The 57,671-nt window shown below is 65.8% G+C and carries 48 protein-coding genes (2 of these 48 only partly in view); 31 read left to right on the top strand and 17 right to left on the bottom strand.

Annotated elements, in window-relative coordinates; all coding sequences use genetic code 11:
* A protein-coding gene (gene betA, locus ACOOHB_RS16800; RefSeq protein WP_420445953.1) for a choline dehydrogenase crosses the window boundary here: on the top strand, positions 1 to 1,073 show its 3' portion. Its footprint begins 586 nt before the window's first position; 1,073 of the gene's 1,659 nt are visible here — the last part of the coding sequence; its start codon lies beyond the left edge, outside the window; it ends in the stop codon at positions 1,071 to 1,073.
* On the opposite strand, the gene ACOOHB_RS16795 is transcribed toward betA, so the two are convergent.
* Complete coding sequence (locus tag ACOOHB_RS16795) at positions 1,040 to 1,717, bottom strand: TetR/AcrR family transcriptional regulator (RefSeq protein ID WP_420445952.1); 678 nt, start codon at positions 1,715 to 1,717, stop codon at positions 1,040 to 1,042. The two genes, betA and ACOOHB_RS16795, sit on opposite strands and share 34 nt — an antisense overlap.
* Positions 1,718 to 1,785: 68 nt before the next feature.
* Here ACOOHB_RS16795 and ACOOHB_RS16790 point away from each other — a divergent pair, with 68 nt between their 5' ends.
* From ACOOHB_RS16790 to ACOOHB_RS16770, 5 genes are all read left to right on the top strand, one after another.
* On the top strand, positions 1,786 to 2,814 hold the full coding sequence (locus ACOOHB_RS16790; protein ID WP_420445951.1) for a quaternary amine ABC transporter ATP-binding protein: 1,029 nt from the start codon (positions 1,786 to 1,788) through the stop codon (positions 2,812 to 2,814).
* Complete coding sequence (locus ACOOHB_RS16785) at positions 2,811 to 4,784, top strand: ABC transporter permease (RefSeq protein WP_420445950.1); 1,974 nt, start codon at positions 2,811 to 2,813, stop codon at positions 4,782 to 4,784. The genes ACOOHB_RS16790 and ACOOHB_RS16785 overlap by 4 nt, the downstream gene beginning before the upstream one ends.
* A 40-nt stretch (positions 4,785 to 4,824) precedes the next feature.
* Entirely contained in the window at positions 4,825 to 5,772 is a 948-nt protein-coding gene (locus tag ACOOHB_RS16780; protein WP_420445949.1) for a hypothetical protein, read from the top strand.
* A gap of 69 nt (positions 5,773 to 5,841) precedes the next feature.
* Positions 5,842 to 6,129: a type II toxin-antitoxin system Phd/YefM family antitoxin gene (locus tag ACOOHB_RS16775; RefSeq protein ID WP_420445948.1), complete on the top strand. Its 288-nt coding sequence runs from the start codon at positions 5,842 to 5,844 to the stop codon at positions 6,127 to 6,129.
* Positions 6,129 to 6,527: a type II toxin-antitoxin system VapC family toxin gene (locus ACOOHB_RS16770; RefSeq protein ID WP_420445947.1), complete on the top strand. Its 399-nt coding sequence runs from the start codon at positions 6,129 to 6,131 to the stop codon at positions 6,525 to 6,527. Before ACOOHB_RS16775 ends, ACOOHB_RS16770 begins: the two co-directional genes overlap by 1 nt.
* A gap of 78 nt (positions 6,528 to 6,605) precedes the next feature.
* Here ACOOHB_RS16770 and ACOOHB_RS16765 read toward each other — a convergent pair whose 3' ends face one another.
* Entirely contained in the window at positions 6,606 to 7,808 is a 1,203-nt protein-coding gene (locus tag ACOOHB_RS16765; RefSeq protein ID WP_420445946.1) for an MFS transporter, read from the bottom strand.
* Positions 7,809 to 7,910: 102 nt separating this feature from the next.
* Here ACOOHB_RS16765 and ACOOHB_RS16760 point away from each other — a divergent pair, with 102 nt between their 5' ends.
* Together ACOOHB_RS16760 and ACOOHB_RS16755 are read left to right on the top strand one after the other, a co-directional pair.
* Positions 7,911 to 8,213 carry a type II toxin-antitoxin system Phd/YefM family antitoxin gene (locus tag ACOOHB_RS16760; RefSeq protein ID WP_420445945.1) on the top strand — a complete coding sequence of 101 codons (303 nt, stop codon included), beginning with the start codon at positions 7,911 to 7,913 and terminating at the stop codon, positions 8,211 to 8,213.
* Positions 8,213 to 8,611, top strand: a complete 399-nt coding sequence (locus tag ACOOHB_RS16755) for a type II toxin-antitoxin system VapC family toxin (protein WP_420445944.1) — start codon at positions 8,213 to 8,215, stop codon at positions 8,609 to 8,611. The genes ACOOHB_RS16760 and ACOOHB_RS16755 overlap by 1 nt, the downstream gene beginning before the upstream one ends.
* Before the next feature lie 26 nt (positions 8,612 to 8,637).
* On the opposite strand, the gene ACOOHB_RS16750 is transcribed toward ACOOHB_RS16755, so the two are convergent.
* The 4 genes from ACOOHB_RS16750 to ACOOHB_RS16735 form a co-directional block, all read right to left on the bottom strand.
* Positions 8,638 to 10,758: a sodium-translocating pyrophosphatase gene (locus tag ACOOHB_RS16750; protein ID WP_420445943.1), complete on the bottom strand. Its 2,121-nt coding sequence runs from the start codon at positions 10,756 to 10,758 to the stop codon at positions 8,638 to 8,640.
* A 64-nt stretch (positions 10,759 to 10,822) separates the two neighbouring features.
* On the bottom strand, positions 10,823 to 12,214 hold the full coding sequence (nhaA, locus tag ACOOHB_RS16745) for a Na+/H+ antiporter NhaA (protein ID WP_420445942.1): 1,392 nt from the start codon (positions 12,212 to 12,214) through the stop codon (positions 10,823 to 10,825).
* A 77-nt stretch (positions 12,215 to 12,291) separates the two neighbouring features.
* Positions 12,292 to 12,660: an STAS domain-containing protein gene (locus ACOOHB_RS16740; protein ID WP_420445941.1), complete on the bottom strand. Its 369-nt coding sequence runs from the start codon at positions 12,658 to 12,660 to the stop codon at positions 12,292 to 12,294.
* Between the two features lie 57 nt (positions 12,661 to 12,717).
* Positions 12,718 to 13,842: an LLM class flavin-dependent oxidoreductase gene (locus ACOOHB_RS16735; protein ID WP_420445940.1), complete on the bottom strand. Its 1,125-nt coding sequence runs from the start codon at positions 13,840 to 13,842 to the stop codon at positions 12,718 to 12,720.
* A gap of 166 nt (positions 13,843 to 14,008) precedes the next feature.
* Here ACOOHB_RS16735 and ACOOHB_RS16730 point away from each other — a divergent pair, with 166 nt between their 5' ends.
* Positions 14,009 to 14,740, top strand: coding sequence for a TetR/AcrR family transcriptional regulator (locus ACOOHB_RS16730; protein WP_420445939.1), 732 nt, complete (start codon positions 14,009 to 14,011; stop codon positions 14,738 to 14,740).
* Positions 14,741 to 14,776: 36 nt separating this feature from the next.
* Positions 14,777 to 15,928, top strand: a complete 1,152-nt coding sequence (locus ACOOHB_RS16725; RefSeq protein ID WP_420445938.1) for an MFS transporter — start codon at positions 14,777 to 14,779, stop codon at positions 15,926 to 15,928.
* A 128-nt stretch (positions 15,929 to 16,056) separates the two neighbouring features.
* On the opposite strand, the gene ACOOHB_RS16720 is transcribed toward ACOOHB_RS16725, so the two are convergent.
* The 4 genes from ACOOHB_RS16720 to ACOOHB_RS16705 form a co-directional block, all read right to left on the bottom strand.
* Complete coding sequence (locus tag ACOOHB_RS16720; RefSeq protein ID WP_420445937.1) at positions 16,057 to 18,093, bottom strand: hypothetical protein; 2,037 nt, start codon at positions 18,091 to 18,093, stop codon at positions 16,057 to 16,059.
* A 124-nt stretch (positions 18,094 to 18,217) separates the two neighbouring features.
* Positions 18,218 to 19,657 carry a sigma 54-interacting transcriptional regulator gene (locus ACOOHB_RS16715; RefSeq protein WP_420445936.1) on the bottom strand — a complete coding sequence of 480 codons (1,440 nt, stop codon included), beginning with the start codon at positions 19,655 to 19,657 and terminating at the stop codon, positions 18,218 to 18,220.
* Between the two features lie 104 nt (positions 19,658 to 19,761).
* Complete coding sequence (locus ACOOHB_RS16710; protein ID WP_420445935.1) at positions 19,762 to 22,224, bottom strand: hypothetical protein; 2,463 nt, start codon at positions 22,222 to 22,224, stop codon at positions 19,762 to 19,764.
* Positions 22,225 to 22,372: 148 nt separating this feature from the next.
* Complete coding sequence (locus ACOOHB_RS16705; RefSeq protein ID WP_420445934.1) at positions 22,373 to 23,530, bottom strand: ATP-binding protein; 1,158 nt, start codon at positions 23,528 to 23,530, stop codon at positions 22,373 to 22,375.
* Positions 23,531 to 23,625: 95 nt separating this feature from the next.
* Here ACOOHB_RS16705 and ACOOHB_RS16700 point away from each other — a divergent pair, with 95 nt between their 5' ends.
* The 6 genes from ACOOHB_RS16700 to ACOOHB_RS16675 all read left to right on the top strand — a co-directional run bounded on the left by ACOOHB_RS16700 (position 23,626) and on the right by ACOOHB_RS16675 (position 33,579).
* Positions 23,626 to 24,927, top strand: coding sequence for a hypothetical protein (locus ACOOHB_RS16700; protein ID WP_420445933.1), 1,302 nt, complete (start codon positions 23,626 to 23,628; stop codon positions 24,925 to 24,927).
* 139 nt (positions 24,928 to 25,066) lie between these two features.
* The gene (locus ACOOHB_RS16695; protein ID WP_420445932.1) at positions 25,067 to 25,897 is read left to right on the top strand and encodes a succinate dehydrogenase cytochrome b subunit; all 831 of its coding nucleotides are present in this window, start codon (positions 25,067 to 25,069) and stop codon (positions 25,895 to 25,897) included.
* A 29-nt stretch (positions 25,898 to 25,926) separates the two neighbouring features.
* Positions 25,927 to 27,888 carry a fumarate reductase/succinate dehydrogenase flavoprotein subunit gene (locus ACOOHB_RS16690; RefSeq protein ID WP_420445931.1) on the top strand — a complete coding sequence of 654 codons (1,962 nt, stop codon included), beginning with the start codon at positions 25,927 to 25,929 and terminating at the stop codon, positions 27,886 to 27,888.
* Between the two features lie 44 nt (positions 27,889 to 27,932).
* Complete coding sequence (locus tag ACOOHB_RS16685) at positions 27,933 to 28,694, top strand: succinate dehydrogenase/fumarate reductase iron-sulfur subunit (RefSeq protein WP_420446927.1); 762 nt, start codon at positions 27,933 to 27,935, stop codon at positions 28,692 to 28,694.
* A 137-nt stretch (positions 28,695 to 28,831) separates the two neighbouring features.
* Positions 28,832 to 31,126 carry a hypothetical protein gene (locus ACOOHB_RS16680; protein ID WP_420445930.1) on the top strand — a complete coding sequence of 765 codons (2,295 nt, stop codon included), beginning with the start codon at positions 28,832 to 28,834 and terminating at the stop codon, positions 31,124 to 31,126.
* Between the two features lie 44 nt (positions 31,127 to 31,170).
* Positions 31,171 to 33,579, top strand: coding sequence for a hypothetical protein (locus ACOOHB_RS16675; protein WP_420445929.1), 2,409 nt, complete (start codon positions 31,171 to 31,173; stop codon positions 33,577 to 33,579).
* A 9-nt stretch (positions 33,580 to 33,588) separates the two neighbouring features.
* Here ACOOHB_RS16675 and ACOOHB_RS16670 read toward each other — a convergent pair whose 3' ends face one another.
* Positions 33,589 to 34,944, bottom strand: coding sequence for a PQQ-dependent sugar dehydrogenase (locus ACOOHB_RS16670; RefSeq protein WP_420445928.1), 1,356 nt, complete (start codon positions 34,942 to 34,944; stop codon positions 33,589 to 33,591).
* A gap of 75 nt (positions 34,945 to 35,019) precedes the next feature.
* Between ACOOHB_RS16670 and ACOOHB_RS16665 the strand changes: the two genes are divergently transcribed.
* The 3 genes from ACOOHB_RS16665 (at position 35,020) to ACOOHB_RS16655 (ending at position 37,653) form a co-directional block, all read left to right on the top strand.
* On the top strand, positions 35,020 to 35,511 hold the full coding sequence (locus tag ACOOHB_RS16665; RefSeq protein WP_420445927.1) for a pyridoxamine 5'-phosphate oxidase family protein: 492 nt from the start codon (positions 35,020 to 35,022) through the stop codon (positions 35,509 to 35,511).
* Between the two features lie 120 nt (positions 35,512 to 35,631).
* The gene (locus ACOOHB_RS16660; protein WP_420445926.1) at positions 35,632 to 36,186 is read left to right on the top strand and encodes a hypothetical protein; all 555 of its coding nucleotides are present in this window, start codon (positions 35,632 to 35,634) and stop codon (positions 36,184 to 36,186) included.
* A 36-nt stretch (positions 36,187 to 36,222) separates the two neighbouring features.
* On the top strand, positions 36,223 to 37,653 hold the full coding sequence (locus ACOOHB_RS16655; protein ID WP_420445925.1) for a flotillin family protein: 1,431 nt from the start codon (positions 36,223 to 36,225) through the stop codon (positions 37,651 to 37,653).
* Positions 37,654 to 37,696: 43 nt separating this feature from the next.
* On the opposite strand, the gene ACOOHB_RS16650 is transcribed toward ACOOHB_RS16655, so the two are convergent.
* The 3 genes from ACOOHB_RS16650 to ACOOHB_RS16640 form a co-directional block, all read right to left on the bottom strand.
* Complete coding sequence (locus ACOOHB_RS16650) at positions 37,697 to 38,470, bottom strand: TerC family protein (protein ID WP_420445924.1); 774 nt, start codon at positions 38,468 to 38,470, stop codon at positions 37,697 to 37,699.
* Positions 38,471 to 38,512: 42 nt separating this feature from the next.
* Positions 38,513 to 39,949 (bottom strand): Fic family protein, encoded by a 1,437-nt coding sequence (locus tag ACOOHB_RS16645; protein ID WP_420445923.1) that lies wholly within the window; start codon positions 39,947 to 39,949, stop codon positions 38,513 to 38,515.
* Between the two features lie 137 nt (positions 39,950 to 40,086).
* Positions 40,087 to 40,977 (bottom strand): HDIG domain-containing metalloprotein, encoded by an 891-nt coding sequence (locus ACOOHB_RS16640; RefSeq protein WP_420445922.1) that lies wholly within the window; start codon positions 40,975 to 40,977, stop codon positions 40,087 to 40,089.
* 154 nt (positions 40,978 to 41,131) lie between these two features.
* Between ACOOHB_RS16640 and dnaE the strand changes: the two genes are divergently transcribed.
* The 9 genes from dnaE (at position 41,132) to ACOOHB_RS16595 (ending at position 53,135) form a co-directional block, all read left to right on the top strand.
* Entirely contained in the window at positions 41,132 to 44,665 is a 3,534-nt protein-coding gene (dnaE, locus tag ACOOHB_RS16635; RefSeq protein WP_420445921.1) for a DNA polymerase III subunit alpha, read from the top strand.
* 112 nt (positions 44,666 to 44,777) lie between these two features.
* Complete coding sequence (locus tag ACOOHB_RS16630) at positions 44,778 to 44,957, top strand: hypothetical protein (RefSeq protein WP_420445920.1); 180 nt, start codon at positions 44,778 to 44,780, stop codon at positions 44,955 to 44,957.
* Positions 44,958 to 45,053: 96 nt separating this feature from the next.
* Positions 45,054 to 47,135, top strand: a complete 2,082-nt coding sequence (thrS, locus tag ACOOHB_RS16625) for a threonine--tRNA ligase (protein WP_420445919.1) — start codon at positions 45,054 to 45,056, stop codon at positions 47,133 to 47,135.
* Positions 47,107 to 48,324, top strand: coding sequence for a zinc-dependent alcohol dehydrogenase (locus ACOOHB_RS16620; protein ID WP_420445918.1), 1,218 nt, complete (start codon positions 47,107 to 47,109; stop codon positions 48,322 to 48,324). Before thrS ends, ACOOHB_RS16620 begins: the two co-directional genes overlap by 29 nt.
* Before the next feature lie 56 nt (positions 48,325 to 48,380).
* A complete protein-coding gene (locus ACOOHB_RS16615; protein WP_420445917.1) occupies positions 48,381 to 48,686 on the top strand; it encodes a hypothetical protein in 306 nt (101 codons plus the stop codon).
* Entirely contained in the window at positions 48,683 to 48,919 is a 237-nt protein-coding gene (locus ACOOHB_RS16610) for a CopG family transcriptional regulator (RefSeq protein WP_420445916.1), read from the top strand. The genes ACOOHB_RS16615 and ACOOHB_RS16610 overlap by 4 nt, the downstream gene beginning before the upstream one ends.
* 362 nt (positions 48,920 to 49,281) lie before the next feature.
* On the top strand, positions 49,282 to 49,878 hold the full coding sequence (locus ACOOHB_RS16605) for an HNH endonuclease signature motif containing protein (protein ID WP_420445915.1): 597 nt from the start codon (positions 49,282 to 49,284) through the stop codon (positions 49,876 to 49,878).
* Positions 49,879 to 50,213: 335 nt separating this feature from the next.
* A complete protein-coding gene (locus ACOOHB_RS16600; RefSeq protein ID WP_420445914.1) occupies positions 50,214 to 52,385 on the top strand; it encodes a peroxidase family protein in 2,172 nt (723 codons plus the stop codon).
* A 75-nt stretch (positions 52,386 to 52,460) separates the two neighbouring features.
* A complete protein-coding gene (locus ACOOHB_RS16595) occupies positions 52,461 to 53,135 on the top strand; it encodes an aquaporin (protein ID WP_420445913.1) in 675 nt (224 codons plus the stop codon).
* 54 nt (positions 53,136 to 53,189) lie between these two features.
* On the opposite strand, the gene ACOOHB_RS16590 is transcribed toward ACOOHB_RS16595, so the two are convergent.
* The 3 genes from ACOOHB_RS16590 to hemB form a co-directional block, all read right to left on the bottom strand.
* On the bottom strand, positions 53,190 to 53,741 hold the full coding sequence (locus ACOOHB_RS16590; RefSeq protein WP_420445912.1) for a hypothetical protein: 552 nt from the start codon (positions 53,739 to 53,741) through the stop codon (positions 53,190 to 53,192).
* A complete protein-coding gene (locus ACOOHB_RS16585; protein WP_420445911.1) occupies positions 53,731 to 54,861 on the bottom strand; it encodes an AAA family ATPase in 1,131 nt (376 codons plus the stop codon). The genes ACOOHB_RS16590 and ACOOHB_RS16585 overlap by 11 nt, the downstream gene beginning before the upstream one ends.
* 149 nt (positions 54,862 to 55,010) lie before the next feature.
* Positions 55,011 to 55,991 (bottom strand): porphobilinogen synthase, encoded by a 981-nt coding sequence (gene hemB / locus ACOOHB_RS16580; protein ID WP_420445910.1) that lies wholly within the window; start codon positions 55,989 to 55,991, stop codon positions 55,011 to 55,013.
* A 42-nt stretch (positions 55,992 to 56,033) separates the two neighbouring features.
* On the opposite strand from hemB, the gene ACOOHB_RS16575 reads away from it, so the two are divergent.
* The 3 genes in view from ACOOHB_RS16575 to ACOOHB_RS16565 are tightly spaced (at most 56 nt apart) and all read left to right on the top strand, a layout consistent with a single transcriptional unit that may run on beyond the window.
* Positions 56,034 to 56,600, top strand: a complete 567-nt coding sequence (locus tag ACOOHB_RS16575) for a hypothetical protein (protein ID WP_420445909.1) — start codon at positions 56,034 to 56,036, stop codon at positions 56,598 to 56,600.
* Between the two features lie 6 nt (positions 56,601 to 56,606).
* Complete coding sequence (locus ACOOHB_RS16570) at positions 56,607 to 57,497, top strand: DNA-formamidopyrimidine glycosylase family protein (RefSeq protein ID WP_420445908.1); 891 nt, start codon at positions 56,607 to 56,609, stop codon at positions 57,495 to 57,497.
* Positions 57,498 to 57,553: 56 nt separating this feature from the next.
* Positions 57,554 to 57,671: the 5' portion of a nitroreductase family protein gene (locus ACOOHB_RS16565; RefSeq protein ID WP_420445907.1), read on the top strand. It continues 581 nt past the right edge of the window; only the first 118 of its 699 coding nucleotides appear in the window; the start codon lies at positions 57,554 to 57,556; the stop codon falls past the right edge of the window.

The following is a 57,671-nucleotide window of genomic DNA, read 5'->3' as shown; positions in this document are numbered from 1 at the left end:
GCCGGCGGCTGTCTGCGGCACGGGCGTACCTGCATCCAGTGATGGACCGCCCGAATCTGGAGCTCCGCACCGGTGCGCTGATCAGCCAGGTGCGCTTCGATGGGAACCGGGCGACGGGGGTTGCCTACCGTCGGCGGGGCCGCCAGCATGTCGCCCGCGCAGGGCACGTGATCCTGTGCGCGGGCGCATTCGGCTCGGCGCAGCTGCTGCAGCTGTCAGGCGTCGGTCCTGCGGCACTGCTCAGCCAGCACGGCATCGAGGTCGTCTCCCAGCTAGAGGGAGTCGGCGAGAATCTTCAGGACCACCTCGAGGTCTATATCCAGTACGCCTCGAAACTGCCGGTCTCGATGCAGCCGAATCTGCAACGCTGGCGCCGGCCATGGATCGGGCTGCAATGGCTGGCACGGCGGGGACCTGGGGCAACGAATCACTTCGAGGCCGGGGGCTTTGTCCGCAGCAACACCGACGCGGCCTATCCGAACCTGATGTTCCACTTCTTGCCGCTGGCCGTGCGCTATGACGGCTCGGCACCGGTCAGCAAGCACGGCTACCAGGTCCATGTGGGGCCCATGTACTCCGATGCCCGCGGCTGGGTGCGCATCAGCTCGCGTGACCCCGCTGCGAAGCCGGCGATCCGGTTCAACTACCTGTCAACCGCCCAGGACCGGCGAGAGTGGGTCGAGACCGTGCGGGTGACGCGCGACATCATGAACCAGCCCGCCTTCAAGGCATACAACGATTGCGAGCTGTCGCCCGGCCCGACCACCGAGACGGACGACGAGATCATGGACTGGGTGGCACGCGATGCGGAGACGGCATTGCATCCCGCAGGCACAGCGCGGCTCGGCACGGACGAGGGGGCCGTCACCGACCCCGCAACGATGGGTGTGCGGGGCACCTCGGGTCTCAGCGTCGTGGATGCCTCGGTCATGCCGACGGTCACGAACGGCAACATCTACGCGCCGGTCATGATGATCGCCGAGAAAGCCGCCGACCTGCTGCTCGGCAATGTGCCGCTCGCGCCGCTGGACGTGCCGGTTTATGGCGCCGAGCCGACCTCGCTGCCATCGTGATCGGAGATCATCGCCGAGACCAGGTCGAGCACTTCGTGGCGCTCGGCCTTGGTCGGCGGCGCAAGTCCGAACAGGTCGATGAGCCACAGGCCGTCACCCACGATGCGTGCGAGCAGCCCAGTGCTCTCCGCCAGTCTGTCGTTGCGCATGAGGCGCTCCTGCCAACGCTCGAACGTTTCGCGGGTGTTCGCGAGCAGCTCGTCGTCGAGCGCAGCAGCCGCCAGGATCGACGCCGAGGTGTCATCAGCTGCCTTGTACGGCTCGCGCACATAGTCGAGGTACGCGAGTGCGAACGTGCCCCGGGCAGCGGGATCAGCGGCACGGAAGCTGGCCTCGCGGATGTCCAGCTCGTCGTCGAGGACTGCGAGCGTTTCGTCCAACAGGCCCGCCATGAGGGCGTCCTTCGAACCGAAGTGGTAGAGGAAGCCGCCCTTGCTGACACCTGCTGCCATCGCGACTCGATCGAGCGTGAGGTTGGCGGCACCGTCGGTTCGGATGACCTCGATGGCGGCCTGCAGGATTCGCTCGCGGGTCTGCACGGCGCGTACCTGCACCGGGCCCGATCGCGATCCGACCCTGTCGGCGGGCAGCGCCGAGGCTGTGCCGGCGGCGGTTGTCGCATCACGGGGGCAAGATCGTGCCACAGTCAGCACAGCGTATCGACACGCCGAACCCGTCCGGCTGGACGGTAACGCGGCCAGCGGAGGCGCCCATGGATCGAATCGTCACGGTCAGTGGTCTCTGGAAGATCTTCGGCAAGAAAGTCGATGCAGCGCGCGAGCTGGCCTCCGCAGGCGCGCAGCGAGAGCAGATCCAGTCCGAGACAGGCTGCCTCGTGGCGGTGCGCGACGTGAGCTTCGAGGTGTCCGCCGGCGAGACATTCGTAGTCATGGGCCTGTCAGGCTCCGGCAAGTCCACGCTTGTGCGCTGCATGTCGCGCCTTATCGAGCCCACCTACGGCGATATGGAGGTGTGCGGAACGGTGCTGGCCGACGCCGGCGAGGCGGAATTGCGCGAGCTGCGCCGGAGCAAGATGGCCATGGTCTTCCAGCACTTCGGCTTGTTCCCCCACCGGCGAGTCGTCGACAACGTCGCGTACGGGCTTGAGGTGCAGGGCGTCGGGCGTGACGAACGCCATGAACGGGCACTTGAGGTGCTCGCCACCGTGGGCCTCGACGGCTGGGGCGACCACTATCCACAGCAGCTCAGCGGCGGAATGCAGCAACGCGTCGGGCTGGCGCGGGCCCTCGCAGTCGAGCCCGAAGTGCTGTTCTTCGACGAGCCCTTCTCGGCGCTCGACCCACTCATCCGGCGAGACATGCAGGACGAACTCGTGGCCCTGCAGCTCAAGCTGCAGCGCACGATCGTGTTCATCACTCACGATTTCGCCGAAGCTCTCCGTCTGGCGGACCGGATTGCCATCATGAGGGACGGGGCGTTCACCCAAGTCGGCACACCGCTCGAGATCCTGACGCAACCGGCGGACGACTACGTCCGGGCATTCACAAAGGACGCGCCGATCGCAAAGGTGCTCCCGGCGTGCTCGCTGATGCGGCCGCTGGACGACACCGTCGTCGGCGATGACTGGCCGCGCACGACCGAGACCGCCACGCTCGAAACGGCCCTGCCGCACCTGCTTTCAGAGCACCGACCCGTCTTGGTGTGCAACGCCGCTGGCGACCCCATTGGGGTACTGCACCAGGACGACGTGGCAGCCATATTGGAACGAAACTTGCGATGAGCCAGACGGTCGAGGCCGACGCGCCTGCGGGAGCTGGGACGCCGTCGGTTCGGCGGCCGTCGCCGGTCGCGGTCGGCATGGCTGCAGCGTCGGTGACTCTCGTGATCGTCGGCTTCGCCGCGTCAGTGGGGGCCTTCCCAGAGTCGTGGAATCTCGGGCTGGCAGACCCGATCGATCGAACCCGGCGCTGGCTCATCAACAACCAGACCTCGCACTGGCTGTACTCGGTGCTGCTGAACCCCGTCACCGATCTAGCCGACGCCGGCATCCGGCGACTCGAAGCAATCCTGCGGTGGTTCCCCTGGTACGTGTACCCCGTCTTCTGCGGCCTCGGTCTGTGGCGTGTGCGCAGCCGGGTGGCCGGAGCACTCGGCTTCTGCGGCGTGGTGGTCATCGGCATGGTTGAGCTGTGGCAGCAGGGCTTCGCCACGCTCGCGCTCATGGGCGTGGCGGTGTTCCTGTCGTTGCTGGCGGGCATCCCGCTGGGCATCGCCGCTTGGCGTAACGACCGGTTCGCAAGCGTGCTGCGTCCCACGCTCGACGCCATGCAGACCATGCCCGGGTTCGTCTACCTCATCCCGTTCGTGCTGCTGTTCGGCATCGGGAGGGTGCCCGCGCTGATTGCGACGGTCATCTTCGCCCTGCCGCCAGTGGTACGGCTGACTGACATCGGGCTGCGCAACGTTCCCCACCCGATGGTCGAGGCGTCGGAGATGTTCGGTGCGACCGAGCGTCAGACGCTGCGCCTGGTGCAGATCCCTGCCGCCCGCCCTGCCATCTTGGCCGGTGTCAACCAGACGACGATGCTGGCGATGAGCATGGTGGTGATCGCCGCATTCATCGGGTCCGGCGGTCTCGGCCAGGACGTGCTGCGAGCCATGCGCGACATCGACGTCGGCGAGGCCTCGGAGGCCGGCATCGCGATCGTCATCATGGCGATCATCCTGGATCGCTTCTCTCGAGGCGTTGCAACACTGGGTGAGCGCGGCCGCGGAACCATCGCTGTGGGGGCTGCCGATCTGCAGGCAATCCGCTGGCTGGCTGTCGCAGCATCACTGGTGGCAGTGGTCGGCGGGCTCGTCGGCCACAACGAATTCCCCGAATGGCTGCACTGGCACTTCTCGCCGTTCGTGAATGACATCACGGCGTGGGCCCGCGACAACCTCTACGACATCGGCTCGTCGGGTATTGGCACCGGGCCGCTCAGCGACTTCATCACCTTGTACATGGTGACGCCGCTGCGCGAACTGCTCTCATCCCAGATCCCATGGCCGGCCATGATCGGCCTCGGCGTGTTGGCAGGCCTGATGGCGCGTGGCGTGACGCTGGGCCTGGGTATTGGCATCGCCTTGTTCGGCATCGGCTGGTTGGGTATGTGGGAGCTGTCGATGGACACGCTGGCCCAGACGGTGGTGGCGGTAGTGGCCACGCTGGCGATCAGCGTTCCGCTGGGCATCTGGGCCTCGCACAGCGACCGGTTCCAGAAGCTGGCAGATCCGGTGCTGGACTTCCTCCAGACGATTCCCAGCTTCGTGCTGCTGGTGCCGGTCATCACGCTGTTCCACGTGGGGCGCATTCCGGGCATCATCGCGTCGGTGGTGTATGCGCTGCCGTCTGCGGTGCACTACACCGACCTCGGCCTCCGGCGAGTGCCAGCAGAGGTTCATGAGGCTGCAACCAGTTTTGGCGCAACCCGCGGGCAGCGCTTGCGCCGAGTCGAGCTGCCCTTGGCTGCGCCCGAGCTGATGGTGGCGGTCAACCAGGTGATCATGCTGGTGCTGGCCATGGTGGTGATCGCCGGGCTCGTCGGCGGCGGCGGCCTCGGTCTCGAGACCGTGAACGCACTGCGCCGCAGCGACGCGGTGGGGCGCGGCTTCGAGGCTGGCATTGCGATCGTCCTGCTGGCGGGCATCTTGGACCGGCTCACCCGCGGTGTAGCCGATCGCCTCCGCCCGCCCGCTGCTACCTGAATCTGCCACGAGCCCGCTCCCCGAGGGCTACGGTTCGCTCATGACTGGCACGCGCCCGCGCACTCGCTGCGCCCCACGCCGCCGGCGGTCGATGGGAACAGCAGCGGCAACGGCGTTGTCGCTGGCCGTGCTGACGACCGCCTGCATCGACGTGGAGATGGATTTTCTCATCCACGATGACGGCGCAGGATCGGTGATCGTGACGATCAGCGTCGACGAGGCCGTGCTCGAGTTCGCGGCGCTCGAAGCAGACGGTGCTGCCGAAGACCTGTGCGACGAGATGCTCGAAGATGCCGATGCCGACGACATGTTGGATCTCGGTCTCGGCAACCTCGATTCGACCACTGAAACTGTCCTCGTGGACGGGAGCTGCATCGCCACGATGACCTCCACATGGAGCGCAAGCCAATCCGAGGAAGTTCTGGCCGCCTTCGCTGAAGACGACGGCCCCAGCATCCGCCGCCTCGACGACGGCGGCTGGCGCTTCGAGTTGGGGCCGGGTTCGTTGGAGGACGAGGAGCTCACTCCCGACGATCTGGAGATGGTGACGGCGCTGGGCTTCGACCTTCCCACGGCGACGATTTCGGTGACGCTGCCTGGCGATGCCGTCGAGCACAACGCCGATTCGGCAAACCAGTCGAAGTACACGTGGGAGATCCCCTTCGACGCGCTGGACGAACTCCCCGAGACGATCTACGTCGAGACGGCGCCCGGCGGGGGCGGACTGGGCCCCGCAGCGATCAGCGGGATCGTCGCCGCGATCGTGCTGGCCCTCGCGGCACTCGTCACGCTGCGCAGGCACCGTGAGGCCAGAGCGGCCGAATCAGAAGATGCCGAGTCTGATCCCGACTCGACCGATGTCGAAAACTCCCAGACTGCGGATGAGGTTTCAGATTCTGGCGAAGCCAGTGACGACGCAGCCAACGGCGACAGCCTCGAACCCGAGGACGACATCGATGACCCCGCGGAGCGCTCGACGGACTCGTAGGCGCGGCCGCACACCGGTGTAGTCACAATTCATCTTTATTGTGACCACATAAATTGCTAGTGTGACTACATGAGCACTGAGGTCGGCATTCGAGAGCTGAAGGCGAAGCTGTCGGAATGCGTGCGGCGGGCTGCCGGCGGTGAGCGCATCATCGTCACTGACCGCGGCCGTCCCGTCGCACAGCTCACCCCGCTGGACGATGCGACTCTGGACGACATGGCCCGTATCGAACAAGGCGTCGCTGAGGGCTGGATCACTCCTGCCAAGCGGCGCGGAGGGCTCGGACCAGTAAGACCCGTTCCGTCCAGTTCCGGACTCACCATCGCCGAGATATTTGATGAGGACCGCGGCGACTGATGCTCTACGTGGAGTCCAGCGCGCTGGTGAAGCGCTACGTCGCTGAACGAGACTCTGATGTCGCTCTTCGGTTGATGGACGCCGAACGGGTACTGCTCACCTCGCGTCTCGCCGAGATCGAAGTACGACGCAACCTTGCGCGCCTTCTTGGTGGAGCAGACCTCACATCAAAGCGCCAAGAATTTCAAGTCGATCTTCAGGCCTTCGAAATCGTCGAGCTTGATGACGCAACGTTCGATGATGCTGCGCACATCGCTGAGGAAACGCTGTGCAGGTCCCTCGACGCCATCCACCTCGCAGCTGCCCGTCGAGCGAGCCCTGCTGCAACCATGCTGACGTTCGACCGGCGCCAGGCGCAAGCAGCCCGCACCATCGGCATGGCCGTCCTCGGCGCCTGAATCCGACCTGGCGCGGGCTGGTTTCGCGCAGGATGACGAACTCAGCTTGCGCAGCGTGAGCCCGTTGCTGTTGCAGCGCTATTTCGTGACCACAGGAGGGACGTAACGGGTGCTGGGGCCGAGACGGTATGCGAGCACGAGGGCCACGAGGGCCAGTGGCAGCAGCCACGACAGTGCCACCCGGATGTCGCCGGTGATATCACCCAGGATTCCGACGGCGGGTTTGGCAAGGGCGGTCAACAAGCCGGAGACCCCGAACACCACGCCAATGCTCGCCCCGGTCTGAGTGGGTGGCGCCAGCTGGCTGGCCATCGCCAGCGAGACCGGGAACAGGCTGAACATGCAGAATGAAATGCCGCCGATGGCAACCAGCGAGAGCGCTCCGCCGGTGAGCGCGAACAGCGCCACGAACAGTGTCGTGCCGACGGCCGCGATCATCATCACCGTGCGGCCACCGACTCGATCGGACGCCCAGCCTCCCAGCGGCTGCGCCACGACACCGACCAGCAGGATGACGGTCAGAATCACGCCGGCGTCGTTGGTGTCCCAACCCTCGTCGACGAGCATCTTCACCGAGAAGTTGATGAAGCTCATGCCCACCATGGCCACTGCCCCGAACGACAGGGAGATCATCAGCAGCGGCGCGCTGAACGCGCCGCGCAGTCGCACGGCCGGCGCGGCGGGAATCTCGCGGAGTCGCCATTGCAGCAGCGCGGCCGCCATCACCATCGGAATGGCCAGTGCCACCATGGTCAGCCGCCAGTTCAGGACCGAGACCGCCAGCACAACCGCCGCCGGCGCCGCGAAGTGCCCGAACGAACCTCCCCAGCCGTGCAGACCCAGCATGCGCCCGCGCTTGTCGGGGTAGGCCGAGACGATGAACGCTGTGGCCTGCGGGTGGTAGGTGGCTCCTCCGAGACCGCAGAACAGGCTCACCGTGACGATCAACCAGAAACTTGGCGACGCCGCCATGCCCAAGAACCCGACTGCACCGATCAAGAAGCCGAAGACCAAGATCCACCGCCGCCGGCCCCTGCGGTCGGCCTCGCCGCCCACTACCGGCGACAGCACACCAGTCAGAAGTGTGAACGCGAACGACAGCACGCCCAGGTCCGTGTAGCTCAAGTCGAACTCGTCGGCCAGGGCGGGGAGGAACGCGGGGAGAACCGTCACATAGAAGTCGTTGATGGCATGCACCCCGACGAGAACCGTCAGCACGGTCCGAGGCTCTACAGCACCCTCATCGGCGGCTGAGCGCCGCACCGCGGCTGATTCGCGCACGACCCCAGACGCTACGCCACTGTCCGGCGGCAGGTGCCTGAGCGTGACTCGGATGTCGAATTCGATCCCTTTGTAGTCACATCGTTTCGTTAATGTGACCTCATGAGCACTGACATTGGCATCCGTGAGCTGAAAGCGCACCTGTCGGAATGCGTGCGACGTGCGGCCGCCGGCGAGCACATCATCGTGACCGACCGAGGCCGCCCCGTGGCACAGCTCACCGGCTTGGGCCAATCCAGTGAGGACCAACGCGTCCTCGATGACATGGCGAGGATCGAGCGCGGCGTTGCCGAGGGCTGGATCACACCCGCGAAGCGGCGTGGACCGCTCGGGCCGGCGCGGCCGATTCCCTCGAATTCCGGACTCACTATCGCTGAAGTGCTCGATGAGGACCGCGGCGACTGATGCTGTACGTCGAGTCGAGCGCCCTGATCAAGCGATACGTCGCGGAGCCAGACAGCGACATCGCGCAGGAGCTGATGGACTCCGAACCTGCGCTTGCCACATCGCGCCTCACCGAGATCGAAGTGCGCCGCAATCTCGCGCGTCTGTTGACTGGGGCGGAATTGTCGCAAAAGCGTCGGGAATTCCGAGTTGATCTCGACTCACTCGAAATTGTGGAACTTGGTGCCGCTGCGTTCGACGACGCGATTCTCATCGCCGAGGAAACGCTGTGCCGGTCGCTCGACTCGCTGCACCTCGCTGCAGCGCGCCAGCTCGGCGAGTCAACAACCGTGTTGACGTTTGACCGGCGCCAAGCTCGTGCCGCCCGAGCGATTGGATTAGCCGTCCTCGGCGCATGAACCAACAGGGACGACTCGCGTCGCGGTTAGAGGAAGGCGGGGACGAAGACCAGGCTGACGATGGTCATCACCTTGATGAGGATGTTCATCGCCGGGCCTGAGGTGTCCTTGAACGGGTCGCCGATGGTGTCGCCGACCACGGCCGCCGCATGCGCATCGGTGCCCTTGCCGCCGTGGGCGCCTGCCTCGATGTACTTCTTGGCGTTGTCCCAGGCGCCGCCCGAGTTCGCCATGTAGATGGCCAGCAGGAAGCCGGTCACCACTGCCCCGGCCAGGAAGCCGCCGAGAGCGTTCACGTCGATGAAGCCGATGACCAGCGGCAGCACCACGGCGAGGCCACCGGGCAAGAGCATCTCGCGCAGCGCGGCCTGAGTGGAGATGTCCACGCAACGGCGGCTGTCGGGCTTCACACCGGGTTCGCCTTCCCGCAGGCCCGGGATCTCAGCGAACTGGCGTCGGACTTCCACGATCATCGCCTGTGCGGCCCGCCCCACCGACGACATGGTCAGCGCCGCGAAGATGAACGGCGTCATCGCACCCAAGAACAGGCCGATCGTCACCGCTGTGTCGTTGATGTCCAGGAAGACCTGATCGCCGGCGGTCAGGCTGAACGACTTGAACAGCGCCAGTGCTGTGACGGCGGCCGAGCCGACGGCGAAGCCCTTCGCCACTGCAGCGGTCGTGTTGCCCAGCGAGTCGAGGCTGTCGGTGACGCCACGCACCTCGGGCGGCAGTTGAGCCATCTCCGCGATGCCACCCGCGTTGTCGGCGATGGGTCCATAGGCGTCCACCGCCACGATCACTCCGGTCACGGACAGCATGCCGATGGCTGCCAGTGCCACGCCGTACAGCCCGATCTCGTTGCCGGCGTCGCCGAAGGCCAGCCCTCCGAACCAGTACGACAGGCCGATCATCGTCACCACGAGCACGACCGCTGGCAACGTGGAGAGCTTGCCCTGTGCAATGCCCTCGATGGTGACGGTGGCTGGCCCCGTCTCGGACTGCTTCGCGATGCCCTTCACTGGCCTGTAGTGCTCCGAGGTGAAGTACTCAGACGTGAAACCGATCGCCCATCCGCCGAGCAGTCCGACGATGATCGTCAGCGCCAGGAAGATTGGGGCGCTGAGCTCGGGGGCATCAGCGCCGACGCCGAAGGTCGGGTTGCCGCTGAACAGCACCAGTGTGCCGATGATGGCAAAAACAACCGTGAGCGCCATCGCCACGTACTGGCCGGTGTGCAATTGCCCCGACAGGCTGCGGCCCTCGCGGCCGCGCACGAAGAGTGCGCCGACGATCGAGGCGATCATGCCGAGCGCTCCGATCAGGATCGGGTACATAAGGAGCCCTTCGGCAGCGCCGAAGTCGGAGGCCAAGCTGTCACCTTCGAGGAAGACGGGCACCAGCAGCGAGGCGAGCACCACGGGCGCCACGATCGACCCGGCGTAGGACTCGAACAGGTCTGCGCCCATGCCCGCCACGTCGCCCACGTTGTCGCCGACCGCGTCGGCGATGGTTGCGGGGTTGCGGGGGTCGTCCTCGGGAATTCCGGCCTCGACTTTGCCAACGAGGTCGCCGCCGATGTCAGCGGCTTTGGTGTAGATGCCGCCGCCGATACGGGCAAACAGCGCGATCGAGCTGGCACCCAGCCCGAACGCAGCCACCACCTGGAAGGCCTGGTCGACGCCCAGCCACTTCACCCACAACAGGTAGTTGAACGAGATGCCCAGCAGCGCCAGGCCCGCCACGGTGAAGCCCATGACCGCGCCGCCCTTGAACGCCAGCGGCAGCGCCTTGGCTGCCCCGGCGCGGGCCGCCTGGGCCGTACGCGTATTTGCCGCGGTGGCGATGCGCATGCCGATGAAGCCCGCAACCGACGAGAGCACCGCTCCCATGAGGTAGGCGAAGCTGGCGGCCGGCCGTCCGTCGATGGGCACTACGAGCAACAGCACGAACATGGCGGCCACGAATACCGACACCCACTGGTACTCCCGGCGCAGGAACGCCATGGCACCCTCGCGAATGGCTGCGCCGATCTCACGCATCAGATCGTTGCCCTGGTCGGCCCGCAGTACCACCTTGGCGAAGTAATACGCCAGCAGCAGCGCCAGCACGGAGGCAATCAGGGCCAGATACGGAACAGCAGTCACTTGGACCTCACGGTGTCGCGTCGGGTTTGGGGCAACGAGGGGGATCGAAGCACGGTGGGCGAGGCTAGCTATTGGTGGCTGAAGACTCCGGCGGCACGCTGAGGTCGCTGAACATGCTGGTAGGCGGCTCGTCGGGATGATCGCCGGTCTTGCCCGACAGGGCCAACAAGACGAGTGCCGCAATGCCGGCGCATGCGGATGCGAACAGGATGCCGATCTTGGCCAGGTCGGTGATGCCGCCGTCGTCGAACGCCAAGCCCGTTATGAAGATCGACACGGTGAACCCGATGCCTGCCGCGAAGCCCATGCCGATGAACTGCGGCCAGTTCATTCCCTCTGGCAGGTTGAATCCGAAGCGGGTCGCCACCCAGGTGAACAGCGTGATCCCGACGGGCTTGCCGATGACCAGGCCCGCCACCACGCCCCAGGTCACCGGCGAGCCCGCAGCATCGGAGATCGTGTCGCCCGACAACGGCACGCCAGCGTTCGCGAGGGCGAACAGCGGCACGATGAGAAATGCCGTGAACGGGTGGAACATCGTCTCCAACCGTTCGGTCATCGGCACCGATTCCTGCACCAGGAACGATGCCTGGTGGACTTGCTCGATGCTGGGACGTTCCGGCAGATGGTTCACCACGTCCTGGGCCTGCCCCCGTCCGAGCAGCGGCCTGGCAGGCGTCAGCAGGCCCAGCGCCACCCCGGCGATGGTGGCATGGACACCGGATTCCAAGGTGGCGTACCACGCCACCAAGCCGATCAGCCAATAGATCTCGAGTGCCCGTACCTTCATCACTGTCAGCAGCCTGATGACCACCAAGAGCGCAACAGCGAACAGCAGCCACTTGAGGTTCAGGTCGCTCGTGTAGAAGATGGCGATCACGGCAATGGCGCCGATGTCGTCGACGATGGCCAGTGTCAGCAGGAACAGCTTGAGCATCGGCGGAATCCGCGAGCCCAGCAGCGCCACCACGCCCACGGCGAATGCGATGTCGGTGGCCATCGGTATGCCCCAGCCCGACGCCGCGTCGCCGGACGGATTCGCCATGAAGTACAGCAGCGCCGGCACAACCATCCCGCCCATGGCGGCAATCGCCGGCAGCGTGGCCGCACGCACGCTTGCCAAGTAGCCCGTCACCAGCTCCCGCTTGATCTCCAGCCCGACCACGAAGAAGAACAGCGCCATGAGCGCGTCGTTCACGAACTCCTCGAGAGTCAGCGGATGCAGGTGCAAGCTGCCGATCGAGATGTCGATGTCGGTGTGCCAGAAGTTGAAATAGGTGTCGCTCCCGGGCGAATTCGCCCAAATGAGCGCCGCCGCAGTGGCCAGCAGCAACAGCACGCTGCCGGCCACCTCGCGGTGAACGAACTTCAGGATTGGCCGCGCCAAGAAGCGGGCAAGCCGGCTGTTTCCGCCTGCGAAGGTTTCCCGCAGGTACAGGTACTCCGGTCCGGCCATACGGGCGCACAGGATAGGGCCGCCGCAACGGGGGCCTTGCCGCTGATCGGCCCAAATGGTGTGTCGCTTGCCGATGTTCAGCCGGCGGAAAGACGCTGTATTGCGTCTTGGAGCCCGGCGGCCACGTCGAAGAGCGGCTCGACGCCGGCGTCGACCAGTGTGGCGCCGATTTCAGGGCTCGTGACGACCAGCGACATTGCGCCTCCAGCGCCCTGGCAGCGTCGCCGCACGTCGAGCAGCACGCCGAGGACGACCGGTGCCAGCAGGTCGATGTCGGACAGGTCGATGACGAGCCTCGGCGGTGATCCCGAGGCGGCCAGCGCTGACCTCAGCGCACCGTCCAGCGACGCAATGGCCCCAAGATCGAGTTCGCCACGAGGGGTCACAACGACGGCACTCGAACCGTCTTGCGCGGTGAACGTGCGCTCGGAGATACCAGAGATCAACCCAGCCCCCCAAGGCGTCGGACCAGGGGCAGGCGAGTCATGGACCCTGGGTCCAGCTCACGCAAAGCGAGGCATCACCTTGTCGCTGATGAGTTCGAGCGATGCGTTGATTTGGTCGGCGGAGTGGATGCCCTGGGGAACCAGGAAGAAGGCCTCGTCGATGCCGAGCAGTGTCTGCGCCTCTTCGATCTGGCGGCTGATCGTGTCGGGGCTGCCGACGAGCTGCAGCGGCATGCCCTGGCCGAACTGGATGGCCCACTGGTTCCAGAACCACTCCATGTCGGCGAATTGGCTCCAAGCCTCTTCGTCGGTCGGCGCGCACACGGCCACCCCGCCCCAGCCGCACTCGTGCCCGCGAGGCTTGTCGACGCCATGGCGAGCTGCCTCTTCGCGGTATGCCTTCCAGAGCGCCTCGCAGAAGTCCATCTTGTCGCTCAGCACGATCGGCGTGCCGCCATAGCGCGCCCAGAACACGGCTGAACTCATCGACATCGTGAAGCCGCCGTACAGCGGCGGGTGCGGTGACTGCAGCGGGCGTGGCGCGATGCCGACCTCGTGGATCGTCATGTCGGCATCGACGCCGGCGCCGTAGTCGGAATACACGGTGTGAGTGTGCGGGTTGAGGTTGTCGTTGGGGAAGCGCCAGAACTCGCCCTCGTAGGAGAACGTGTCGCTGCGGAGTGCGGTCAGGACCACGTCGACGAATTCCTCGAAGAATCGGCGGTTGTAGGAGTCTTCGTGGGTACCGCGGTTCCACTTGCCGACAGCGGCGAGGTCGGGACGGATCTTGAACTGGTCCACCCATCGGTGCTGGTAGCCGCGCACCACCCCGAAGCACAGGCGCCCGCCCGTCATGTGGTCGAGCGTTGCCACCTGCTCCGCAACCCGCAGCGGGTTATGGGTCGTCGACACGTACCCGCAGGCAATCGGGCGCAGCCGAGTGGTGTGCTGGGCAATCCAGCCGGCCATCAGATTGAGGTCGTTGGAGATCTCGAAACCCTCGATCTGCAGGTGGTGCTCGGGGTGGCCGAGGCCGTACCAGCCGGCCTCGTCGGCGAAGCGTGCGATCTCAGCGATCTCGCCGAGCATGCGCTGGTAGTAGTCGTTGTTGAGTCCTGCGAGGCCGGCCTCCAACTCGTGGCGGCGGCCGATCGTGCAGTACATGAACAAGCTGAACTTCACCCCGACCCCCCGTCGGCCCGACCCGCAGCCGCCCAATCGACTACATCGCGGAGTGTAGGTGAGTGCACTTCGGCACGGTCCGGCGGAGCAACCTGGGTGTGTCAAGACACCGCTACACGTTCTGCCACTACATGAACGCACGTTCAGGGCTAAGTTCTCATACGGCATGGCCAGCAATGATGCAGCCTCCGGCAGTTCAGGCGCAGCCTCCGGCAGTTCCGTCGAGTCGGGTCCCATGGACATCACCGTCGCCACCGACGCCGATGAGAACGACCTCAACGGCAATGGCAATGGCAACGGCCGTCGGGTCCGCAAAGGCGAGCGCAGCCGGATGCGCATCCTCGACGCTGCTGCGCGCCTGCTCTCGTGCCACGGCTACGCCGCCACCACGCTGACCGACATTGCCGGCGCCGCCGAGATGCAGGCCGGCAGCCTCTACTACCACTTCGACTCGAAAGACGCGATCGTCGAGGAGGTGTTGCGTGTCGGCATCGATCACGCCCGCAGCGCCATCGACGCAGCGCTCGAAGCTCTGGGTCCTGATGCCTCAGGCTCGGATCGGCTGGCCGAGACCATCGTGGCGTACGTGAACTGCATCGTGGCCGAGAGCAGCTTCACTGTTGCCAACATTCGCTGCTACAACGAGTCGCCGCCGCATACCCGAGAGAACCTCACGGTGCCGCTGCGTGAATTCGCGAACCTCTGGGTGGGGTTGATTTCCGAAGGCCAAGCCGACGGCTCGCTGCGCGCAGACACCAACGCCAAGGTCCTCGCCAGGCTGATGATCTCGGGTCTCAACTCCCTCGCGAGCTGGTACCGCCCCAGCGGCGAACTCCGCCTCGACGACCTGGCCCGTCAATTCGCCGACATGGTCCTCACCGGCTTGCAGCCCGCCTGAACTTCGAATAGTCGTTCTCAGCAGTAGCTTTCGCTGGTGCAATTCCCCATCCGGCTCGCGCTGCTGCTGCGGCCCACGGTCAAGATCGGCATCCTCCTAGCGGTCGGCTTCAGCGTCCTCGCGTTCGTGTCGACGCCGTTCCTGTTGCCGGAGATCACTGACCACTACGGCATCAGCCTCGGCGCGGCCTCCTTGATCGGCGTCTTCCAACTGGGCGGTTTCGTGGTGACCTCATGGGGCGCTGGTCGCTGGCTGCAGCCACGCGGGTGGGTGTTCGTCACCAGTCTCGGGGCAGCCGCGGCGGCCAATTTGGCCTCGGCCGCCCTGCCCGCGTTCGCGGTGCTCGTGGCGTTGCGGCTCCTCAGCGGTCTCGCGCTGGGGCTTCTGGCCTGGTACGGATGGGTGCAGGCCTTCGGCGACACGCGTCGAATGGACGATGTGGCGGTGACGGGCCCCATGGTCGGGCTGATCGCGGCACCGCTCATCTCGGTGCTCCTCACCGCTGGCGGCGCACGGCTCGTGTTCGGCGCGCTGGCGGTCGTGTCGCTCGTCCCTCTCGCGTTCGGTTACCGAAGCGCAGTGGATCATCTCCCCAGAACGGCCACGCGCAATCGTGCCGTGCCCGCCGCCCGGATCCTGCTGATCTGTCTGGGACTGTTCACCCTCGGCGGCTCTTCGGTCTTCGTGTTCGCCGTGGTCCTGGGAACCGCCAACACATCGATGTCGGTGACGGTGATCGCGGTCGGCTTCAGTCTCAACGCCCTGGTTGCAATCCCGGCGGTTCGCTGGAAGGCCCCCCGCAAGTTCCCCAGCCCCCCGATGGCAGCCGCAGCGGCGTGCGTGATCCTCATCGCGACATCAGCGCATTCGTGGTTGTTCTTCGGTGCGCTCGTGGCGTGGGGCTTCTTTTTCTGGCTGGCGATACCGGGAGTGTTCGAAGTCCTGGCCAGCCGGTCCCGCTATCCCGAAGAACGTGCCGGCGACGCCCAAGCAGTCATGGCCGCAGGCCGCGCCGGCGGACCGCTGCTGGGCGGTCTGCTGATCGACGGCCTCGGCACCACCGCGCTGGGCGTGGTGGGCGCAGGGCTCGTCCTGATCTCCGCCATCGGAGTCTTCACCGTCCGCAACGTCGCCCCACCCCTGCCGACCCCCGACAAGACCCAACCAACGCTCGGCTCTCAGACATAAGGGGGCGCGGGGGCGGCGGTGTCCGCGCGCAGTTATGCAGCGCCCCTGCGACCCCGCACCCCAGCAAAGGCGCTGCATCTGTTTGAAGCACGGACGCCGCCGCCCCCGTGCCCCCGGGAGTACGGCGGCTAGAACCGGCCGCTAGAACTCAGACGCCGCCGGTGCTCAAGGAAGTCGACGAGCACGTAGTCGCCCAGATCGTGGGGACTAGTGAAGAACGCCCGCCCCCCGTTCATCTCGGTCATCTTCTCCACAAACGCCCGCAAGTAGCTGTTCGGGTCCAGCATGAACACGTTGATGCGCATGTTCTCGCGAGTCGCCCGCGCCACCTCCAGCAGCGTGGCCTCGATGGTCTCGCGCACTGGCGGGTAGGCGAAGTACGGCCGGCCGTCGCGGGCAAGGTGGGCTGTCGGCTCGCCATCGGTGATCATGATGATCTGCTTCGAGCCGCTCTGACGGGCCAGCAGGCGCCGGGCGATCATGAAGCCGTGCTGCATGTTCGTGCCGTAGGCGAAGTCCCACGACACTTCCGGCAGCTGGGCGGCCGTCAGCTCCCTGGCTGATTCGGCGAAGCCCACGATCCCCAGGTAGTCGCGTGGGAACTGCGTCGAGATCAGCGAGTGCAGCGCCATCGTGACCTTCTTGGCCGGCAGGAAGTTGTCGCGCATCGGCATCGACAGCGACAGATCCAGCATCAGCACAGTCGAGGCTCGCGAAAGCAACTCGGAGCGCTCGATCTCGAAGTCATCCGGCGTGAGGCGCACCGGCGTGCCGGTCCCCTGCCGGGACACGGCATTGCGCACGGTTCGCTCGATGTTCAAGTTGAACGTGTCGCCGAACTCGTACGGCTTGGTCTCGTAGGCGAACTCGTTGCCAACCCCGGACTTGCGTACCTGGTGGCTGCCCACCTTGTCGTCCATCAGGCGGTTGAACAGGTCGCCGAGCGCGTTCTGCCCGATGCGGCGAAGCGCTCGGGGCGTCAGCTCCAAGCGACCCTCGGTGTGCTGGGCTAGGCCTGATTCCTCGAGCATGCGGGCCATCTCGCTGAGTCGTTCCAGCGCCTCGGCGGACTGGTTGCCCAGGAGTTCCCGGACCCGCTCGGGATCCACCTCGGCAAGCGCAGACGGGCTGACAGCGCCCTGCAGCATCTCCGACAGCGCGTCCAGATCGCCGAGCTGGCCCATCACGTCGGCCGCCTGGGACATCGACAGCGGATCATCGCCCCCGAATTGGTAGTTGCGGTCCCAACCCATTTCGGGAAACGCCTGCTGGAGGTTCTGCGCGAGTTGCTGGGCCTGCCACTGCAGGTCCATGTCGTCCATGAGCTGAGCTGCGAGGTCGGCGAGTTGCTGTCGCTGGGCGGGGGTCATCGAGTTCAGCATCGAAGCCATGGCTGCCATGCGCTTGGCCATGATCTCGAGCAGCTCGTCGAGCGACTGGGGATTCTCGGGGAAGAAGTCGCCGTAGCGATCCATGAAGCCCTCGAAGTCGGGCTCTTCGCCACGGGCACGCTGTTCGAGCATCTGGTTGAGCTCGGCCATCATGTCCTTGGTGCGGGCCAGGTCTTCGGGGCTCATGTTGCCCATCGCACCGGTCATCTGGTCGAAGTAGCTCTGGGCTACCTCCTGGCGCAGCCGCTCGACCAACTCGTTGAATTGCTCGCGGGCCTCAGGTGAGACGAAGTCGTAGCTCTGCATGCCCCGCATCTTCCCGGCCAGGTCGGACGGCAGCATGTCGAGTTGCAGGTTGCGCTCAGCAGCGCTGGTCTGGGCGATCTCGTTACGGCGATCGTCGCCGCTGTCGGCGGCGTCCTGCGCGAACTCCTCCAGCGCCTCGCGCTCGGTGTCGGTGATCTCGTCGAGCTCACGGGCGATGTCGTCGTACACCCCGCCAAGGTCGAACTGCTCGAGCATCTCGGAGCGGCGTTCACGCAGGCGCTCGATCATTTCGCGCAGGCCCTCGAGCCGGTTGCCCTCGGCGTCGGTGAAGCCCTGTTGCATGAGACGGCGCAGGGCGGCGTTCAGATCGCCGTGGTACAGCAGATCGTCGGTCATCTCGGCGAACAAGCTGTCCGCGTCGAAGTCGAAGCCGGTCTGGGTGCCGTCCCATGCGGAATAGAGGAAGCGAGCGCCCTCGCGGCGGGACCGGCGCCAGCGGATCTTCATCGACCCCGGTCCTCGCGCATGTCTGTGCTTGCTCCGTCGGTCGCGAGTGCCCTCTCGCGCCTCGGAAATCCAGCGCCGTCCTGCATGTTCTTCACTCTGTCACGGTCGCAGCCGGGGCAGCGACTCAGCCGCGCGAGCGATAGGTCGCCCGGGCGCCCACGTGCTCTTTGTTGAGACGCTTGGACAGGTGCAGACCCTCGAGCACCAGCTCGACGGCCGAGGCGAGCACCGCTGGACCGGCGTCTTCTGCCGACGGCGGGTCGGTGGCCGCAGCAACCAGCGATTCCGCAGCCACAGCCAGCGCCTGGTTGCCGGCCAGCAGCTCCATGTAGGCCTCCGAGCCGAGGTCGTCGCCGGTGTGCACGACCTTCCCTTCGCCGAAGCTGGCAACCACGTCGCTCAACTCGTCAGGCGAGAAGCGGTTCTTGAAGACCTCCAAGACGGCCGCTCGCAGCATGGTCTCCACGATCTTGCCGTCGCGTCCCTCTTCCAACGACTCGATCTCAATCTTGCCGGCCGTCGAGCTCATGAGCGATTCCAGGTCGCTGACCCGGGGCACAACGTGGCGCTCGCCTCGCTGCAGCACTCGTCGAGTGGCGTTCGCCACCAGCGTCTCGGTGTTGGTGATCGTCATGCGTACCGACACGCCCGAACGCTGGTTGACGTGGCTGCTGGAACGAGCCACATGGCTGAATGTGGCCACGATCTCAGACATGAAGTCGGGCAGGGTGACGGTGATGCCGCCATCGAAGTCCGTCAGATCGAGAGGGCGCGCCTCGGCCGCCGCAATGTCCATCTCGGTGTCCACATCAAGGGGGTAGTGAGTGCGGATCTGCGCACCGAAGCGGTCCTTGAGCGGCGTGATGATGCGGCCCCGGTTCGTGTAGTCCTCAGGATTGGCCGTCGCCACCAGCAGCACATCCAGTGGCAGGCGGATCTTGTAGCCCCGGATCTGCACGTCGCGTTCTTCGAGCACGTTGAGCAGGCCCACCTGGATGCGTTCGGCAAGGTCGGGCAGTTCGTTGATGGCGAAGATGCCGCGGTTGGTGCGCGGCACCAGTCCGTAGTGCAGCGTCAGCTCGTCGGACAGGTATCGGCCCTCGGCCACCTTGATGGGATCGACCTCACCGATGAGGTCGGCGATCGAGGTGTCGGGAGTGGCCAACTTCTCGCCATAGCGGAGGTTGCGATGCGCCCACGCAATCGGCGTGTCGTCGCCGTGCTCGGCGACGAGGTCGCGGGCGTGACGGGAAACCGGGTTGTAGGGGTCGTCGAAGATCTCCGAGCCCTCGATGTAGGGCATCCACTCGTCCAGCAGGTTCACCAGCGAGCGGATCATGCGGGTCTTGGCTTGGCCCCGCTCGCCTAGGAAGACCACGTCGTGACCAGCCAGCATGGCGTTCTCGAGTTGGGGCAGCACCGTGTTCTCGTAACCCAGCACGCCCTCGAACAGCGGCTCGCCCGCTGCGACGGCCTTCGCGGCGTTCGCACGCATCTCGTCTTTGACCGGCCGGGAGACCCAACCGATCTTGCGCAGTTCGCCGAGCGTCGTGGGTTGGGTCATGGCGGGCAAACTAGTGGCCTGTCGTCGAAGGAGTGCTGCGAACGGCGGCGAAGTCGTCTGTAGAGGAGGCCTCGTATGTGACGCGGTTGGCTCGTGTCAACGCATCACGCTCTCGTGAGGAGCTTCAGCCCCACCTCGATTGCGCCACGGGCTGCATCGAACTCGTTGTTCCTGCGCCACTCCTCGAGCGCAGCGCCGGCCCTCTCACAAACGAGATCGCGCGCAGTCGAAGGCACTTTGCCGAGTGCAGTTGCGAGCAACAGCTCAGGTAGGAGCAGCACTTGCTCGCTGGGCTCGCCTTGTGCCTGGTCGATCAGAAACGCGACCGAATCACGTGCCGACTCGGGTTCGTTGGCATCGCCCTCCCACCAGAGTTCACCTGGGTGCATCCAACGCAGCAGTGCGCACACGATGATCGCGTCGAAGTAGGACCTCACGATGCGCCCCAAGTCAAACATGACCCAACGCGGGGCAACCGCTGATCGGCTTGCCAAGCGTGAATGGTTCACGACCGCACCGATCGCTCCGTACGCGGTCAGGCAATCCAGTTCTGCCCCGTACAAGGACCTTCCCCGCACATGCGACTGATGTTCGTCGCTTCTCGACATTCCCCAGAACACATGCGTCGGGTCAGGACCGTCGCCCTCGAGCGACAAGCGCGGCGACCAGTCATCATTAGCCGCTTGGTGCGTGTCGTGAAGACTCAAGAACTCCTGGCGATCAGACAGGAAGCGCCGAGCTGTGTCTGAGAGCGAACCCGTTTCGATGCCGGAACGGTCAAGCAACCGTCGCTCGTCCTGCAGCGGCGATAGCCACGTAAGGCAGCTCGTCCAGAGGCACCAGAGCCCGCCCGGTCGAAACTGATTCTGCAACGCGGTCCACTCTCGCGGTGACGAGGGACGGCTGTGAAGAACCAACGCGTCGACGCGATTGGGCCTCTTGAGCGTCCGGAGCTTCTCGGCGATGGTGGTCTTCAGGTTGCGTAAGGTGAGCCCAGTCACGGTTCCCCACGAGAACACCAAAGCAGACTTGTCCGTAGGCAATCGTTCCAGCGCTTCGGTGAGCTGCTCGTCGTCGCCCCTTGGATCAGACCCGCGAGATATGCCGACGATCGGCACAGACTCATCAACGCCGAGAGCGCTCACCACGACACGGAGGCGCTCTGACAAGTTGACGCTCCCGCCCCCCGCGAATTCAGGCAGCGGCGTATCAGCGATGTCGTTGTCGGCTGCAACCACAAGTCCGATGTCGCGACACCGAGGCAGTGCTTCTGGACCGGCTCTCGACAGTTGCTCACGTTGTGCCCCAACCGCAGCGGCGAGATCGTCTGCCGATGCAATGAGTTCGAAAATCGGACGCACTGGCAGCGGCGTACGCTTGCCCCGCGCCACCCTGCTGGCAGGATGCGGATTGGCTTCAATAGCGATTCCGCGCGTCTGATTGACCAACTCCCAGAATCCGTGGGCATTCTGGGCGTACCCGGTGTCGGGCATCACCAATTGCGCAGTCGGCAGCGTCATGGCACCGTAGTTCCGCGGGTCAATGGCGACGATCTGCGACTTCTCAGGACTGCGACACAGTTGGCACGTCGGGAGTGGTCCACCGCTCTCGGGCCGACCGAGTCCAAGCCATGTTGTGACCTCTACGTCGCCATCCGTTTTCGACTCGCCCGACTGATCTGGAGCGAGAGTGCGATCCACAAGAACATCAAGCGCACATCGAGAAATGTTGAGAGATTGGATCGCTCGCTCAAGCTCGTCGCACAGGAGCCGCCTAAGTGCGCCCGTCGAGCTGACAGACAGCAGGGCCAGCAGCCGATCGGTCGGTCCCCTCAATGCGGCTTCGACGGCGCGTCGGACCAGCGGTCGTCCCACCGGGTACTCCGGCACGACCGAAGTTGGCCCGAGTTCAAGGCTGAACTTCGCCATCAAGCTGTCGATCTGCAGCAGCAGCGGTGTCAACCCAGCAGTGTCAACAATTACGCCGACGCCGCCGCTCAGGTACGGCGTAAGCCAACACACGAGCGCAGATACGTCTTGCGGTGAGTGGAGCGCATCCGCCGCGCGTATGAATAGGTCCGTATGTTCGCCACTGGGCAGGCGGTAGTGGTATCGCTCCGGCGCCCAGATCGCGTTTCGGCGTTCCAGCAACGCGCTGAGTTCCAGCGCCCGCGCGCTATTGCAGACTGTCTCAAGCTGCTCTGAATCCTGTCTTGCCCAAACGAGGATCGGATCATCGCCAATGCGGTGCAGCAGCACTCCGATGCTCTTCACGGTCCGCGCAATCACTGGTTCGTCAGCGTCGACCCCATCGAGTCGGTCAAGCCAGCCAGAAATTGCCTCGCGGTGCCGTTCAACATCGTCGTAAGCAATCCAAGGCCAGCGAATGAGCAGGTAATCTGCAGAGGACACAAGGTGCAGGCGGTCTTGAATCCTCGCCGTCAGCCGTTCGCTGAGGGTCGTTGACCAGGCCTCAAGCCGACGTGATCGTTGGTAGAGGTCAACGAAGGTCAGGGCATCGCCCGACGCATCCGCTTCGATGGCGTCACCGGAATCATCCGATTCCATGGCTCGCTCGTCACGGCGATCTTCACCTTTAGGCCTGACGGCTGTCGGTGACTCATGCAATCCGTCGGCAGAATCGTCATCAACGTCGGCCCTCAGGTAAAGGCCTGCGACAGAGGTCACTGCCCGAACGCGCCGAGTCGGCGGCTCACTACGTCACTGCTTCAGCGAACGTGAGTTCTAGCTGGTGAGGATCGTCGTCGGGCGTTCTCCTGTCGAGCCCGAGCGATACCCACACGAGGGTTCCCCTGATGGGCAGATACGGCACAGTCGACACCTCAGGCACTTCGCCACCACTGTGCCAATCGAGCACTGTCGCAGAATCCGTTGAATCACCTTGAGTGACGATGCAAATGCGACTCGCTCCACCGACGCCTCGATCCCCGGCGCGGTATTCGCTGGCGATCTCCCGCACCAGGTTCAACCCGATTCCGCGTCCGCCTGTGCGCCGTGGCAAGCGACCCATGACGGCATCACGCACAGAGTCCTCGGCACTGCGCTTGCGATCTCCATAAAGATCGTTGACTCGCGACGGCAGCCCGACGCCGTTGTCGATGACCGAGAAGTGAAGGCGGTTGTAGCTCTCACGCCCGCCACCGAGCGTCGCGTAGACCTGCCCAAGAGAACAACCTGACCGATTGCGCCTCAGTGCTGCATGATCGGGCACATTCACGACGATCTGGTAGAAGACCTCCAGACAGTCGGCCAGAGTTCGCCTCATTTCGCTGCCCGGCTTGACGCCCAGTCGTCCACTTAGCCACCGCCCCGCAACGAGCGAGAGTTCGCGATGCAGACTTGACGCAGGTCGGTGATGTGGGTGGATGACGGACAACAAGTAGCGCTGGAACGCCGCACGTATGACCCACGATTCCTGCTCCAGGTCTCGGACACACACGAGCGCCTCACGAAGCATCTCGGAATCGTCAGGATGGAACGACTGCGCCCACGCGATCTTGGTGTCGTCCCATTCGCTTGGTACGCCGTCGAGCCACCGCACTGGCCCTCGGTTGGCCAATGCGTAAAAGAAGCCTCCACGGGCCAACTGGAGGTTCAGGCCGCGCGACGCAGGCAACCGGATCGTTACCGGCACATCGCGAAAACAACCGACGAGTAGATTCGCCAGCGCCATTACAGAAGGAATGTAGAGGCGCACCGCCGAAGGGTTGCCCAGATCCGGGCTGGCCTCTTCGGAGAGATCTAGGTGAAAAGTTTCACCCTTCTCCTGCGCCCAGCGAAGTTCGCGCGGGACCTCTGCTAGTTCAAGTGGATCCCACTTCGCGGCGAACGCAGCCAAACCGGCCTGCGCCATAGACGCTCCCTCCACCGGACCTGTATGAGGACGGTACCTTAGGCGGTCGCAGCTACCGCGGCAGACGTCGTCGTAGTGGCCGGTACCGTCGCGGCGTGAGCGTCGATTGGTCGCTGGACGGCGACTGGCTGGTGCGAGCCGCGGGGCACGGCGAATGGCGTACGGTGGCCGACCGCACGCTCGACGAGTCCGGCTGGCAGAAAACTGCCACTCCCGGCCGGTGGTGGCACGATCCCGGCCTCGGCGGTGAGAGCGCAGTTCTGTACCGGCGCCGCTTCGATCTGTCGCCAGATCTCGAGTCTCAGCTCGGCAGCGGTGCGAACCCCGATGAACGCTGGTGGTTCGTGGTGAACGGCTTGTGCGAGCTCGGCCACCTCTGGCTCGACGGCACGTATCTCGGCGACCTGAGCGGGCGCCACACCGAGCACGCATTCGAGATCACCGATCTGCTCACGCGTGACGGTGAGCACCTGGCTGCAGTGGAGGCCTCGCACGGCACGGTGCGGGTGCCCCAGAGCGCTGACGGGAACGTGCATATCCTCCGCACCGGTCCTGCTCGTATCGAACGGGTCCGGGCACTGGTGATCGAAGCCAGCTTCGACCGCGCGGTGCTGCGCGTCGCTGCCACCGTGGACAGCAGCGGCACCCACCACGGAGAGGTCACGACGACAGTGCTGCCCATTGACGACCCCGACGCCGGATGGTCCAAAGACCCCACGCGCCAAGTCGCAATGTTGGGCGATGGCCTGGCCCACTCTGAGCCTGTTCTGGCGCGTGGACGTAACGAGCTCGAGTGGCTGGTCGCGCTGGAGCGTCCGTCGCTGTGGTGGCCCGCCGGCATGGGAGATCAAGAGCAGTACTGCATCGACATCGACATCGCGATCGACGGACGCTCCAGCCATGCCGTCAGGCTCCCGACGGGGATCCGGACCGTGTCGATCCGGCGGGGCAGCGTGGCCGTGAACGGCGAGCCGCATCCCGCAGGGCTCGACGCGCTGGAGGTGGTCGAGCACGAATTGAGCCACCCCAGCGCCTACGAGGCTGCGAACGGTGATGGCAGGCTGCTGTGCCAGCACGTGACGCTCGACCCCAGCGTGTTCACAGGTGCTGAACGCGGACTGCGCGCGCTCGCTGCGAAGGCCGCCGCTGCCGCCGCCGACCACGCTGGCCACCATCCCAGCATCGCGGCTTGGCAGCCGGTGCAACCCTCCGGCGGGCGGCGCCGTGCACCGTGGATCCGCCCGTGGGCCGACCGCACCATACGCCACGCCATGCGTTCCGCTGATCCCACCCGCCCGCTGCGCTTTGGATCGGGCCCGTCGCGCCTCGCTGTGTCCCCAGCAGGGCGAACCTGGCGCGCTCGGCGGAGCCAGCCAACTCCAGCCCGCCGACAGTGAGCACTGCGCCAAGCGCGCAAGTACCGTACGGCGTCGGCGCGTCCGGCCAGCATGTCGCGCCCGACAACCTCAGCCGCGCTGACCGGCTGGCTGCACGCAATACTGGGTCGCCGCACCACGCCACCCCCAGGAGGAACACATGGCGCCGACTGCCACGCAGGCCGCCGGGTCTGTACCGGTGTTCAAGACCAAGCGCCCGCTGCCGTTCCCGCTGAACATCTACCAATCAGCCGTCGGCCGCAAGTGGGTGATGGCGTTGACGGGCATCGGGCTGCTGGGCTTCGTGATCGTCCACATGATCGGCAACTTGCACCTCTACGAGGGCCCCTCGCGGATGTACGAGTACGCCGAGACGCTGCGGGACCTCGGCGGCGGTCTGCTGCCCCGCACGCTGCTGCTGTGGATCATGCGAGTCGGGCTGCTGGCCATGTTCCTGGTGCACCTGCACTCGGCGTACACGTTGAAGGAACGCAGTCGGCTGGCCTCGGACCGTGCCGGCTTCGTGGGCGGCGCCAAGAAATACGAGTCCAAGCGTGACTACATCGCCGCCAACTACGCGTCGCGCACCATGCGCTGGACGGGTCCGATCGTGGGCCTGTATGTGCTGTTCCACCTAGCCGATCTCACGTGGGGTTGGTGGCTGGGTGATGCCTACGTGCGGGGCAACCCGTACCACAACGTGGTCGAATCGCTCTCGTCCATCCCCGTGGCGATCATCTACGTCGTGGCCAACCTGGCGCTGGCCATCCACATCTTCCACGGCACCTGGAGCATGTTCCAGAGCCTCGGCGTGAACAATCCGCGCTACAACGGTCTGCGCCGCAACCTGGCGACAGTGCTGGCCGGCGTGATCCTCGTCGGCAACATGTCGTTCCCGATTCTCGTCCAAGCGGGCCTCGTCGACGAGGACAACGCCAAGTGCAGCAGCGTCGATCTCGAGTGCTTGTCCGAAGAGGCGGAGGCACATTAGATGCAGCGCAGAAGCGGAGGCTCACTGAGATGGCATCTCCGGGGACCGCAGCAATCATGAATGGTTCAGCGAACGGCGTGCTTGACGCCCGGACGCCCGATGGTCCCATGGCCGACAAGTGGCAGAACCACAAGTTCTCCATGAAGCTGGTCAACCCGAACAACAAGCGCCGCTTCGAGATCATCGTGGTGGGCACCGGCCTGGCGGGCGCCTCAGCGGCAGCGTCGCTGTCTGAGCTGGGCTACCGGGTGAAGGCGTTCACCTTCCACGATTCGCCCCGCCGGGCGCACTCGATCGCTGCGCAGGGCGGCATCAACGCAGCAAAGAACTACACCAACGACGGCGACTCGGTTCACCGGCTCTTCTACGACACCGTCAAGGGCGGCGACTACCGCAGCCGCGAGGCGAACGTGCATCGCCTGGCCGAGGTGTCGCTGAACATCATCGACCAGTGCGCCGCTCAGGGCGTGCCGTTCGCACGCGAGTACGGCGGGCTGCTCGACAACCGCAGCTTCGGCGGCGCACAGGTCAGCCGCACGTTCTACGCCAGGGGCCAGACCGGCCAGCAGCTCCTTCTGGGCGCCTATCAGGCACTCGCCAAGCAGGTCGCGGCCGGTGCGGTCGAGCTCTACACCCGCAGCGAGATGCTGGATCTGGTGACCAAGGACGGGCGGGCCTGCGGCATCGTGACTCGCGACCTGGTCTCGGGAGAGATCGAGGCCCACTCCGCGCACGCTGTGGTGCTGGCGACCGGTGGCTACGGCAACGTCTACTACCTGTCCACCAACGCCATGGCGTGCAACGTCACCGCCGCGTGGCGGGCGCACCGGCGCGGGGCGTACTTCGCGAACGCCTGCTACACGCAGATCCATCCCACCTGCATCCCGGCCAGCGACGAGTTCCAGTCGAAGCTGACGCTGATGTCGGAGTCGCTGCGCAACGACGGCCGCATCTGGGTGCCCTCCACGATGGACGACGCTCGCTCACCCGACCAGATCCCCGAGTCCGAGCGCGACTACTACCTCGAGCGCAAGTACCCGGCCTTCGGGAATCTGGTGCCGCGCGACGTGGCGAGTCGCAATGCGAAGACCGTCGTGGACCAGGGCAAGGGTGTCGGGCCGAGGCGCAACGGCGTCTATCTCGATTTCGCCGAGGTCATAGCCCGCGAGGGCAAGGCGGCGGTGGCGGCGAAGTACGGGAACCTCATCGACATGTACGAGCGCATCACCGGGGAGAACCCCTACGAGGGACCCATGCGCATCTACCCGGCCACGCACTACACGATGGGCGGTCTGTGGGTCGACTACCACCTCATGACCACGGTTCCGGGCTGTTACTCCATCGGCGAGGCCAACTTCTCCGACCACGGGGCGAACCGGCTCGGTGCCTCGGCGCTGATGCAGGGCCTGGCCGACGGCTACTTCGTGCTGCCCTACACCATCGGCGACGACCTGGCTGGGAGGCTCGGCGAGCCGGTGGTGCCACTGGACGACCCGGTGTTCACCCAGGCGGTTGCCGGGGTCACCGATGCCACGCAGCGGTTCCTGTCGATCGGCGGCACCCGCTCGGTGGACTGGTTCCACCGGGAGCTGGGCAAGATCGTGTGGGACTACATCGGCATGGAACGCACCCGGGAAGGCTTGGAGAAGGCCCTGTCGGAGATTCCGGCGCTCGAGGCCGAATTCTGGGCGGACCTGCGGGTACCGGGATCGGGCGCAACCTTGAATTCGGGCTTGGAGAAGGCCGGCCGGGTCGCTGACTTCTTCGAGCTGGCCAAGCTGATGGCCCGCGACGCGCTCGTGCGCGAGGAGAGCTGCGGCGGGCACTTCCGGGCCGAACACCAGACCCCCGAAGGCGAGGCGCAGCGCGATGACGAGAACTTCGCGCACGTCGCTGCGTGGGAATGGAACGGGCCCGACGAAACGCAGACCCGTCACACCGAGGAGCTGGACTTCGAAGTGGTGGCGCTGACACAGCGGAGCTACAAGTGAGCGGGACAAACAGCCAGTCCGGCCAGCAGAGCCACGGCGGCACTCTGGACCTCAAGTTGCGCATTTGGCGGCAGGACGGGCCAGACGCAGCAGGTCGGTTCGAGGCCTTCGACGCACCAGACGTCAGCGAGGACATGTCGTTCCTGGAGCTGCTCGACATCATCAACGAGCGGCTCATCGACGAGGGCGGGGTGCCGATCGAGTTCGACCACGACTGCCGTGAGGGCATCTGCGGCACATGCAGCCTGATGATCAACGGCCGGGCGCATGGTCACGAGGCCGCCACCACGACGTGCCAGCTGCACATGCGGAAGTTCGCCGACGGCGATGTCATCACCGTAGAGCCATTCCGGGCGAAAGCGTTCCCGGTGGTGCGTGACCTCGTGGTCGACCGCAGTGCCTTCGACCGCATCATCGAGGCGGGCGGCTATATCTCTGTCAACACCGGCGCAGCCGGCGACGCCAACCTCACCCCCGTTCCCAAGGAGGCCTCGGACACATCGTTCGACGCTGCGGCATGCATTGGTTGCGGCGCCTGTGTGGCCGCGTGCCCCAACTCGGCGGCGCAGCTGTTCACCTCAGCGAAGCTGGCACATCTCAACCTGATTCCCCAGGGTCAGCCTCAGCGATGGGAACGCACCGAGGCCATGGTGGAGACGATGGAGCAGTTCTTCGGCTCGTGTACCAACCACGGCGAGTGCACCGAGGCCTGCCCCAAGGAGATCAGCCTCGACTTCATCGCATTCATGAACCGCGACTACGTCAAGGCCAAGATCAAGAACCGCAAGCTGGCCGGCCAGAGCTGAGCCGAGCCCGACGGTCAGGCGCAACGTGCCGCGGTGACTAGCGTGCCGCTTTCGTGAACCGAGTTCGCCGCCCCGCATCTCCGAGTACGACCACAAAGCGTCACAGTCGGCGCTCCAAGCGGACAGCCTCCGCAGCCGTGGCGCTGGCTGCCGCGCTGGCCGTCGTCGCGCCAGCGGCACCGTCAGCGGCGGCGGAGCCGGCACCGAATCTGACGCGTTACGGGCCCAACCTGACACTTGTCGTAGCCAGTTGCCCGGGGCCAGCCGACAACGCAGTCGCCGAGGCACTGGCGCATCACGGCCGCAACGCCGCGAAGGTGTGCATTGATCCAAGCGGCATGTCGCCCGAGACCGCCGCCCTCATTGCCGAGTTTGCACCGGACCGCATATTCGTCGTGGGCGGCGAGATCGCTGTGTCGGCGGCGGCAATGGACCAGCTGCGCGCAGCTGCGCGCGCGGCATATCGCTGGAGCGTGGTCGAGCGCCTCGGCGGTGCCACCCGGATCGAGACCGCAGCGTTGGCCGCTCGCGTGGCTCTTGAACGCCCTGGAGTCGTCGGGCTGGACACGGCCACCCTGATCATCGCAAATGGCTGGAACAGCGCTGACGTCCGCACCGCAGCAGACGTGGCCGCCCAGACTGCCGACGCAGCTGTTGCATTCGTGTCGCCCCGCACGATCGCTGACGGCTTGCCGGTCGCGACCGCCTCGCTGTTCGCCGACTACCGCCCCGCACGTGTCGTGATCGTGGGCCCCGCCGACGACGTGGGCTCGGCCTCCGAAACCGCAATCGAGGCAACGCTGGCTGCCATCGGATTGTCGATTGAGATCGAACGGATCGTCGAAGCCGGCGAGCCGTTCGCAACAATCCCCGAGGCCTCCCCGTCAGATGAAGCGGCACGCCAGATCTTCACTGCCATCGGGCAAGGGGCAGCGCGCAGCGCTCCCGAGAGCGAGTCGTCGTTGCCGGTCTTGGCCACGAGCAAGGCTCGCGGCTCCGCAGGCGAAGGCGAGCGCCTGTGGTCCTTGCGCGCTGACGGTTCGGAGCGCCGACTGCACTCGGAAGGCCATCGAGGCTGGGCATGGCAACCAAGCGACGGTCGTTTGAGTTGGTCCAACGCCGACGGTCAGCTGAGGATCGCTGCGCTCGCCGGTGACGAGCGAGTGCTCTTCGAGACTGGCGGGTATCCGGCATGGTCGCCCGACGGCCGCCACGTCGTCGCCTTCAGGTTCGTCGACATCAATGGCGACGGCCGCACCAATCGCATCGAAGCGCACGTCGCCGCGGCCGACGGCAGCGGGCTCCGACGTCTCGGCTACGTCGACTACCGCACCTTCCTGTTCTCAGACCTGCCGCTGTCAAGCTGGTCGCCCGACGGACAGCGCCTTGCGTTCGTCGAGCAGACGACGGATCCCGCGACGGGGGTCACGACATCTCACGCCCGGATCGCGTCCCTCGATGCAAGCGTGCCCGACATCGCCCTCGGCCAGGACGTCACGTTCTTGACCTGGTCGCCCGACGGCAGCCACTTCGCCTATGCCACGCCGAGCGATTGCGACGGCAACGAGCGGAACGAGAGCCAGAACCTGTGGATCGCTCGGGCCGATGGCAGCGACGCCCGCGACCTGGGCTTCATCGACCGCATCCAATGGCGCCTCCTGTATCTGTGGTCGCCCGACGGCACCCACCTCGCGTATGAGTCGCTTGACCCGACGGACTGCTCGATGCGGCTGCAGGTGCAGACCGCAAACGGCGACACCCCCGTACTCGAGCTGCCGGACGGCAGCCGGTTCATGGGTTGGTCGCCCAACAGCACTCACCTCGCGTACGGCCTCACGATCGGCACCCCCGGCAAGGGCGTCCCGTTGCGGGAGCACGCCTGGGTGGTGCGGCGTGACGGGAGCGACCTGCGCGAGCTGGGCGAAGTCCGGTCGAACGTGAACGGATCGGTGCTCTGGTCGCGCGACGGCAGCCATCTGGCGTACACCCAGGTGCTGCGCGATGCAGACGGCGATGTCATCGGCACCCGGCCTGTGGTCGAGCGGACCGACGGCATCGGCGGTGCAGCGGTCATCGAAGGCAACGGCAATGTCCTCGGGTGGTCGCCGGCGGACGACCGCCTGGCCTACGTCGCGCACTACGACGAAGACGGCGACGGCGAAATCGACCGCCGTGCACTTCGAGTGCACCCCGCGGGTTCGCTGGGTGCTGAACTCACGCTCGTCTACGAGTTGCCCGACATCACGCTCGGAGCGCGTTGGTCGCCCGACGGCGCCTACATCGGCTATGTGTCAGGCCCGACGGAGCTGATCTTGGACTGGTTCATCAACCGGCGGCGCGGCGCGAATGCCTGGGTCGTGGCAACCGAGGCGCCGCGTTGGACCCACCGCGTGGTTACCGATATCGCCTGGGGCGCCTGGCAACCTCGATAGGCGGTCGCAGTGCGCCAGCGACCGAGCGATAGCGTCTCGCACTCATGAAGCTTCTACGTGCTGACAGGTGCCCTCGCACGGTGCCCCCTCGACAGAGCAGGTGGCGCGCGCGAGCCGCCTCAGCAGCAATCGCGTTCGCAGCCCTGCTGGGTTCCGTCGCGCTGGCGTCGCCGGCAGCGGCGCAGGAACAGCCATCGAATCTGGTGCGCCACGGACCCAACCTGACGCTTGTCCTGGCGGACTGCACGAGCCCGGCCGACACGGCGATTGCCGTGGCGCTGTCCCGCCATGTGCGCCATGGCGCCGCAGCGTGCCTCGATGCAGACGGCGTGCCGGCCGAACTCGCCGATCTCATCGCTGACTTCGCGCCCGACCGGGTGCTGGTCATCGGCGGAGAAGAGGCGGTGGCACCAGCAGTGATGGACGAACTGTCCGCGTTGGCGCGCTCGGCCTTCCGGTGGGCCGTGATCCAGCGGCTGGGCGGGGAAACTCGCGTTGAGACCGCTGCTGTGGCTGCTCGCGTCGCGCTGGACACACCCGACCGCGTGGGCTTGGACACGATCACGCTGATCGTCGCCGACGGCTGGAACGACGCCCACATCAACACTGCAAGAGAATTTGCCGCAACCGTCGACGATGCCGCCATCGTGTACTTCTCGCCTGTAGAGATCGCCGATGGCTTTCCGAAGGCGACGGCATCGCTGATCGCCGACTACCGATCCGCGAGGGTTGTCTTCGCGGGACCTGCGGACGAAGTCGGCCTCGCCGCAGAGGCAGCGGCCGCCGCGGTGCTGAGTGACATCGGGTTGCGCATCACCATTGAGCGTGTGGCTCTGGCGGGGGCCACGCCCTCGGTGGGCTCAGATGCGGCCATGCTCACCGGCACTGCGCGTGAGACGTTCAAGGCCATCAGTGCTGGCGACAGCGTCCCCACCAGCGCCGACGCCGGTGAGGAGCTGCCCTTGCTGGCACTCACCCAGGCATCGGGCATCCGGGGTGTTGGCTCAACGTTGTGGACGGTCCGGTCCGATGGCACCGATCGCAGCTTCCGTACCGACGACCACGACGGCTGGGAATGGCATCCCAGCGACGGGCGGCTGGCATGGGCCACCCCCGACAAACAGGTGTTTGCCGCGGAACCAGACGGCGAACCACGACTGCTCGCCGAAGAGGGAGTCTGGCCGCTGTGGTCGCCTGATGGCAGCCGCGTGATCGTGTTTGTCTTGGATGACGTCGATGGCGACGGCTGGACCGACCGCGCCGAGGCCTTCATGAGCAACGCCGACGGAGCGCAGCGACGCAGCCTCGGCTTCGTCGATCTGCGCACGTGGTACTACGCGGACCTCCAGGGCGGCATGTGGTCACCCGACGGGACGCACATCGCGTACGTCACCGGGGACGTCGACCCCGAGACATTGGAGGTGGTCGGCAACGTGCGCATCGAGTCGGCCGATGACAGCACACCCGCCGTCACGCTGGCCGACGACGGCATCATCCTGCGCTGGGCGCCTGACGGCAGGCACCTCCTCTATGCCACGCCGCACGACTGCGACGGCGACGACTCCGACGACAGCTGGAACCTGTGGGTCGCGGCTGCTGACGGAAGCAATCCACGCCAGATCAGCACCATCGATTTCCGGGCATGGAGCGTGGTCATCATCAATCCGTGGTCGCCAGACGGCTCGCACATCGCCTACAAGTCGGTCGATCCGCAGGACTGCTCGACGGAGTTGCACGTCAGCACTGTCGATGACGACAGCGACGGCGACGGCGAGCCGGTGAACATCGCTGCCGACGTGAAGTTCCTGGGGTGGTCACCCGACAGCACGTACCTCGAATACGGGGCCGAGACGGACCGCTTGGTAACCGACTACCTGCTGCCCGAGCAGTCGTGGGTCGCCCATCGTGACGGGGGCTCGAAGCGGTACATCGGCGAGCTTGCCCCGTCTGCCTTCGGCTGGATCCTGTGGTCGGACGACGGCACACGTATCGCCTACACCGAGCTGCTGCGCGATGCCGACGGCAATGAGGCCGGCCTTCGTGCCCGCACTGAGCGGACCGACGGCTCGGTTGAATCGACGACCCTGGCAGAGCTCGGCAATTCCTTGAGCTGGTCCGGTGACGGCCGTCTCGCCTACGTGGCTGGTCACGATGACGACGGCGACGGTGTGCCCGACCGGGAGACCCTGCTCCTGCATCATCCGGACTCCGCGGACGACGATGTCCAGCTCGTACACGCCTTGCCCGCACCGACCCGGAACGCGATCTGGTCGCCGGACGGAAGCCAGCTCATCTATGCGTCGGGTTCGGTTGACTCGCTCATCGGCTGGTTCCGAGACCGGGGTCGCGGGGTCGACGCGTGGGACGTGGCAACCAGCGAACCACGTTGGACGTATCGCCTGATCACCGATGTCACCTGGGGCGAGTGGCAGCCCGAAACGAGTCCCGAATAGGGCCCGCTGCTACGGCGCGGCTGATTCGAGGCGGAAGACGGTGCCGGCTGCGCTGAGCACATAGAGTTCGCCGTCGGCGTCCTCGCCGAAGGACACCAGCGTGTTGCGCGGCACGGACACGCCCAGGTCGACCCGTTCGGGTACGCCGCCGAGTCCCCGTACCAGGCCCCACACCGCCCCCGTGCAGTAGTCGCCGAACACATAGGTGCCCCAGAGGGCCCCGATGGCACTCCCCCGGTAGACGTAGCCGCCGGTCACCGAGCAGCCTTCGTCGTGGGTGTAGGTGTACACGGGGAAGACGAGATCGCCCGGCGTGTCGGTGCTGGATCCGTTCTCGCTGAATTGATCGTTGCCCTCGAACAGCGGCCAGCCCAGGTTGGCTCCCGGTGACCATCGGTCCTCGGCTGGCAGCACGTGGATTTCCTCGAAGCGGTCCTGGCCGACGTCGCCGATCCACAGGTCGCCGCTGTCGCGATCGAACGAGAACCGCCATGGGTTGCGCGCGCCGTAGGCCCACACCTCGGGCGCTCCCCCGCTGGTGGCGAACGGGTTGCGGTCACCAATGCCGTAACCCCTCCCTGAGGCAGGGTTCGGATCGATGCGCACGATGGTGCCGAGCAGCGTGTTTCGATCCTGGCCGTGCCCGAAGATGTCATTCGCGCTGCCGCCGTCGCCGAAGCCGATCCACAGCTGCCCGTCGGGTCCAAATGTCAGGTGGCCGCCGTTGTGGTTGCATGCCGGCTGGTCGAGCGCCAGCAATACCCGGCGGCGATCGGTCTGGGGGATCTCGCCCTCCATCGGAACCACAGCGATCCGGCTGTTGCGGGCCGGGTCGGTGTAGCTGAGATACAGCTGCGAGCCGTCAGGGGCGAACGCCATGCCCAAGAGCCCGTTCTCGCAGCCTTGACTGATTCTCGTGCCGATGTCGGCCACCTGCTGCGGGGCCGCGCTGCCGTCGGACGGGTCCAGCAGCCACACCTGCCCGGTCAGCGTGGCCACGTAGCGCTGATCCGTGCCGGGCCTCGCAATCAACGCAATGGGTGCAGCAATCTCGGCGACGGGCACCAGTTCGAACCGGGTCTCAGCCAGGGACCGCGTTGTCGGAGTGGTGTTGGTCGGAGCGTTCACAGAAGCACTCGGTGCTGTGCCGGTCGCTGCAGGCGCCGTGCCGGTCACTGCCGGTGCAGTACTGGTAGCCGGCACCGTGCGCAATGCAGGAGGCGCCGTTACCGCAACGCTCGGGTCGCCTGCGACATCCGGCTGCTGCTGATCGGCCGAGCCGCCAGGATCGTCCGCTCCGGAGCCGCACGCTGCGGCCAGAAGCACCGTCACCGCAACCATCGCTGCTGCACGCACCGGCCTCACGGCCGCGACGGTAGCGACGCCGTCCGCTTAGCCTCACGCCGAGACGCATCGAGTCGTGAACGAGGCGGAATTCGGATGAGCGCGACGAGCAGTGTGATGAGCTGGGCAGCCTTCGCCGAGGCCTGCGAAGAGCTGGCCGGGCGGGTGCAGGAGCGTTTCGAGAATCACCAACACGTCGTGATGGCGACCATCCGCCGCGATGGCTCGCCCCGCATGTCGGGCATGGAAGCGCCAATACGTGACGGGCATCTGTGGCTGGGCATGGAGCAGACCTCGGCAAAGGCCGCCGACTTGCGACGCGACCCGCGCCTCGGCCTGCATTCGACGCCCGATGACGAGGACTTGGCGGCAGGAGATGCGCGTATCGAGGGCAGCGCTGTGCCGGCGGACACCGAACAGCTCGAAGTCTTCGTGCGCGGGCATCACCACGAGATCGATGACTCGGTCCGCTTGGCGCTCTTCACCATCAACATCGCCCGAGTGGTGCTGGTACGCGTTGAGGACAGGCACCTGGTGCTCGAGACCTGGACGCCGGATGGTGGCCTGACCGAACGCCGGATCGGTTAGGCCGGTTCAGTTAGGCCACTTCAGCTAGGCCAGTCCTGTCTCGGGGCAGGTTCGCTCGCGGTCTTCGCCGCAGACGGGCCACTTGCAGCGACGCGTAGAGTTCTGCCGAGGAGGCAGTTCATGGGTGACTGGTGGCAGGCTCTGACCGGCGATCTGCAGATCTTCTATGCGATCGCCTTCATCGCCAGCTTCTTCCTGCTGTTGCAGATCGCGCTGCTGACATTCGGCATCGGAACTGACGTCGATTTCGACGTTGGCGACGAGGACCCGGGTAGCGGGTTCCTGTCGGTGCGGACGCTGACCGCGTTCTCGTTTGCGTTCGGCTGGACGGGCGTCCTCATGAAGCAGGCAGACCGCTCCACAGCTCTGTCGGTGGGCGTCGCCGTCGCCGCCGGCTTCACAGTGTTCATTGCCGTGGGCTTGCTATGGCGCTCATTCGCGAAGCTCGGCGAGAGCGGCTCGATCGACTACCAGTCCGCCGTGGGCGCACACGGCACCGTCTATCTCACGGTTGCCGCGAACCGTGCCAAGCCAGGCAAAGTCGAAGTGATGGTGCAGGGACGACTGCGGGTCATCAACGCCCTGACAGAGTCCGAAGACAGCCTGCCGGCGCAGACTGCCATCACCGTCATCGGCCTCGTCGACCCATCGACTGTTCTCGTAGCGCCTCACTAGCCTGACCTTGCCCACCAAGCAGACATAGAGGTAGCTATGGCCGTCATCGCACTCGCAAGTGGCCTGTTCGCCATCCTGCTGATCGCCGTGCTGTGGATCTCATCGCGCTTCAAGCGCTGTCCATCCGACCGGATCCTCGTGATCTATGGACGCGTCGGAGGCGAAGGCGAGTCGGCGAAGTGCCTGCATGGCGGCGGCAGAATGGTGTGGCCAATCCTGCAGGGCTGGTCCTTCTTGGACCTCACGCCGATTCCCATCGAGATCAAGCTGCAAGGCGCTCTCTCGCAGCAAAACATTCGGGTCAACACGCCAGCCACGTTCACGGTCGGGATCTCCACCGAGCCAGGCGTCATGCAGAATGCCGCCGAGCGGCTGCTCGGTCTGTCCCTGCTGGAAATCGAGAACCTGGCCCGCGACATCATCTTCGGTCAGATGCGGGTGGTGATCGCCACCATGCCGATCGAACAGATCAACACCGACCGCGAGCAGCTCATCGTCAACATCACCGAATCGCTCGAGCTCGAACTGCGCAAGGTCGGGCTGCGCCTCATCAACGTCAACATCCAGGACATCACCGACGAGTCGGGATACATCGACGCTTTGGGTCGCGAAGCCGCAGCCCGCGCCATCAGCGAGGCCAAGGTCAAGGTGGCCGAGCAGGAGCGCGACGGCGACATCGGCGCCGCAGAGGCGCAACGCGAGCAGCGCATCCGCGTGGCGCAGGCCAACGCCACCGCGACCGAAGGCGAGAACGAATCGTACGTTGTGATTGCTCAATCGGCCGGCGAGCGGCGCCAGTTGGAAGCAGAAGCCGAGCGCGCCGCCAACGCCGCTGAGCGCGTCAGCCAGGCACAAGCCGCACAGGAGTCGTTCACGGCTGAGGCTGAGGCCGAGCGGGTGCGAGCAGAGCGCGACAAGGCCGCACAGGACGCCGACATCGTGGTGCCGGCTCAGGTGGAACGCGAGCGGGTGCGCACGCTTGCCGAGGCCGAGGCCGACCGGATCAGGCTGGTGAAGGCCGGTGAGGCCGACGGTCAGCGGCTGCTCATGGAGGCTGAGGCGATGGGCTTGCTGGCATTGCTCAGCCGGCGCGCCGAAGGCTTCGGTGCCCTCGTTGCTGCCTGCGGCGGTGCGGCGCCACAAGCAGCGCTGCTGATGATTGCCGAGCAGCTGCCGAACCTCGTGGCCGAGCAGGTGAAAGCCATCTCGAACCTCAAGATCGACAAGATCACCGTGTGGGACTCGGGCTCGGGTGGCGACGGGCAAGCCGGCACGACGGCCAACTTCGTGTCAGGCCTGGTGGGTGCGCTGCCGCCGCTGCATGAGGTGGCGAGCCAGGCAGGCATCAAGCTGCCGCAGTTCCTTGGCGAGCTCGAGGACGAAGGGGCGCTCGATCGTCTGCGCGAGCTGGCCGACCGGCTCCGGGATGACTCAGACGAAGACGCAAACGACGAGGGCGCTGAGTAGTACGTCGTTGCCCGTTGACCGTTGCCGGCCGGGAACGGGCGGCTCAGTGAGCGAGAGCGTCAGTTTCGGGCAGGCGGCGCTCGTGGAACTCGACCGGTGGCGTGCGGGACGCGCGGTTGCGCTTCATCCGCAGGTTGAGCGCTTCGACCAACACTGCGAATCCCATGGCGAAGTAGATGTAGCCCTTGGGAATGTGGAAGTCGGCGCCCTCGGCCACGAGTGACATGCCGATGAGCAGCAGGAAGCTGAGCGCCAGCATCTTGACGGTGGGATGCCGGCTCACGAATCGCATCACCGGACCCGAGGACCACAGCATCACCCCGACGGCGATGACGACGGCTGCGATCATCACGCCGACACGGTCGGACATGCCGACGGCAGTGATGACCGAGTCGAGGCTGAACACGAGGTCGAGCAGCAGGATCTGAACGATCACCCGGGCGAACGACGCTGCTGCGCTGCCCTCAGGGCCGTGTCCGTTGTCGCCTTCGAGCTTGTGGTGGATCTCGAAGGTGGACTTGCCAAGCAGGAACAACCCGCCGCCCAGCAGGATCAGGTCGCGCCCCGAGAGCTCGTGGCCGAACACCGAGAACAGTGGCGTCGTCAGCCGGACAATCCATGAGATGCCCAGCAACAGCAGCACCCGCATCCCCATCGCCAGCGACAGGCCCACGACCCGCGCCCGGTCGGCCTGCTGACCGCCCAGCCGGCCGGCGAGAATCGAGATGAAGATCACGTTGTCGATGCCGAGCACGACTTCGAGCATCGTCAGCGTGACCAGCGAAATCCAGATTTCAGGATTCGACACCCACTCCACGGGCGCACACGCTAGAGCGATGGCGCGACACACCCGTCACGTTCAGCGTGTGCGAGGCGGGTGGCGACGCTGCGGGATGGCGCGGCAGTGGCCTCGGTGCCCTGCTGCGAGCCCGCAGCGCTGTCCGGTCGAGCGCACCAGCAAGGGGCATCGATCCCACTTCGCCCCGAGCTCGACGTTCGCGGTGGCGCCCGAACGGTCATCGCTGTCTTCGACCCGAAGAAACGGATCATCGGCAATCTGACCGAGGAGTTGACGTGCGGATTGGGGGTCACCCATCGTCGAGGACATGACGTCGTACATGTCGAATATGTGGTCGGCGTCGTAGGCCCGCAGTCGCGGACCGACGCGACGGCTCCGTGCGATGCCAGCTTCAGTCAGGCGACGAAGAGCGTCCGCGCAGCGCCGCTGCGAGAAACCGGTTTCCGCTGCAAGAAGTTCTGGGGTCAACGAGGGTTGCGACGCCAGCAGGTTGACTGCAGCCAGAGCTGCCGAGCGCCCGGTGCGCTGCCCGACACGCTCGCGCCAACGGTCCTGCAGGCGTGAAACGGCATTCGCATAGAAACTCGCCGCTTCGCAGGACTGGTTCACCGCCGTGGCGACCACTTCGAGCAACGGGATCACGGCTGCGGATCTGTGCACGTCATCGGGCGCTCCGACGTAGCTCTGATATGCAGCGAGCGATCGCAGATAGGCATCACGGTTCTGCGACAGGGCCAAGCTGACGGGCGGCATGAACCCCTCCGAAACGCACCGATGCTTCAACGCGGCGTACAGGAGCGCCCGGCCCGCACGGCCATTGCCATCGCCGAACGGATGAATCGTCTCGAATTGAGCGTGGGCCACCACTGCCTGGAGAACTGGCGAATGATCGCCAGTTCGGAGGTAGGAGACCAGATCTTCCATGAGCGGCCGACACTCATCGGGCGGCGGCGGCACGAAGTCGCCATCGAGCGGATGCCAGTCATTGCCCCCGATCCAGTTCTGTGTCGTCTTCAACACGCCGCCGAGTCCCGGATTCGGCGACGAATCCATCAATACGCGATGGGCAACGCAGAGCAGTTCGACCGTCAATGCTGCCGGCTGGGCCAGGATGCGCAGAGCTTCAGACGTTGCTTCGATGTTGCCGATCGCCTCGCCGACGCTGCCCCGACGATGAGGTGGGGACGGGGACGCCTCGGCGATCAGCGCGTGCACGACCCGACGGGCTTGTGGTGTCACTCCCTCGATACGCGACGAGCCGAGTGACTCCGCCCAGAAGAACATGGCGACCGAAGCTGAATCGGGTGAAAGCACTGAAGCCGTCGCAACCAGTCGGCGCTCGGCATCAGCAACAAATGCCGCAACATCGGCTGGCAGCAGTGGATGCCAGCCGATCAGCCGGTGAGGTACATAGGCGAGAAATGTGCCCAGCCGCCGGTCGACAGCCCGTGGCGCCGCCGGATTTCCCGGCCAGGACTCGGTGCGAAGGAAACCCATGATGGTGACCCTCTTCCGCTGATGGGTGTGCCGCTTACCGCGCCAGTTCTCATCGCATTTGACGCGTAAACGATCTTACCGTGTCAAATGCAACACCTGCATGATGCAGCAACGGTGCTTGCCGCCGCGGGTCGCATTCATTCGTCGCTCCGATGCTCAACGGAAGCTTGGGTGGCCCACCAGGCGTGGAGGCGGCGGCGGACCTCGTCGTCGCCCAGCTCGCCTTCAGTCCGGCGCAGCTCCAGCAGGAACTTCATGGCCTGGCCCACCTCGGGCCCGGGTGCCAAGCCCAGGAGGGCCATCACCTCGTCGCCGTTCATCTCGGGACGCACCTCGGCGGCCGCCTGTTGCCGGGCCAGCCGGGAGATGCGAACCTCGAATCGGTCGAGCGCATCGTGCAGCGCCTGGATTCGCTTCACATTGCGCGATGTGCAGTCGCTGCGCACCATGTCGTTCAGGTCGCCCAGCAACAGTCCGGCGTCACGGGCGTAGCGCCGCACCGCCGCATCGGTCCAACCGGTGTCGTACCCCTTGAAGCGGCCCGACAGGTGCACCAGCCGAGCCACCTCGTCGGTGAGCTCGCGGCTGTAACCCATCTGCGGCATGCGGCGGCGAGTCATCTTGGCGCCCACGGCCTCATGGTTGCGGAATGTCACACCACCGTGGGAGAACGAGCGCGTCAGCGGCTTGCCGATGTCGTGAAAGAGCGCCCCGAGGCGCACTCGCAGCCGCGGCGGGCTCTGGGCCACGACGGCGATCGTGTGCGCCAGCACGTCCTTGTGGAGGTGGATCGGGTCCTGCTCGAGCGCCAGCGCCGGCAGCTCGGGCAGGTGCTGATCGGCCCAGCCGCTTTCGACCAGCTCCCACAAGCCCTGGCGCGGATCGTCGACCACCAGGACGCTGTTGAGTTCGTCGCACCGCAGCACGGCACCGTCGTCGAAGTCCAGCTCGTCGAGAGCGAGTTCGTCGACGCTGTCTCGGTCGTCAGCGCCCGGCTCGCTGTGCGGCGCGCGGTGCGGGGTGCTCATCCCCCCATGATGCAGTGCGGCGAGCGTCCGTCCAACCATGTTTTCCGGGGGTTTTGCCGTCTCGCCTCGCGCACGCTTGCGCGATACCGGGATCGCGCCCGCGACGGGTCTATGTTCGACAAACGGGTCGGTTCGGACAACATCAAGGAGCAGCGTGGCAGCGTCGTTCGTTCACCTGCACACCCACACCGAGTACTCCCTGCTCGACGGCGCGGCGCGCATCAACGAAGTCGTGGCTGCAGCGGCGGCCGACGGCCAGCCGGCGCTCGGCATCACCGACCACGGAAACATGTACGGAGTCCTGGACTTCTACCGGTCAGCCAAGTCGGCGGGCATCAAGCCGATCATCGGCACCGAGGCCTACATGGCGCTCGACAGCCGCCACGAACGGCCCAGCCGAAACCGGGCCAAGAACAGCAAGGTCGACGACTCGGGCGACGACGGCGGGGGCGAGAAGCTCTACTACCACCTGACGCTGCTGGCCCACAGTGACGCCGGCTACCGCAACCTGCTCAAGCTGGCCAGCCGGGCCTTCCTCGAGGGCTACTACTACAAGCCCCGGATGGACTGGGAAATGTTCGCCGAGCACGCCGACGGCCTGATCGCCACCACTGGATGCCTCGGCAGCGTCACCCAGCAGGCACTGCTTGCCGGCGACTACGACGAGGCCCTCCGCCGTGCCGGCCGCCTGCAGGACATCTTCGGGCGCGACTCGCTCTATGTCGAGTTGCAGGACCACGGCATCGACGCCCAGCGCGACTGCAACCCGCAGCTGCTGCAGATCGCCCACGACCTCGGGGCGCCGTTGCTGGCAACCAACGACCTGCACTACACCCACCAGGACGATGCGCTGGCCCACGATGCGCTGCTGTGCGTGCAGACCGGGGCGCTGCGCAGCGATCCGGACCGCTTCAAATTCCACGGCGACCAGCACTATCTCAAGTCCGCAACCGAAATGCGGGCGCTGTTCGGCGAACATCCCGAAGCCTGCGACAACACGCTGGCGATCGCCGAGCGCGCCGAGGTGAACATCGAGTTCGGGCGGATGCTGCTGCCGCATTTCGAAGTGCCCGCCCCGCACGCCGATGCCGACACCTACCTCGCACACCTGGCGTTCGAAGGAGCAAAGCGGCGCTGGGGCACCAAGGTGGCGCAGAGCACCGCCGAGCGCATCGCGTACGAGCTCAAGGTCATCTCCGACATGGGCTTCAGCACCTACTTCCTGATTACCTGGGATCTCATCCGCCATGCCCGAGACAGCGGCATCCGGGTGGGGCCCGGCCGTGGTTCAGCTGCCGGCTGCGCCGTTGCCTACTGCTTGGGCATCACCGATCTCGACCCGATCCACTACGGCCTGCTGTTCGAGCGATTCCTGAACCCGGCCCGCATCTCGATGCCCGACATCGACATCGATTTCGACGATCGCTACCGCGACGAGATGATCGGCTACACGGCCCAGAAGTACGGCCATGACCACGTGGCGCAGATCATCACTTTCTCCACCATCAAGGCACGGGCGGCGGTGCGCGACGCCGCTCGGGTGCTCGGCAAGCCCTACTCGGTGGGCGACCGCATCTCCAAGGCCATGCCGCCGCTGATCATGGGCCGCGACACCCCGCTGGGGGCCTGCCTCGAACGCGATGACAAGCACGCCGACGGCTATGCAGCAGCGGCCGAGCTTCGCACCATGTACACGCACGACGACGAGGTGCGTGAGGTGATCGATGTGGCCCGCGGGCTCGAGGGCCTCATCCGGCAGGACTCGGTCCATGCCGCTGCCGTGGTGATCAGCCCCGAGCCGCTCACCACGTACCTGCCGATCCAGCGCAAACCCGAGGCGGGGACCGACCCCGACGATGCGCCCATCGTCACCCAGTTCGACATGGGCGGCGTGGAAGATCTCGGCCTGTTGAAGATGGACTTCCTGGGGCTGCGGACCCTGTCGATCATCGACGAGACCGTGCGGCTGGTCGAGCGCACCGCCGGTGAGCGGCTCGACATCGACTCGGTGCCCCTCGACGACCCCGCCACGTTCGAACTGCTGCGAGCGGGCGACACGATGGGCGTCTTCCAGCTGGAGTCCACACCGGTGCGGTCGCTGCTGCGGTCGATGCAGCCGACCCAATTCGAGGACATCTGCGCACTGGTGGCGCTGTACCGGCCCGGTCCCATGGCAGCCGACATGCACAACGACTACGCCCACCGCAAGAACGGCCGCCAGCCCGCCGCGCCGCCGCATCCCGACCTCGCCGAGCTGCTGGGTGAGACCTACGGGCTGATGATCTATCAAGAGTCGATGATGCGGGTGGCTCAGGACATCGCCGGCTACTCAATGGCCGACGCCGATGACCTGCGCAAGGCGTGCGGCAAGAAGAACCGCGAGCAGATTGCCGAGCACCGCACCAAGTTCGAGGAAGGCAGCGTGGCCAAGGGCTACACGGCCGACCTCGGCAAGCAGTTGTTCGACATCATCGAACCGTTTGCCGACTACGCCTTCAACAAGAGCCACGCGTTCGCGTACGGGCTCATCGCCTACCAAACGGCGTACTTGAGGGCCAACTTCCGCACCGAGTTCCTGGCCGCCGTGCTGACGGGTTCCAAGCGCAACATCGACAAGGCGGGCGTGTACCTGGCCGACTGCCGCCAGCACGACATCGAAGTGCTCGTGCCCGACATCAACCGCTCTGAGATGGACTTTGCGGCTGTCGGGCAGACGATTCCGTTCGGGCTGTCGGCGGTGCGCAACGTGGGCGAAAAGGTGGCCCAGCCGATCATCGCGGAGCGAACTGCCAACGGCCCGTTTGCCGACTTCAACGACTTCTGCGAGCGGATGCCGCGCGAGGTGCTGAACCGCCGGTTCGTGGAGTCGCTCATCAAAGCCGGCGCATTCGAGACATGCGGCCACACCAGGGCCGGACTGCTCGGCGTGTTCGACCGCGTCATCGAAGCCGCCTTGCGGCGGCGCACCGAGGCTGATTCGGGACTGCAGTCGATGTTCGGCGGCGCGGACGCCGGTGGCGTCGAATTCGACGACCGCATCGAGGTGCCCGACATCGAAGCCTCCGAACGCGACACGCTGGCGTGGGAGAAGGAACTGCTCGGGCTGTACGTGTCGAATCATCCGCTGCACGGCGGCGAGGCGCAGCTGCGGCGTTCGGTGGACTGCCCGGTGACCGGGCTCGGAGAGCTGCCGCCCAACCCTGACGGGGGGCAGCAATGGGTGACGCTTGGCGGCGTGGTGCAGAGCCTGCAGCGTCGCTACACGCGCAACGGTGAGCCGATGGCCCGCTTCATGCTGGAGGACCTGTCCGGATCGGTGGAGGTGACGCTGTTCCCCAAGGGCTTCGCTGCCGCTGGCGATGTGCTTGCCGAGGACGCTGTCGTGCTGGTGCGCGGCCGCCCGGATCGTCGCGGCGAAGGTGAGACGACATTCCTCGCGAACGAGGTGGAGCACTTAGAGCTCCGCAAGGGACCGGTGCCCCTGTGGCTGAACGTGGAGCGCGTCGACATTGACGAACACTGGCTGGAATCGTTCGAGCGGATGCTTTCGGAATCCCCCGGCGACCAGCCCGTGCACATACGCGTCGGCGACTCGGTGGTGAAGCTGCCGGAATCGCGTTGGGTGGATGCGAACACCCTGGCTGGACCAATGCGCGAGCTGCTCGGCGCCGACGCCGTACGGACGTGAAAATTCCGCTGCCGAGCGCGTACCGCAGCCCCTAGCCTTGCCCGGTGGCTGCACGCGCGGCCGGACCACCGACCGCGGCGCCGACTGCGGATCAGCCCACCCAGGAGTGCTCATGAGCGACGGCGATACGCGAAAGGTCGACGAGAAGTCGCTCCGGGACCCGGCAAGGATGATGGTCCCGTTCGCGAAGTTCAGGAGCTTCGAGCTCGCCGACAAGCTCTGGGTGCTCGGCGGCTTGCTGTTCCTGATCGTCGTGATCAACATCGTGTTCTCCACCGGCAGCGGGGGCTAGCCGCAGCCCCATGTCGCCTGCCCGATGAGGCTGGTCCAGTAGGCCCAGTCCCAGTGAGCCCGGTCCAATGAGCCCAGTTCCAGTGAGCCCAGTCCAATGAGCGCCGGCAGCGAAGCCGCCTCCGCGGCGATCACGGTGGTGCTGCCCGACGGGCAATCCCGCGAGCTTCCGGCTGGCGCCACGGGCGCTGATCTGGCCGCGTCGCTGGGGCGGCGGGCAGCGAAGGATGCGCTGATCGCGGTCGCCGACGGCACCGAGCTTGATCTGAACCGGCCATTGCCTGATGGCGCTTCGGTGTCGCTGGTGTTCCCCTCCTCAGACGATGGACTTGAGGTGCTGCGCCATTCCACTGCGCATGTGCTGGCCCAGGCGGTACTGCGGCTCTACCCGGGCGCCACGTTCTCGATCGGACCGCCGATCACTGACGGCTTCTATTACGACTTCGACCTGGGTGTCGACGAGGCCGGCCGGCCGCGGACATTCTCCGATGACGACCTCGAGGCGATCGAGGCCGAGATGCGCACCATCGTGACGGCGCGCCAGCCGTTCATCCGCGCCGAGGTGGACCGTGCTGCGGCCGATGAGCTGTTCGCTCAGCATCCCTACAAGATCGAGATCCTCGACGGCGAAGCCGACGACCCGACTTCGGGTCCCACCGGCGGGGTGATCACCACCTACCGCAACACCGACGAGTTCGTGGACTTGTGCCGCGGTCCTCACGTGCCCGACACCGGACGCCTTGGCCACTTCAAGCTGATGCGGGTCGCGGGCGCGTACTGGCGGGGCGACGAGAAGCGCCAGATGCTGCAGCGCATCTATGGCACTGCGTGGGGCTCTGCGGCCGAGCTGGCTGCCCACCTCGAACGGCTGGCCGAAGCCGCCAAGCGAGACCATCGCCGGCTCGTGACCGAACTGGATCTGCTGAGCTTCCCCCCGGAGCTGGGCGGCGGGCTGGCCGTGTGGCATCCCAAGGGCGCGGTGATCCGCAAGATCATGGAGGATTACAGCCGGGATCGGCACGAAGCGGGCGGCTACGAGTTCGTGTACACACCGCACCTGGCCCACGCCCGGCTCTTCGAGACCTCCGGGCACCTGGACTTCTACGCCGAGGGCATGTACCCGCCGATGGAGATGGACAACGGCGTCTACTACCCCAAACCGATGAACTGCCCGATGCACTGCTTGATCTTCGGGCAACGCCAGCGTTCCTACCGTGAGCTGCCGCTGCGGCTGTTCGAACTGGGCACCGTGTACCGCTACGAGCGGTCGGGGACGCTGCACGGGCTGATGCGGATCCGTGGGTTCACCCAGGACGACAGCCACCTGTACATGGCGCCCGAGCATCTGGGCGACGAGATCGAACGGCTGCTGGATTTCGTGCTGTCGGTTTTGGGCGCGTTCGGCTTCGAGGATTTCACCTTCAAGCTGTCGACGCAGGATCCCGACAAGTTCGTGGGTAGCGCCGACGGCTGGGACCGGGCGACGGCGGCGCTGCGGGAGGCCTTGGACCGGCGCGGCCACGACTACGTCGAAGCCGAGGGCGAGGCGGCCTTCTACGGGCCGAAGATCGACATCGACGTGCTGGACGCCATCGGGCGGTCATGGCAGCTGTCGACGATTCAGCTCGACTTCAACCTGCCGGAACGGTTCGACCTGCGATACACCGGCGCTGACGGCGAATTGCACCGGCCGATCATGATCCACCGGGCGCTCTTTGGCGCGATCGAGCGGTTCTTCGGTGTGATGGTGGAGCACTACGGGGGTGCGTTCCCGCCGTGGCTGTCACCGGTGCAGGCGGTGGTGCTGGGCGTGCGAGCGGATCACGATGCATTTGCCTCGGAGGTGGTGGCGCAGCTGGCCGAGAAACGTTTTCGGGCCGAGATGGTGCCGGCGGATGACCCACTGGGGGCGCGGATCCGTCGGGCCAAGCTCGAGAAGGTGCCCTACGTGCTGGTCGTGGGCGACGACGATGTGGCGGCGGGCACGGTGGGTGTGAATTCGCGTGGCCATCCGGTGCGGCGCGACGTTCCGCTGGGCGAGTTCATTGCGCAGCTGGCCGACGAGGTGGAACGCAAGGCCACCGATGTCGGCGGCCCAAGCAACACAGCTGCCGATGTCGGCGGCTCAAGCGGCACAGGCGCTGACGTCAGTGCTGCGATCGCCGCGGCGAGCGACTGAGGCTCGGGCGGGCGTGCAGGCGCTGGTCTTCGAGCGCAAGGAGCTGCGGTTCGCGGCGGCCATGGCGGCGGGCAAGCTGAAGCCTGGCTCGGGTGCGGGCGTGGGTCCGCTGCGTCTCACCGAGATGGACCCGCCGGAATTGCCCAGCGGTGACTGGCAGTACGTGCGCACGGCGCTGTCGGGCATCTGCGGGTCGGATCTTGCGACGGTGGATGGGAAGGTGTCGCGCTATTTCGAGGCGCTGGTGTCGTTCCCGTTCGTGCCAGGCCATGAGGTGGTGGGTCACATCGACGACGGCACCCGGGTGGTGCTGGAACCGGTGCTGGGGCCTGAAGCGCACGGCGTTGCGCCGCCGTGGCCAGATGCGGCGCCTGCCGACGGCAACGACTACGGACACCTCATCGGCGGCGAGATCGAAGCCGGGTTGCAGACAGGTTCGTGCGCGTCGACGGGCGGCGGCTGGTCCGAGACGTTTGCCGCACACCGGTCGCAGCTGCACTCGCTGGGTTCGCTCGGGCCTGCGGACCTGTCAGACGAGGCGGCGGTGATGATCGAGCCGACCGCTGCGGGCGTTCATGCTGCGCTGCGGTCGGGAGTGACCCAAGGCGGCACGGCGGCGGTGATCGGCGCTGGCACGATGGGCTTGGTTGCGGTTGCCGCGTTGCGGCAGCTGACCGGCGTGGCGGCCATCGTGGTGGGCGCCCGCTACAGCCATCAGCGCCGGCTGGCCCGTGAGCTGGGGGCCGACCTGGCGGTGTCGCCTGACGAGCTGGGGCGAGCCGTGCGCCGGGCCGCCGGCACGAGGGTGATCGGCGAGACGCTGGGCTCGGGGACGCACGTGACGATCGACGCAGTGGCCTCGTCGTCGTCGCTGACCGATGCCATTGCGATCACCCGGCCGCGGGGTCGGGTGGTGGTGCTGGGCATGCCTGCGAATGTGGATCTGAACCTGTCGGCGCTGTGGCACCGTGAGACCGAGCTGGTGGGGGCCTACTGCTACGGCACCGAGCCGGCGTTGGACGGGGGGCACACCTTCGGGGCCGCTATCAAGCTGGTGCGCGACTGTGACCTGGGCCGGCTGGTCTCGGAGCTGTACCCGCTGGAGGAATACCGCAACGCACTCGAGCACGCCGCGAGCGCTGGGTCCCGCGGCTCGACGAAGATCGCCTTCGACCTGCGCGAGGACTGAAGTCGTTTCGTGCGAGCGGCGCCGGAGTCGTATTCGCTTGCAATACAATTACCGCCGTGGAGCGCCCATTCGACGTGGACCTCCTCGACGACCATGATCCGTTCGAAATCACCGATCAACTGCCGCATTTGTTCAAGCACGGAAGGCTCGGCGTGTCAGACATCGTTGAGGTCTGGCAGAACAGACCGCTCTTCTACCCGGCGCGACCTCCCGCACACTGGATCATGGTTGCGGAGGTCAACGGTGACGTGCTGGCGGTCCCGCTCGCACCATCAAAGTCCGGTGACTCAACTAGGTGTCGGCCGATTGGCTGCTACGAGGCACCCCGGTACCTGACGGCTCAATACATGGAGGACCGATGAACACTGAGAGCATGTCGCCTGCTGAGGAATACGAGTTCTATAGCCGGCCGGAAAACCTGCGACCCCAGGGGCCACCACGACGCCGCGTGACCACCCTGTCCGACCCGATCGCGGTGCGCTTCTCGCCGCAGGTGCTCGAACAGGTGAAAGCAGCGGCGGCTGCAGATGACCGCTCGGTGTCGTCATGGGTGCGTCGGGCAGTCGACAACGCCTTGCAAGAATCATCCGCCTAGACGACACGGTCCCCAGCCAACGCCGGCTCCCGCGGCTCAACCATGATTGCCTTCGACCTGCGCGAGAGCTGATCTCCTCAGTCCGCTCAGGGTCGTCTCGCCTCGGAACGAAGAGCGCTTGACGGATCAGCCTGGTCGGCCTCGATCTGGGCCGCGATTTCAGGATGTCGCAGCAGCGCGGCCTCATGTGCCGACATCACAACGCTGGGAGCGTTCATGCCTGGCAACTTGGTGGGGATGCCCAGATTGCTGCCCGTGCCGACCACTTGACGAGGACAACACCACTTACTTCGGCCGCCTGAGTGACTGATCGCGACGGAGATTCTTCTCCTGGGTGTCCCTGCGTGATGCGCCAAGCGCCCTTGAGCGATTCGGCAGAAGCCGAGCAGCAGGTCGATCTCTCCGAGATGAGCTACAGCGATCTGCAGGACCGGGTGATGAGCCTGGTTGCGGAGCGGGCTCGCCTGGAAGGCCAGTACCTGGCTGCGTTGGGTGAGATGGCGTCCCGGTGCGGTCCCCAAGGGGCTGCGCATGGTCTGCGCGAGTACACCCGGATGACTTCCACTCAGGCACGTCACGATGCACGGCTGGCCGACTTGGCGGTCGATGCACAGGTACTGCCCGCCGTATTCAGCACAGACTGGTCGCGGCTTGCGATGGGTCGCACCCGCAACGCCAGCGACGCCCAGCGGCTCGTGCTCGCCGCCCGCGACCGCGGCTGCATCGGCTGCGACCTCACCAGCGAGCACACACAGTCCCACCACATCCAGTACTTCGAACACGGCGGCCACACCGACATCCCCAACCTCGCATCGCTATGCGAACCTTGCCACCGGGGCCTACACCAACACGATCACGGCATATACACACCGACTGACGGCCGGCCCCGCATCCGGCCGCCTACCGAACGCAGCGGCCGAAGCACCGGCTCGGCACCGGTCACGGCCCGCAGCCCATAGCAATGCCCCGGTCGCGAACCCAGCACAGCATCAACCGTCGCCCGCAGCCCGTAGCCGGGCCATGGGGAAAATGCGAGCCGAAGTTGGTTGATTGCGTGAGCATGTCGGATCAGAGGATGAGGAGAACTCGTCCTTCGAATCTCTCACGTATCTGCTGGCAAACGGTCAGTTCGGAACCGGCTTGGTGACATACCTGCAGCACTAACCTGCGCCGCTCAGCCTCCGTTTGCAGCCTGGGGTACTACCAGCCCCGCACTGCAGCGGAGGCTGATCGCGTCATAACCCCCACCATCAAACGGGGCCTTGGCCCCAGCATCTTGAGGAGCGTGCGCCTTGTGCGATTGACAGCCCTCTTCCGTCGTTTTCTGCTGTCGGCGACCGCCTTGGCCGTCCTGCTCACCCTGGCAGCGCCACCTCCGCACAGCCTGGCTCTGAGCACCGGATCAGAAGACAGCAGCACTCCGCAATGGGTGGCTGCCGGGGGCGGCGCGGTGTGGGAAGCCGAATTGACGGTGGGAGGCGATGGAGATCCCTTGGGGTACAGCGAGTCTGTGGGCGGCTCCCTCACCGATACCGATTTCTCGTGGATGGAGACGGACTACTCGGTGACGAGCATTCTCCTCACCCAGCCCGACTCGGATTCGAGCACAGCAACAGTGAGCATCCGCATTGAGCCTGGGCTTGCGGACGAATTCAGCTCGTTGCGGCTGCAGGTCGGCGATGTGGGGCTGAACCTCGCGGACGGCAAGATCGACAGCGGTCATTTCACATGGGTCGGCGTCGATGCCGATTGGACGGCCGGCGAGGTCGTTTCCCTCAGCCTCGAAGAGTTCGCTGACAATCTCGCTCCTCGCGCCCTGGATGGCCGGGGGAACAACTTGGCCAATCTCACATGGGGAATGGCGGGCACGACTCTGCTCAAGAAGGCACCCAACTCGTACGCCGACGGTGTGTCAACGCCGACGACATCGCGACCGAACGCTCGCACCATCAGCAACCTCGTGTTCGCCCAAGACACCTCAGTGCCGAACTCGTCACAGGCCAGCGACATCGTGTGGCAGTGGGGCCAGTTCCTGGACCACGACATCACGCTGAGCCTCGACAACGCAGATGAGCCTCTCCTGATCGTTGTCCCTGCCGACGACCCGGTGTTCGATCCCCTTGGGACCGGCGAGGCCACCATCGGTCTCAGCCGTTCGGTCTCCGATCCCGAGACTGGAACCGACGCAGAGAATCCTCGAAGGCAGGTCAACGCGATCACCGCGTTCATTGACGGCTCGCAGGTGTACGGCTCCGACAGAGTTCGAGCTTCCGCTCTGCGCACCAATGGCGGGACGGGGAAGCTCAAGACGTCAAGCGACGGCCGATTCTTGCCGTACAACGAGCTGGGCCTCGACAATGAAGGCGGCGCGCATCGCACGACGCTCTTTGTTGCAGGCGATGTGCGAGTCAACGAGCAGATCGGTCTCACGGCGATGCACACGCTGTTCAATCGGGAGCACAACCGCCTCGCGGGCATCATCGCCACCCAGAATCCTGACTTGAGCGGCGATGAGATCTACGAGCTGGCCCGCAAGATCGTCGGCGCTCAGATCCAGAACATCACCTTCAGCGAGTTCTTGCCGTTGCTGTTGGGGCCCGACGCCTTCGACGCCTACTCGGGCTACGACCCAGACGTCGATCCGACCATCGCCAGCGAGTTCTCGGCGGCGGCGTACCGGGTCGGCCACACCTTGCTGTCGCCCAAACTCAATCTCCTCGATGCGGACGGGACCTCAGAGAAGATCAGTCTGGCAAGTTCGTTCTTCAGCCCTTCGTTCTACAACGGTCATGGAATCTCCGAAGTCCTGCGCGGCTTCGCTGCTCAACAGGCCCAAGATGTTGACGCGCTGGTCATCAACGAAGTCCGGAACTTCCTCCAGCGCGAGCCACACGGCATCGCCTTCGACCTGGTAGCGCTGAATCTTCAGCGGGGCCGCGATCACGGCGTCGGCGACTACAACACGGTGCGCAGCGCCTACGGCCTGTCCGAGGTGGAGAGCTTCGCCGACATCTCGTCGGACCCAGATGTCCAGCAGGCGCTCGAGGACGCCTACGGAGATGTCGACGACTTGGACCTCTGGCCCGCTGCACTGGCAGAAGGCCATGTGTCGGAAGCGGCGGTCGGCGAGACGCTCCGTGCCGTCATCTCCGACCAGTTCCGCCGCCTCCGCGATGGCGACCGCTTCTGGTTCGAGAATGACGCCTACTTCGTAGCGAACTCCGATCTCTTGGCGGAAGTTCGCGGCACCACGCTGGCGGACATCATCCGCAGGAACACCCCCATTGGAGACGAGCTCAATGACAACGTCTTTGTCGTTGCGAGCACCAGCGAGGCCGAGCCCGAAACCAGCACCGAAACCGAAGTAGGCACTGAAACCGAGGCCAGCACACCGCCCGCAAGCAACACCGCTGCGCGGCCAGCTCCTGCGGCCGTCATACATGTTCCGCCGCTCTGCTTCTACTAGCAGACGGCCGACCGAGGCCCCGTGAGTTCGCCGCGCCGTTGACGCTCGTTTGCTCGTAGCTGCGAGGCTGTCCCGGTGACGGCGCTGAGGCAGACGACGGCCAGCCGGTTGACCTCGGAGTTCGTGGGGACTGGGTTCCTGCTGCTGAGCGTGGTCGGCTCGGGGATCATGGCCGAACGGCTGAGCCCGAACGATGTCGGGCTGCAGCTGCTGGAGAACTCGATCGCCACGGCGGGTGCGTTGGCGTGCCTGATCCTGCTGTTCGGGTCGACGTCGGGGGCGCACTTCAACCCCGCGGTGACGCTGTGGGCGCGGCTCGCAGGCGACCTGGATAACCGGATGGCCGGGTTGTACGTGGTGGTGCAGACCGCAGGCGGGATCCTGGGCGTCATAGCGGCCAACGTGATCTTCGAACTCGACGCCGTGATCTGGTCGACGAACGACCGGATCAGCCCCGCGGCATTCCTGTCCGAGATCATCGCCACGTTCGGGCTGGTGATCGTGATCATCGGCGTGGTGCGTTCGGGCAAGGAACAGTTCGTTGCCTTCGCAGTGGCCGCCTACATCGGCGGCGCCTACTTCTTCACCTCATCGACGAGCTTCGCCAACCCGGCCGTGACCGTGGGCCGCATGTTCTCCGACACATTCGCCGGCATCGCCCCCGCCAGCGCACCGCTGTTCATCGTGGCGCAGTTCATCGGGGCGCTGTGCGCCATCGGCGTAGCGCGGGTGACACACCCCGTCCGCTAAGCGGACGGCGCGCGTCATGATCTCACGAACGTGTGCGAACGCGGCACCCGTTGGTCAGCTACTGCCGAACACCCGTCCAAATGCACTACACGCAGCCTCAAGAGACGAAGGCGCAGGGCAGCGTAGATCGCCTGTTTTGCACATGCTCGCCAAGGCCTCGACTAGAGGCTGGCACTCACTCTCTCGTCCATCGAGTCGCGGATAGTCGCTGACCGACTCGTCGACATCCTGGTTTGCGAGGTAGGCCAGCCAGGTCTCGATGTTCCATGTCGGAACGCAGACCAGCACTCGCTCCGCGTCAGTCGGAGGTTCGATTCCTTCGTCTCGACACGCCTCGTCGATTTGCCGACGACGCTGGTGGGTTCCTGCAGCATCGCCGTCAATCAAAGCCACAAGAAAGACCTGTTCGTCGCCCTTTTCCCGGAGTGCCTTGAGCTGTCTCGGAAACTCCGTCCGAACGAAACTGTCGGCGGCACCACGCCCAGCCGGGGCAGTGATCGGCTTCCATTCGCGCAGGTTCCAATCCCGTGCCTTGAAGAACCGATGCGCGAACACTCGTTGCTGCTTGTCTTCGCAGAGCAGCGTCAAGCGGACGCTACGACTCATTGAGCCAGCCGCGGGCTACCTGCTCGGACAGCTTCAGGCTTTGCCCCACGTTGCACTCCGAAATCGGCACCGGAATCGTCGCTGAAGCTGCGACTCGGCGCAGCATGACGCCGTCGGCTGGGCCGAGATAGTCGATCAGTTCAGGATGGTGCGAACACAAGACGGCCTGCGACTGTGTGTCTCCGCAAAGCAGTGACAACTCGTCGAGCCACGGCTGAATCTCGGCGAGCCCTACGTAGTTGTCGGGCTCATCGAGCAGCAGGACTGACTCAGTACCCGCTGGTCGGAAGTGCAGCAGTGCGTACAGGATCACAACTGCCTTCTGACCTTCCGACAGCTGGTTGAACCGCAACCAGTACTTGAATCCATCACCAGTGCCGTGACGGACTTCGAACATCAGCGCTCGTGAATCGAGGCCCGACTGCTGCAAGCTCAGGTCTACGAAACCGTCAAGTATCGGTTTCAGGGCCTTCAGATGTTCGCCCGCTGCACTTGGGTTGAACTGAAGCGCTTGGCGGTACCAATTGACGAAGTTGGAGGCGTGTCGATCTAGCACGGAATCTTCTTGATGCGACTCTGCACCTACGAGCGGTGGGCAGACAGAGGTCACGATGACAGACCGCATGTGTGAGACAAAAGCCGACAGCCGCTGGTTGCTTGAGTTCGGCAAGACCCTCGCAAGCGCGGATTCGTTCCAATCGGAGGTATAGGGGGGGCCCTTCGATCCATCATCTCGGTAGAGCTGAACGTTGCCGTCGTCGAACGAGAACAGCGTCGTGTCGCCTGCGCTGAGCCGTTCCAAGCGGATGCGAGCACTTCGCTTGTCGAAGCGGTTGTGCTCGATCTCGAGGCGGTAGCGGAAGTTGTCATCACCTACAACAGCGTCAATCTCGACGACTTGGACTCGATCGTGCTGCCACATCGTCAGTGCGCCCGAGGGGAAGCAGGACGCTTCGGTGACCTTGGCCTCGCCCAGGAGCAGCTGCCGCACGGCGTAGACGACATCGAGTAAGGCGGTCTTGCCAGACCCGTTTGGGCCAAGCAACAGATTGACTTCGCCGAGTCGCAGCTCGAAGTTGACCAAGCACTTGTAGTTGTGCACGTAAACGCGCTTCAGCACGGAGTCAGAGTATCGCCCGGTGTCTTGGTGGAGGCTGCTGCGGTGCTGGGTCGTGGTTCTCGCCGTTGGCGCGGCTCACACCGCACACCCAGCGCGCTGTGCGCCATCGGCGTGGCACGGGTGACGCACCCGGCGCGCTGAGCCGGCCGCTACTGCAGCGTCTCGGCGAACTCGCGTGCGAGGTAGGTGAGGATGATATCGGCGCCGGCTCGCTTGATGGCGGTGAGGTGCTCGACTGCCATGGCGTCGCCGTCGATCCAACCGTTGGCCGCAGCGGCCTTGAGCATCGCGTACTCGCCCGACACGTGGTAGGCCGCCAGCGGCAGGTCGAAACGGGCTCGGGCGGCGGCGATCACATCGAGGTATGCCAGCGCCGGTTTCACCATGACGATGTCGGCGCCCTCGGCAATGTCCAGCTCGATCTCAGCCATGGCCTCGCGGGCGTTGGAGGGGTCTTGCTGGTAGCCCTTGCGGTTCCCGCCGCCGCTGATGGTCACATCGACCGCCTCGCGGAACGGCCCGTACTCGGCCGAGGCGTACTTCGCCGAGTAGGCCATGATCGGCAGGTTCTCGTGGCCGTTGCGGTCAAGCGCTTGGCGGATCGCCCCGACCTGCCCGTCCATCATCCCCGAGGGCCCCACCATGTCAGCGCCCGCTTCGGCCTGGGCCAGCGCCACCCGCTGGTACAGCTCGAGCGTGGCGTCGTTGTCGACCTCGCCGTCGTCGGTCAGCACGCCGCAATGTCCGTGGTCGGTGTACTCATCGAGGCACAGGTCGGCGATGATGGCCAGTTCCGAGCCGTGGTCGTCTCGCAGGTTAGACAGGGCCACCTGCACGACACCGTCGGGGTTCCAGGCTTGCGAACCCACAGCGTCCTTGCGGGCGGGCAGCCCGAAAAGGATCACGCCGTTGATGCCGAGCCCGGCCAGCTCGTTGACTTCCTTGCGCAGCGACTCCTGGGTGTGCTGCACCACGCCGGGCAGCGAGACGATGGGCTGCGGCTCGGTGGCGTCCTCACGAACGAATAGCGGAGCGATGAGATCGGTGGGGTTGACGGTGGTCTCGGCGACGAGCCGGCGCAGTGCGGGGGTGCGGCGCAGGCGGCGCAGGCGGCGAGCCGGGAAGGTCACGCGGTCATGCTATTGGCCGATGATCAGCGTAGGTTCGGGACCGTGGAGATCGGATCCGAGAGCTGGTGTGCGGCGATGTCGGGGGTGCTCGCGGAGGTGGAGCTGCCCGATGTTCAGGCCACGGTGGAGCAGCGGATCGGCGACGGCAACGGTGGTCCGGCCGTTGCCTACCGACTGGTGATCGAAGGCGGTCGGGCGCATCTGGAGCCAGCGCCCGATGGTCTTGACGACGGCGACGACGACGGCGACGGCGACGCAGGTGATGATGCCGGCGTTGTGGTGATGAGCCAGTCACGGGCCACCGCTGAGGCCGTGCGACGGGGTGAGCTTGGTGCGCTGTCTGCGTTGCAGGCGGGGCTGATCAAGGTGAGCGGCGATGTGCGGGTGCTGATCGCAGCCGCTGAGGCGTTGGCAGTGGTGGACGCTGCATTGGGGCAAGCGTTGGGTGGCGGCGACGGGAATGGCGCTACGGACGGACGCACCGAGGGCGACGGCGGCACCGGGGGCACCGGCGGCCCAACCGGACACACCGGGGGCACCGGCGGCCCAACCGGACACACCGGGGGCACCGGCGGCCCGCCCGATGACACCGGCGGCGACGGGGGCTGAGACGCCGTGCCGGAGATCCCTGAGATCCGAGCGCACGCAGAACGACTGGAAGCGCTGGCCGCTGGCGAGGTGCTCAAACGCGTCGAGCCGTTGTCGTTCACGGCGTTCAAGACGGCCAGCCCGCAGCCCAGCGCCGCGCTCGGATGGCCGCTGTGCACCGTCGGCCAGCGAGCCAAGTACTTGGTGCTGCGATTCGCTCCGCCGGTGCAGGATCCGGGCAGCGGTGGTGCCGATGGTGGCGATGGCCTGACGTTCGTGGTGCATCTCATGCAGGGCGGCCGTCTGCGGGTGCTCGAACCGGGTGCGAAGCGGCCGCGCCGCCCCCGCGACGGCTTGGCACGGTTCGAGTTCGACAGCGGCCTGGGGCTGATGCTCACCGAGCCAGGCACGCAGAAGCGGGCCGGCGTGTGGGTGCTCGAGGGGGATGTGGCCGACGCCGAGCCGATCGCCGGGCTGGGGCCCGAGGCCACCGAGGTGGACGCAGCCGAGATGGCCGAGCTCATGGCGGCCCATTCGGGGCGCCTGCACAACTTCCTGCGGGATCAGCGGGTGATCTCGGGGCTGGGGCGACGGCTTGCCAACGAGATCTGCCACCGGGCGAAGCTGTCGCCGTTCGCTTCGGTCGGACGGCTCGACGCCGACTCCGTGGGGCGGGTGGTGGCCGCTATCGAAGCGGTTGTCGACGAGTCGCTGGCCTTCGAACGAGAGCGCCCGAAGATGAGCCGTTCGGCCGAGCGGCCCTCGGCAGTGCACGGCCGCACGGGGGAACCCTGCGTGGCCTGCGATGAGCTGGTGCGGGCCGTCGACTACCGCGATTACTCGGTCAACTACTGCGCCGGCTGCCAGACCGGCGGGCGGGTGCTGGCCGACAACACGACCAGCAAGTTCTTGCGCTAGCGGCCAGCCACTCGGTCCCCGGTGCTTGTCACAGGCGCCGGTTACGCTCCTGCGCCATGAGCGAAACAGACGAATCAAAGCTCGGCCTTGCGGCCGACGGAGTGAAACTTGGACTGTCGGCCGACGAGGTGCTGCAGAGCACCCGGGCGGTGCGCAAGCGGCTCGACTTCGACC

This window comes from Candidatus Poriferisodalis sp. (assembly GCF_965215815.1).
In the GTDB taxonomy this organism is placed as follows: domain Bacteria; phylum Actinomycetota; class Acidimicrobiia; order Acidimicrobiales; family Poriferisodalaceae; genus Poriferisodalis.
The sequence above is the reverse complement of the archived record's forward strand: the minus strand, read 5'-3'. Positions and strand labels throughout refer to the sequence as shown.

Bases quoted from the DNA above. Each gene is read 5' to 3' on its own strand.
- ACOOHB_RS16610 (WP_420445916.1), top strand. From the start codon at position 48,683: ATGAACACTGAGAGCATGTCGCCTGCTGAGGAATACGAGTTCTATAGC.
- ACOOHB_RS16590 (WP_420445912.1), bottom strand. From the start codon at position 53,741: ATGAGTCGTAGCGTCCGCTTGACGCTGCTCTGCGAAGACAAGCAGCAA.
- ACOOHB_RS16780 (WP_420445949.1), top strand. From the start codon at position 4,825: ATGACTGGCACGCGCCCGCGCACTCGCTGCGCCCCACGCCGCCGGCGG.
- ACOOHB_RS16640 (WP_420445922.1), bottom strand. From the start codon at position 40,977: ATGAGCACCCCGCACCGCGCGCCGCACAGCGAGCCGGGCGCTGACGAC.
- ACOOHB_RS16675 (WP_420445929.1), top strand. From the start codon at position 31,171: ATGAAGCTTCTACGTGCTGACAGGTGCCCTCGCACGGTGCCCCCTCGA.
- ACOOHB_RS16690 (WP_420445931.1), top strand. From the start codon at position 25,927: ATGGCATCTCCGGGGACCGCAGCAATCATGAATGGTTCAGCGAACGGC.
- ACOOHB_RS16630 (WP_420445920.1), top strand. From the start codon at position 44,778: ATGAGCGACGGCGATACGCGAAAGGTCGACGAGAAGTCGCTCCGGGAC.
- ACOOHB_RS16715 (WP_420445936.1), bottom strand. From the start codon at position 19,657: ATGACCCAACCCACGACGCTCGGCGAACTGCGCAAGATCGGTTGGGTC.
- ACOOHB_RS16655 (WP_420445925.1), top strand. From the start codon at position 36,223: ATGGCCGTCATCGCACTCGCAAGTGGCCTGTTCGCCATCCTGCTGATC.
- ACOOHB_RS16705 (WP_420445934.1), bottom strand. From the start codon at position 23,530: ATGGCGCAGGCCGGTTTGGCTGCGTTCGCCGCGAAGTGGGATCCACTT.
- ACOOHB_RS16785 (WP_420445950.1), top strand. From the start codon at position 2,811: ATGAGCCAGACGGTCGAGGCCGACGCGCCTGCGGGAGCTGGGACGCCG.
- ACOOHB_RS16760 (WP_420445945.1), top strand. From the start codon at position 7,911: ATGAGCACTGACATTGGCATCCGTGAGCTGAAAGCGCACCTGTCGGAA.
- ACOOHB_RS16755 (WP_420445944.1), top strand. From the start codon at position 8,213: ATGCTGTACGTCGAGTCGAGCGCCCTGATCAAGCGATACGTCGCGGAG.
- ACOOHB_RS16770 (WP_420445947.1), top strand. From the start codon at position 6,129: ATGCTCTACGTGGAGTCCAGCGCGCTGGTGAAGCGCTACGTCGCTGAA.
- ACOOHB_RS16720 (WP_420445937.1), bottom strand. From the start codon at position 18,093: ATGAAGATCCGCTGGCGCCGGTCCCGCCGCGAGGGCGCTCGCTTCCTC.
- ACOOHB_RS16790 (WP_420445951.1), top strand. From the start codon at position 1,786: ATGGATCGAATCGTCACGGTCAGTGGTCTCTGGAAGATCTTCGGCAAG.
- thrS (WP_420445919.1), top strand. From the start codon at position 45,054: ATGAGCGCCGGCAGCGAAGCCGCCTCCGCGGCGATCACGGTGGTGCTG.
- ACOOHB_RS16645 (WP_420445923.1), bottom strand. From the start codon at position 39,949: ATGGGTTTCCTTCGCACCGAGTCCTGGCCGGGAAATCCGGCGGCGCCA.
- ACOOHB_RS16695 (WP_420445932.1), top strand. From the start codon at position 25,067: ATGGCGCCGACTGCCACGCAGGCCGCCGGGTCTGTACCGGTGTTCAAG.
- ACOOHB_RS16730 (WP_420445939.1), top strand. From the start codon at position 14,009: ATGGCCAGCAATGATGCAGCCTCCGGCAGTTCAGGCGCAGCCTCCGGC.
- ACOOHB_RS16710 (WP_420445935.1), bottom strand. From the start codon at position 22,224: ATGGAATCGGATGATTCCGGTGACGCCATCGAAGCGGATGCGTCGGGC.
- ACOOHB_RS16775 (WP_420445948.1), top strand. From the start codon at position 5,842: ATGAGCACTGAGGTCGGCATTCGAGAGCTGAAGGCGAAGCTGTCGGAA.
- ACOOHB_RS16660 (WP_420445926.1), top strand. From the start codon at position 35,632: ATGGGTGACTGGTGGCAGGCTCTGACCGGCGATCTGCAGATCTTCTAT.
- ACOOHB_RS16665 (WP_420445927.1), top strand. From the start codon at position 35,020: ATGAGCGCGACGAGCAGTGTGATGAGCTGGGCAGCCTTCGCCGAGGCC.
- nhaA (WP_420445942.1), bottom strand. From the start codon at position 12,214: ATGGCCGGACCGGAGTACCTGTACCTGCGGGAAACCTTCGCAGGCGGA.